General features: G+C 68.1%; 48 protein-coding genes, 1 tRNA gene and 3 pseudogenes (1 of these 52 cut by a window edge). 25 read left to right on the top strand and 27 right to left on the bottom strand.

Annotated elements, in window-relative coordinates:
* Positions 1-875 carry the start of a type IV secretory system conjugative DNA transfer family protein gene (locus Vau01_RS18420; protein ID WP_203994050.1) on the bottom strand. It extends 934 nt beyond the left edge of the window, so 875 of the gene's 1,809 nt are visible here — the first part of the coding sequence; its start codon is at positions 873-875; the stop codon falls past the left edge of the window.
* A 59-nt stretch (positions 876-934) separates the two neighbouring features.
* Here Vau01_RS18420 and Vau01_RS18415 point away from each other — a divergent pair, with 59 nt between their 5' ends.
* The gene (locus Vau01_RS18415; RefSeq protein WP_203994047.1) at positions 935-1,423 is read left to right on the top strand and encodes a GNAT family N-acetyltransferase; all 489 of its coding nucleotides are present in this window, start codon (positions 935-937) and stop codon (positions 1,421-1,423) included.
* Between the two features lie 35 nt (positions 1,424-1,458).
* On the opposite strand, the gene Vau01_RS18410 is transcribed toward Vau01_RS18415, so the two are convergent.
* Genes Vau01_RS18410 through Vau01_RS18385 form a run of 6 tightly spaced genes read right to left on the bottom strand, consistent with a single transcriptional unit; the run spans position 1,459 to position 7,872 of the window.
* Positions 1,459-2,880, bottom strand: coding sequence for a putative type IV secretion/conjugal transfer ATPase (locus Vau01_RS18410; protein ID WP_203994044.1), 1,422 nt, complete (start codon positions 2,878-2,880; stop codon positions 1,459-1,461).
* 14 nt (positions 2,881-2,894) lie between these two features.
* Complete coding sequence (locus Vau01_RS18405) at positions 2,895-3,911, bottom strand: hypothetical protein (RefSeq protein ID WP_203994041.1); 1,017 nt, start codon at positions 3,909-3,911, stop codon at positions 2,895-2,897.
* A 15-nt stretch (positions 3,912-3,926) separates the two neighbouring features.
* Entirely contained in the window at positions 3,927-5,378 is a 1,452-nt protein-coding gene (locus Vau01_RS18400; protein WP_203994038.1) for an SCO6880 family protein, read from the bottom strand.
* 3 nt (positions 5,379-5,381) lie between these two features.
* The gene (locus tag Vau01_RS18395) at positions 5,382-6,833 is read right to left on the bottom strand and encodes a hypothetical protein (protein WP_239151683.1); all 1,452 of its coding nucleotides are present in this window, start codon (positions 6,831-6,833) and stop codon (positions 5,382-5,384) included.
* 5 nt (positions 6,834-6,838) lie between these two features.
* Positions 6,839-7,591, bottom strand: a complete 753-nt coding sequence (locus Vau01_RS18390) for a DUF8175 domain-containg protein (RefSeq protein ID WP_203994035.1) — start codon at positions 7,589-7,591, stop codon at positions 6,839-6,841.
* Positions 7,588-7,872, bottom strand: coding sequence for a hypothetical protein (locus Vau01_RS18385; protein ID WP_203994032.1), 285 nt, complete (start codon positions 7,870-7,872; stop codon positions 7,588-7,590). Before Vau01_RS18385 ends, Vau01_RS18390 begins: the two co-directional genes overlap by 4 nt.
* A 150-nt stretch (positions 7,873-8,022) precedes the next feature.
* Here Vau01_RS18385 and Vau01_RS18380 point away from each other — a divergent pair, with 150 nt between their 5' ends.
* Together Vau01_RS18380 and Vau01_RS18375 are read left to right on the top strand one after the other, a co-directional pair.
* A complete protein-coding gene (locus Vau01_RS18380; RefSeq protein WP_203994029.1) occupies positions 8,023-9,075 on the top strand; it encodes a peptidoglycan DD-metalloendopeptidase family protein in 1,053 nt (350 codons plus the stop codon).
* Between the two features lie 169 nt (positions 9,076-9,244).
* Positions 9,245-10,360 carry a hypothetical protein gene (locus Vau01_RS18375; protein ID WP_203994026.1) on the top strand — a complete coding sequence of 372 codons (1,116 nt, stop codon included), beginning with the start codon at positions 9,245-9,247 and terminating at the stop codon, positions 10,358-10,360.
* Between the two features lie 240 nt (positions 10,361-10,600).
* On the opposite strand, the gene Vau01_RS18370 is transcribed toward Vau01_RS18375, so the two are convergent.
* Positions 10,601-11,140, bottom strand: coding sequence for a histidine phosphatase family protein (locus Vau01_RS18370; RefSeq protein ID WP_275423948.1), 540 nt, complete (start codon positions 11,138-11,140; stop codon positions 10,601-10,603).
* 118 nt (positions 11,141-11,258) lie between these two features.
* Here Vau01_RS18370 and Vau01_RS65255 point away from each other — a divergent pair.
* The 5 genes and pseudogenes from Vau01_RS65255 to Vau01_RS18350 form a co-directional block, all read left to right on the top strand.
* Positions 11,259-11,360, top strand: a pseudogene (locus Vau01_RS65255) (phosphorothioated DNA-binding restriction endonuclease); the annotation flags it as partial.
* Positions 11,361-11,749: 389 nt separating this feature from the next.
* Entirely contained in the window at positions 11,750-11,920 is a 171-nt protein-coding gene (locus tag Vau01_RS18365) for a hypothetical protein (RefSeq protein WP_203994020.1), read from the top strand.
* 409 nt (positions 11,921-12,329) lie between these two features.
* Positions 12,330-13,067, top strand: a complete 738-nt coding sequence (locus tag Vau01_RS18360) for a hypothetical protein (protein WP_203994018.1) — start codon at positions 12,330-12,332, stop codon at positions 13,065-13,067.
* A gap of 313 nt (positions 13,068-13,380) precedes the next feature.
* A complete protein-coding gene (locus Vau01_RS18355; RefSeq protein WP_203994016.1) occupies positions 13,381-13,851 on the top strand; it encodes a hypothetical protein in 471 nt (156 codons plus the stop codon).
* Complete coding sequence (locus Vau01_RS18350; RefSeq protein WP_203994014.1) at positions 13,851-17,885, top strand: WD40 repeat domain-containing protein; 4,035 nt, start codon at positions 13,851-13,853, stop codon at positions 17,883-17,885. Before Vau01_RS18355 ends, Vau01_RS18350 begins: the two co-directional genes overlap by 1 nt.
* A gap of 1,330 nt (positions 17,886-19,215) precedes the next feature.
* Here the strand turns inward: Vau01_RS18350 and Vau01_RS18345 are convergent.
* On the bottom strand, positions 19,216-19,701 hold the full coding sequence (locus Vau01_RS18345) for a hypothetical protein (protein ID WP_203994012.1): 486 nt from the start codon (positions 19,699-19,701) through the stop codon (positions 19,216-19,218).
* A 1,197-nt stretch (positions 19,702-20,898) separates the two neighbouring features.
* Between Vau01_RS18345 and fxsT (Vau01_RS18340) the strand changes: the two genes are divergently transcribed.
* On the top strand, positions 20,899-23,445 hold the full coding sequence (gene fxsT / locus Vau01_RS18340) for an FxSxx-COOH system tetratricopeptide repeat protein (RefSeq protein WP_203994010.1): 2,547 nt from the start codon (positions 20,899-20,901) through the stop codon (positions 23,443-23,445).
* A gap of 15 nt (positions 23,446-23,460) precedes the next feature.
* On the opposite strand, the gene Vau01_RS18335 is transcribed toward fxsT (Vau01_RS18340), so the two are convergent.
* The 5 genes from Vau01_RS18335 to fxsT (Vau01_RS18315) form a co-directional block, all read right to left on the bottom strand.
* Positions 23,461-23,646: a hypothetical protein gene (locus tag Vau01_RS18335; protein ID WP_203994008.1), complete on the bottom strand. Its 186-nt coding sequence runs from the start codon at positions 23,644-23,646 to the stop codon at positions 23,461-23,463.
* Positions 23,647-23,772: 126 nt separating this feature from the next.
* Positions 23,773-23,958 (bottom strand): FxSxx-COOH-like cyclophane-containing RiPP peptide, encoded by a 186-nt coding sequence (locus Vau01_RS18330; protein ID WP_203994005.1) that lies wholly within the window; start codon positions 23,956-23,958, stop codon positions 23,773-23,775.
* Positions 23,959-24,008: 50 nt separating this feature from the next.
* On the bottom strand, positions 24,009-25,268 hold the full coding sequence (locus Vau01_RS18325) for an HEXXH motif domain-containing protein (protein WP_239151682.1): 1,260 nt from the start codon (positions 25,266-25,268) through the stop codon (positions 24,009-24,011).
* 83 nt (positions 25,269-25,351) lie between these two features.
* On the bottom strand, positions 25,352-26,596 hold the full coding sequence (locus tag Vau01_RS18320) for an FxsB family cyclophane-forming radical SAM/SPASM peptide maturase (protein WP_239151681.1): 1,245 nt from the start codon (positions 26,594-26,596) through the stop codon (positions 25,352-25,354).
* 70 nt (positions 26,597-26,666) lie between these two features.
* A complete protein-coding gene (gene fxsT, locus Vau01_RS18315) occupies positions 26,667-29,543 on the bottom strand; it encodes an FxSxx-COOH system tetratricopeptide repeat protein (protein ID WP_203994001.1) in 2,877 nt (958 codons plus the stop codon).
* A 460-nt stretch (positions 29,544-30,003) separates the two neighbouring features.
* Between fxsT (Vau01_RS18315) and Vau01_RS18310 the strand changes: the two genes are divergently transcribed.
* Positions 30,004-31,002 carry a 5'-methylthioadenosine/S-adenosylhomocysteine nucleosidase gene (locus tag Vau01_RS18310; protein WP_203993998.1) on the top strand — a complete coding sequence of 333 codons (999 nt, stop codon included), beginning with the start codon at positions 30,004-30,006 and terminating at the stop codon, positions 31,000-31,002.
* A gap of 4 nt (positions 31,003-31,006) precedes the next feature.
* On the opposite strand, the pseudogene Vau01_RS18305 reads toward Vau01_RS18310, so the two are convergent.
* Positions 31,007-31,686: pseudogene (locus tag Vau01_RS18305) on the bottom strand (transposase family protein).
* Between the two features lie 124 nt (positions 31,687-31,810).
* Between Vau01_RS18305 and Vau01_RS65030 the strand changes: the two are divergent.
* Positions 31,811-32,029: pseudogene (locus tag Vau01_RS65030) on the top strand (transposase); the annotation flags it as partial.
* 2,083 nt (positions 32,030-34,112) lie between these two features.
* Here Vau01_RS65030 and Vau01_RS18300 read toward each other — a convergent pair.
* The 10 genes from Vau01_RS18300 to Vau01_RS18255 all read right to left on the bottom strand — a co-directional run bounded on the left by Vau01_RS18300 (position 34,113) and on the right by Vau01_RS18255 (position 44,980).
* Complete coding sequence (locus Vau01_RS18300) at positions 34,113-35,141, bottom strand: tyrosine-type recombinase/integrase (protein ID WP_203993997.1); 1,029 nt, start codon at positions 35,139-35,141, stop codon at positions 34,113-34,115.
* A 597-nt stretch (positions 35,142-35,738) separates the two neighbouring features.
* Positions 35,739-36,554: a helix-turn-helix domain-containing protein gene (locus Vau01_RS18295; RefSeq protein ID WP_203993994.1), complete on the bottom strand. Its 816-nt coding sequence runs from the start codon at positions 36,552-36,554 to the stop codon at positions 35,739-35,741.
* The gene (locus Vau01_RS18290) at positions 36,551-37,252 is read right to left on the bottom strand and encodes a hypothetical protein (protein WP_203993992.1); all 702 of its coding nucleotides are present in this window, start codon (positions 37,250-37,252) and stop codon (positions 36,551-36,553) included. Before Vau01_RS18290 ends, Vau01_RS18295 begins: the two co-directional genes overlap by 4 nt.
* Positions 37,253-37,468: a hypothetical protein gene (locus Vau01_RS18285; RefSeq protein WP_203993990.1), complete on the bottom strand. Its 216-nt coding sequence runs from the start codon at positions 37,466-37,468 to the stop codon at positions 37,253-37,255.
* On the bottom strand, positions 37,465-37,689 hold the full coding sequence (locus tag Vau01_RS18280; RefSeq protein WP_203993988.1) for a hypothetical protein: 225 nt from the start codon (positions 37,687-37,689) through the stop codon (positions 37,465-37,467). Before Vau01_RS18280 ends, Vau01_RS18285 begins: the two co-directional genes overlap by 4 nt.
* Before the next feature lie 253 nt (positions 37,690-37,942).
* Positions 37,943-38,242 (bottom strand): hypothetical protein, encoded by a 300-nt coding sequence (locus tag Vau01_RS18275; protein WP_203993986.1) that lies wholly within the window; start codon positions 38,240-38,242, stop codon positions 37,943-37,945.
* Between the two features lie 119 nt (positions 38,243-38,361).
* Positions 38,362-39,318, bottom strand: a complete 957-nt coding sequence (locus tag Vau01_RS18270) for an FAD-dependent oxidoreductase (RefSeq protein ID WP_203993984.1) — start codon at positions 39,316-39,318, stop codon at positions 38,362-38,364.
* Positions 39,319-39,333: 15 nt separating this feature from the next.
* A complete protein-coding gene (locus tag Vau01_RS18265) occupies positions 39,334-40,749 on the bottom strand; it encodes an NsdA family TPR-like regulatory protein (RefSeq protein ID WP_203993982.1) in 1,416 nt (471 codons plus the stop codon).
* Between the two features lie 585 nt (positions 40,750-41,334).
* Positions 41,335-44,232 (bottom strand): AfsR/SARP family transcriptional regulator, encoded by a 2,898-nt coding sequence (locus Vau01_RS18260; RefSeq protein WP_203993980.1) that lies wholly within the window; start codon positions 44,230-44,232, stop codon positions 41,335-41,337.
* A gap of 58 nt (positions 44,233-44,290) precedes the next feature.
* Positions 44,291-44,980, bottom strand: a complete 690-nt coding sequence (locus tag Vau01_RS18255; RefSeq protein WP_203993979.1) for a prepilin peptidase — start codon at positions 44,978-44,980, stop codon at positions 44,291-44,293.
* An 84-nt stretch (positions 44,981-45,064) separates the two neighbouring features.
* On the opposite strand from Vau01_RS18255, the gene Vau01_RS18250 reads away from it, so the two are divergent.
* The 13 genes from Vau01_RS18250 (at position 45,065) to Vau01_RS18190 (ending at position 55,816) form a co-directional block, all read left to right on the top strand.
* On the top strand, positions 45,065-45,583 hold the full coding sequence (locus Vau01_RS18250) for a hypothetical protein (protein ID WP_203993977.1): 519 nt from the start codon (positions 45,065-45,067) through the stop codon (positions 45,581-45,583).
* The gene (locus Vau01_RS18245; RefSeq protein ID WP_203993975.1) at positions 45,577-46,458 is read left to right on the top strand and encodes a hypothetical protein; all 882 of its coding nucleotides are present in this window, start codon (positions 45,577-45,579) and stop codon (positions 46,456-46,458) included. Before Vau01_RS18250 ends, Vau01_RS18245 begins: the two co-directional genes overlap by 7 nt.
* A complete protein-coding gene (locus Vau01_RS18240) occupies positions 46,455-47,111 on the top strand; it encodes an SAF domain-containing protein (protein WP_203993973.1) in 657 nt (218 codons plus the stop codon). Before Vau01_RS18245 ends, Vau01_RS18240 begins: the two co-directional genes overlap by 4 nt.
* Positions 47,111-47,902, top strand: coding sequence for a CpaE/TadZ family protein (locus tag Vau01_RS18235; protein ID WP_203993971.1), 792 nt, complete (start codon positions 47,111-47,113; stop codon positions 47,900-47,902). Before Vau01_RS18240 ends, Vau01_RS18235 begins: the two co-directional genes overlap by 1 nt.
* On the top strand, positions 47,889-49,331 hold the full coding sequence (locus tag Vau01_RS18230) for a TadA family conjugal transfer-associated ATPase (RefSeq protein WP_203993968.1): 1,443 nt from the start codon (positions 47,889-47,891) through the stop codon (positions 49,329-49,331). The genes Vau01_RS18235 and Vau01_RS18230 overlap by 14 nt, the downstream gene beginning before the upstream one ends.
* Positions 49,328-50,191, top strand: a complete 864-nt coding sequence (locus Vau01_RS18225) for a type II secretion system F family protein (RefSeq protein ID WP_203993965.1) — start codon at positions 49,328-49,330, stop codon at positions 50,189-50,191. Before Vau01_RS18230 ends, Vau01_RS18225 begins: the two co-directional genes overlap by 4 nt.
* The gene (locus tag Vau01_RS18220) at positions 50,188-51,027 is read left to right on the top strand and encodes a type II secretion system F family protein (protein WP_203993962.1); all 840 of its coding nucleotides are present in this window, start codon (positions 50,188-50,190) and stop codon (positions 51,025-51,027) included. The genes Vau01_RS18225 and Vau01_RS18220 overlap by 4 nt, the downstream gene beginning before the upstream one ends.
* 22 nt (positions 51,028-51,049) lie before the next feature.
* Entirely contained in the window at positions 51,050-51,247 is a 198-nt protein-coding gene (locus Vau01_RS18215) for a hypothetical protein (RefSeq protein WP_203993959.1), read from the top strand.
* Positions 51,248-51,252: 5 nt separating this feature from the next.
* Complete coding sequence (locus Vau01_RS18210; RefSeq protein ID WP_239151680.1) at positions 51,253-51,636, top strand: TadE/TadG family type IV pilus assembly protein; 384 nt, start codon at positions 51,253-51,255, stop codon at positions 51,634-51,636.
* Complete coding sequence (locus tag Vau01_RS18205) at positions 51,633-52,070, top strand: TadE/TadG family type IV pilus assembly protein (protein WP_239151679.1); 438 nt, start codon at positions 51,633-51,635, stop codon at positions 52,068-52,070. Before Vau01_RS18210 ends, Vau01_RS18205 begins: the two co-directional genes overlap by 4 nt.
* Positions 52,067-52,474: a hypothetical protein gene (locus tag Vau01_RS18200; RefSeq protein ID WP_203993956.1), complete on the top strand. Its 408-nt coding sequence runs from the start codon at positions 52,067-52,069 to the stop codon at positions 52,472-52,474. The genes Vau01_RS18205 and Vau01_RS18200 overlap by 4 nt, the downstream gene beginning before the upstream one ends.
* Positions 52,475-52,545: 71 nt before the next feature.
* Positions 52,546-55,482 (top strand): AfsR/SARP family transcriptional regulator, encoded by a 2,937-nt coding sequence (locus Vau01_RS18195; protein ID WP_203993953.1) that lies wholly within the window; start codon positions 52,546-52,548, stop codon positions 55,480-55,482.
* 118 nt (positions 55,483-55,600) lie between these two features.
* Positions 55,601-55,816: a DUF397 domain-containing protein gene (locus Vau01_RS18190; RefSeq protein ID WP_203993950.1), complete on the top strand. Its 216-nt coding sequence runs from the start codon at positions 55,601-55,603 to the stop codon at positions 55,814-55,816.
* 545 nt (positions 55,817-56,361) lie between these two features.
* On the opposite strand, the gene Vau01_RS18185 is transcribed toward Vau01_RS18190, so the two are convergent.
* Positions 56,362-56,434: transfer RNA gene (locus tag Vau01_RS18185), tRNA-Asn, on the bottom strand.
* Positions 56,435-56,654: 220 nt separating this feature from the next.
* Here Vau01_RS18185 and Vau01_RS18180 point away from each other — a divergent pair.
* Positions 56,655-56,984 carry a hypothetical protein gene (locus tag Vau01_RS18180; RefSeq protein ID WP_203993947.1) on the top strand — a complete coding sequence of 110 codons (330 nt, stop codon included), beginning with the start codon at positions 56,655-56,657 and terminating at the stop codon, positions 56,982-56,984.
* A 46-nt stretch (positions 56,985-57,030) separates the two neighbouring features.
* On the opposite strand, the gene Vau01_RS18175 is transcribed toward Vau01_RS18180, so the two are convergent.
* Positions 57,031-57,504: a DnaJ family domain-containing protein gene (locus Vau01_RS18175; RefSeq protein ID WP_203993944.1), complete on the bottom strand. Its 474-nt coding sequence runs from the start codon at positions 57,502-57,504 to the stop codon at positions 57,031-57,033.
* Positions 57,505-57,671: the final 167 nt, after the last annotated feature.

Raw genomic sequence — 57,671 nt, 5'->3', positions numbered from 1 at the left:
AGGAACAGGCAGGTGAGAAGGTCGCCGGCGGCGAGGGGCCAGAACGGGTCGGAGGAGCCGACTCCGCGGATCTCCTGGATGAAGTGGTCGGCGAGCCGGGCCGCTTCCTCCACTGTGGACATCGTCGAGAGCGGGTCCCACCAGAATCCCTGTGGTTGCCGGGTGACCCGTTGCGGGTCGAACAGCCACACGTGCCCGACCGTGCTGCGGGCGCGGGCGGTGGCCGCCCATACGTCGGACCGGTTCGAGGTGGCGAGGACGGCGCCGGGTGCGTCGAGGATCGGTGGGACGGCGAGCGCGGTGGTCTTGCCGGCGCGTGGCGCCATGATGGCGAGGAGGACGTCCTCCCAGCTGGCCCGGAGCACCGGCCGCTGCCGACCACGGTGGATCAGGCGGCCGAGGGCTACACCCACTGCGGTATCAGGGATCTCGCGCGGGTCGAGTCCGGCGAGGCTCGGCCGCAGTCTTTGTGCGCGTCGGCGGGCGGTGTCACCGAGGAGCTCGTCGACGTCACGGGGCGCGGCGAGCGACGGGATGGGGTCGTCGGCGTCCGGGCGCCGGTTCTGCCACCACAGCCATCCGAGGACGACCGGCACGACGACGACGGCGAGCAGCAGCGCGAAGACCACAGCGACGAGCAGCGGCGGTGTGCCGGGCCACAGCTGCTGTGCGTCCCCTCGAACGAGTGCGTCGACGAATGTCCAACCGAGCGACGGTCCCCGCTGTGGCTGGCCGGCGAGGATGGCCGCGATGCGGCCGGCGAGCCAGGCGAGCGCGACCAGGCCGTAGCCGGCGGCGCAGCCGGTGACGATCAGCCATGGGACGACAGGGAAGCCGCCGGCGGTGCTGGCCGGGACGACGGGCCGGGCCCTCATCGGGCACCTGCCCGGTCGATCGGTTGCCATCGGGTCAGCAGTCGACCTAGCGTGCGCTCATGCAGTTCGCGCTCCGCCCGCTCACGCTCGACGACACCGCTGCCGTCCACGACTGGGCCTGCCTGCCGGAGTCGCGCCGCTACCAGGCGTGGGGACCCAACACGTACGAGCAGACAGAGGAGTACGTGCGGGCGGCTGTGGCGGCGCCTCCGGACCGGTATGTGTTCGGGGTGCTCGTCGGTGGTCAGGTCGTGGGCAGCGCCGAGTTGAAGCTCCATGGTCCGAGCACCGGCGAGATCGCGTACGCGGTTCATCCACGCGTGTGGGGGCAGGGCGTGGCTACGGCCGCGGCGCGGGAGTTGCTGCGAGTGGGTTTCAGCGTGTACGGGCGTCACCGCGTCTTTGGCACGTGCGACCCGCGCAATGTCGCCTCGGCAGCGGTGCTCCGCAAGGTCGGTATGCGGTATGAAGGCCGAATGCGGGGCACCGCATACATCCGCGACGGTTGGCGCGATTCGGACCTGTACGCGATCCTCGTCGACGATTGAGTTCCGGTTCGTCGTCAAGGTCTGCGGTGGGGCGGTCATCGCGAACCTGCCCGGACGGCGGCGTCGGTGTCGTACAGGTTCGGTTCGTCGTCGACGAGGTAGAGGGCGACGGGGATGCCGGCGCGTTCCCCGGTTTTGAGGAGATAGCGGCCGCGGCCGGGGTGGGTGGCGCCGGGCATGAGTGCTTCGGGGGCGGCCCAGGAGGCGACCATGTCGCGTTCGGGTGTGGAGAGGCGGACCATGCCGGCGATGCGGTCGAGTTCGCGGTTGGGGAGGGCGGCGAGGACTTTGATGGCGCAGCGTTCGGCCATGCCGCGGGCTTTGGCGCGGTCTTCGTTGGTGGCGAGGGCGTCGAGGTCGTCGAGGCTGTGGGTGAGCATGATCTGGGCGACGCCGAGGTTGCGGGACAGGCGGGTGAGGGCGTCGGCGGGTTCGACGAGTCCGGGTGCGCCGCGCAGGACGCGCCAGAGTTCGTCCATGACGGCGAGGTGTCGGCGTCTGGGGGCGAGGTTGTGGTGGGCGAGGACGGCGGCGGCGTCGATGACGGCGTAGCCGTAGGACCAGGTGGACAGCATCGCGGCGGTGACGAGTTTGTCGCCGGCGGCGGCGACGCGGGAGATGTCGATGGAGACGGCGGGTGCGGTCAGGTCGATGGGTGTGGTGGTGGTGGCGTCGAAGACGCCGGCGAGGGTGCCTTCGCAGAGCAGGCGCAGGGTGGCGACGAGGTCGTCGACGCGGCGTCGGTAGTCGGCCGGGCTGGTGGCGCGGGCGGCGGTCCGTAGGGTGTCGGGCGCCTGGTCGAGGACGGTGAGGACGTCGGGGATGACGGGATCGGTGGGGGACCGGTCGTTGAGCAGGTCGACGGTGCGGCCGAGGATGACTTCTTCGGTGTTGGTGACGCGTCCGCCGTCGCGGACGAGGGTGCACAGGGCGATGAGGAGGGTGAGTCTTCGCCCGCGGACCTCGATGCGTAGCTGGTCGGCGTCCGGTCCGCTCATGCGGGTGAGTGCGGTGCCGAGTGGGCCGGCGTCGAGCGGGTTGATGCGGTCGAGGCCGCGGCCGACGCGGATCACCTGGCCTCCCAACGCTTTCACGAGGCGGGTGTAGTCGGGTTTGGTGTCGCCGAGGATGAGTGCCTGGACGCCGGTGCCGGTCATGCCGGTGACGAGGCGTTTGGCGAGGGCGCTCTTGCCTGCGCCGGGTTGGCCGAGGACGAACATGCCGGTGTTGGTGGTGAGGCCGGCGGTGAGCCATTCGAACGGGTCGAGCAGGACGGATTCGCCCCAGAGTTGGTGGCGTCCGATGGGGACGCCGAGGAGCGGTGAGCCGCTGCCGGCGGTGAACGGGTAGAGGCCGGCGGCCTGCACGGTGGTGGCGTGGTATTCGGTACCGGCGGCGACGTGTGAGGCGCGGCCGGCGTTGCGCCCGGCCCAGCCCCATGCGGGTGCGATCGTCATGTCTCGTGCTCCCTTCAGCGGCCCGCGCGTCGCGGGTGGATGTGCGGCGGGGTCTGGTCGGTGTGGTCGGCCGGGCCGGCGCGGGCGGTGCCTGGGGGTTGGTTCGGCTGTGGGTATGAGGTGTGGGCCAGTGCGGCCGGGTGGGTTCGGGTGATGTGGCGGGCGGCGGTGAAGAGGGCGCGTTGGGCGGTGGTGTTGGTGAGGATGGCGGGGTGGCCGTCGATCGGGGTGTTGTGGAATCGGCGGGGGTCGTCGTGGAGTGCGACTTCGCCGAGGTACACGTCGGGGACGAACCGGGCGACCTGGATGGGGCTGCGGCTGCTGTAGGGGCCGACGACGGTGCGGACGCTGCCGTCGGTGAGTTGGAGATCGAACGGTTCGCCGTTGAAGCCGCGCCCGTCGCCGCTGTCGAACAGATCGACGATGTAGCCGTCCGGGTGCTGGCCGACGTAGAGGGTCCGTGGCAGCGGATGGCGGCTCGCGGGGAACTCGTCGTAGGTGGGGTGCGGCGTGAACCGGAGGTCGGCCAGGTCCGGCTTGTGGTCGACGAGGACGGCGAGCACGCCTCGGTCGGTGTGACACGCGTCGAGGACGTTCATGGACCGCCGGCCCGTCGTTGCGGGTTCTTGCCGGTGGACGAAGCGGCTTACGGTGTCGGCGAAACCGCGTAGCTCGGCCGTGCGCATTCGGTGGCCGCTCGCCGCGACGACGACCATCGACTGCGGGCTTGTGCGTACCGCTACCCACGGCGAGTGCAGCCAACCGCTGCGGAAAAGCAGCCGGCGGGCGATCTCGGCCCAACCTCGGCTTGCCGTCACGTGTTCGCCGGGATCGAGGCGGATTCCGACCGCGCTCAGGGGATGCCCGGCGGTGACCGCCCGGGCGAGGTCGGCGCGCCAGTCGCCGGGCTGCCAGTAGCCGTCGGCGGCGACGAGGGTGCGTTCGTCCACAGTGGACGGAAGATCCGGGGCCGCGACCAGGACGGCAGAGATCTCGCGAGTGACGCCGGGGCTGTAGGAGATGACCTTCATTGCGTTCTCCAGAGGTCAGTGGGGCCAGACACCGGACAGGACCGGCGGGCAGACGCCGCACGGCAGCGTGGTGGCGAAGCCAGCGGCCTGGGACCGCCACAGTCGGCGGAGGCGGACCTTGCACGCGTCGGCGCGCGATTCAATGTCGGCGACCGCGCGGTCCAGCAGCGCCGGGTCGGTGACGGTGGCCGTGACCCAGAGGCTGATCAGGCCGAGGCCGGCGCCGAGTGCTTCTTCGCGGGCCGCTGCGGCGGCCTGTTCGATGTCGGCGACGTCGCGGGCGGTCGGGTCGAGCCGGCGGGCGCGCCGGTATGCCGAGCGGAACTGGGCGGCGTTGACCTGCCGCTCCACCTCGGCTGCCGCTTGCCCGGCGGTGAGCGGTCGGTAGATGAGGCTGACCCGCTTGGGATGTTCGCCGGGTGCCAGGAGTCGGGCGAGGATGTGATGGGCGACCGGCTGGCGGGGCGCCTCGTGCCAGGCCCAGCTGACGCTGGTGGCGTTCTCGTGTTGGTACCGGTCGGGGAACTCCTCGGCGGCGACCGGGCCGGCGTTGTCCCAGTCCATCAGGTCGGAGCCGGCGAGGTTGAGGTCGCCGCGGATGTCGGGGTCGAATGCCTGCCGGACCATGGCCGCGAGGTCGGTGGCGGTGGCTCGGCCGAGGACGGTCAGCCCGCACGCCGACAGGCTCGTCTCCAGTCCCGGGAGGGCACGGTCGATTTCGGCGAGACGGTCCACTGTGGACTTCGGCTTGGCCGGGGACGCGTTCGGGTCGAAGGTGATCGACACCGTGGTCTGGACGTCGGCGGCGGCCTGGGGTGCGGTCGCGACGAGGTGTTTGAGGATGCGCAGCGCGGCTGTTGGTCCGCCGGGGGCGAGCCGGTGGGTGATGTAGTCGGTCAGGCGGGTGCCGGCGTCCGGGGCGGTGTCGACGGTGACGGTTGTCCAGCGGACGGTCGGGACGTGGCCGAGGCCGGCGAGCCAGCCGCCCCAGTTGGCTACCCATGCGTTCGCCGCGTCGGGGTCGGCCAGCCAGGTCGACTGCGCCGCGCACCGCAGCGTCACGGTCATCGTGCCGAGCCGGCGGTTCCACACCACGCCGTAGCCGGCCGGGGTATCGAGGAGTGCGGTCGGGGCGAGGACGCCCGGGAGGTCCCAGGCGTGTTCGGGTGGGGCCATGACGCCGCCGCGGAAGGTGGTGTGGCCGCGGCCGGCCCCGGCCAGCCACCGTGCGCGGTGCACGATTGCCTGGCCGAGGGAGACGCCGTCCCACCGGGCGACGTTGCCGAGGACGATCGCGGCCGCTACCGGCCCGACGATCGCCGTCGCGGTGATGCTGACGGCGGCGGTGATGAGGGCGGCGGTCAGGGCGGCGAGGACGATCAGGGTCTGTGCGAAGCCGAGTCCGAACAGGCCCATCGCGCGGGCTCGCCGCCAGCCGCCGTAGGTGCGGTGTTCCGTGGTGGTCACCGGTCAGCCCTCGCCGGTCGAGCGGGCGGCGGTGTCCGCGGCCGATTTCGCGGCCGTCCCGACCGCTTTGCCGACAGCCATGGCACCGGCGACGATCGGCGCGGCCGGACCGGCCGCTGCTGCGGCGCCCGCGGTTGCGGCCGTCCCGGCGCCTGCGCCGGCACCGGCTGCCGCGCCCGCACCGGCCGTTGCCGCACCGGCCGTTGCCGCGCCGGCTCCTGTTGCCGCGCCACCGCTGGCGCCGGCCGCGCCGCTCGCTGCGCCTGCACCCGCCGCTGTGCCACCACCGGCGCCCGCTGCGCCTGCTCCGGCGAGTCCGCTCGCGGCCCCGCCGCTTCCGGCCGCGCCCACGGGGGCGCTCGCCGATGGTGCGGCCGGGGACGGGCCGGTGAAGCTGGGTGGCTTCGGGCCCGGCGACGGCGTCGGACCGGAACCGCTTCCGTTGCTACCGCTGGGTGGTTGGTAGCGGCGGTCGAGGTCGCGGGCGTAGTCGGTGGCGCTGAGTCCGCCACCGCCGGCGCCGCGTTGGGAGGAGAGGGCGTGCATTCCGGCGGCGCCGGTGGCGGCGAGCATGCCGGCCGAGCCGCCGGTGGATTGGACCGCTCCGACCGTCCAGTTGAAGAACTTCATCATCGCGGGAAGCGCGATGATCGACATGGCGAGCATGGCCACACCGGTGAACCAGGTTGCGACGTCGGTGTTGCGGCGGTCGCCGATGAGCATGAACGAGACCGCGTAGGTCGTTGCGGCGAACGGTTTGTAGAAGGTGAGGGCGAGCAGCCAGCCGAGGATGCGGCGCAGCCAGTTCGACGTGGCGGAGGTGAAGCTGCCGCTGGCGGACAGTTGCAGCATGCCGGCGAGCACGATGATGGCGCCGTTGCGGAACAGCAGCAGCATCGCCTGCGTGATGCTGGCCAGCAGGGCGAAGAGGCCGACGATGACGATGAGGACGCCGGCACCGTTGAGGCTGACCGGGGTCAGGACGAACTGCATGCGTTCGCCGAGGGCGTCGGTCTTGCAGGCGGCGTCCTGACCGAATCCGGGCTTGCAGTCAAGGCCGTAGGTGAGGACCCATTCGGTCCAGGCGTCGCAGGCCTGTAGCAGCAGTTGGGTGCCGGCGAGGCTGACCGCGCCCCAGATCGCCGTGGTGAACAGCCCTTTGACGATCGCGACGAGGGGTTCGCCCTTGCGGTTGATGATGAGCATCAGCGATTGCCACAGGATCCCGCCGGTGACGACGAGGATCGCGAACGGCAACATCCACCGCTGCAACGTGTGGGCCGCCGGCGCACCGCCGGCGTCGACGGATGGCAGATACAGCCACCAGGTGACGGTCGCGGTGATCAGTGCGTTCTGTGCTTCGCTGATCGCTCCGACCAGGCCGCCGACGACGGCGCTGACGGCGTCGCCCGCGGCCTCGCGGGTCTTGCACTGGAAGTCCCAGACCTGGCACATCGCGGTCACCTCGCCGGGAGTGGGGTGTAGTCGGCGGCGGCGTCGGCCGGAACCGGGGTGCGGACGGTGCTCCAGTCGCCTCGGGGTGGGGCGACGAGTCGCCAGTCGTTGTCGCTCCAGGCGACCTGCGCCAGGGCGGCGGCGCGGGCGGTTCCGGTTCCGGTCGGTGCCTCGATGAGGACGCGCATGCTCGCCGCTTCCGCGCTGTAGGCGTCGAGCCGGACGCCGACGATGGCCGCGTAGATGCGGTCGGCCGGTTCGCCTTTCTGGAGCGCGGCCTTGTGGTCGGCGCGCACCTCGGCGGTGTACGCGGCCGCGTCAGGGCCGACGACCTGGTCGCGTAGCGTCGGCTCCCAGACGGCCGCGCCGACCTGGTAGCTGGTCCGCACGATCAGGTGCAGGGCGGCGAGGACCGCACCGGCCGGGGTGTGGCCGTACTCCTTGGCCAGGCCGAGGTTCCGGTTCCGCGGGCCGTCGGACGCCGACACCGGAAGGTCGATTCCGGCGACGCGTTCCCAGCCGAGGTCCGTCGGCCAGCGGAACTCGCGCGGTTCCGGTTCCTGCGTCTGTTCCTGCTCGGGATCCGGTTCCGCTTCCGCTTCCGCCGTGGCCTGGTTCCGGCGGGGTGGTTCCGGTTCCTGGTTCCTGCTCATGCAGGCGACCGCGATGGTTCCGGCGATCATCGCGACGGTGATCGCGACGAGCAGGACGATGGTTGCGGTTCTGCGGTTGTGTTTGCGGTGGCGTCCACGGTTCATGACAGCGCCACCCCGGCGATCCCGGCCGCGAGGCTGGTCAACGCCAACCCGGCCAGCACCCACGGCACCCCGGCGGCGCCGTCGACGGCGGTCTGCGACCGGTTACGCCGTCCAATGATCATCATTCCGGCGCAGATGAAGAAGCCGAGCACACCGGCGACGAGCAGGGACCACTTGCCCCAGCCGAGGAAGGTGTTGGCCATCTCCTCCATGCCGGGTGGAGCGATCGGCCGCGGGTTCGGCGCCGACGGCGGCGCGGAAGGATCTGGTGCGAGAAACACGGAGGGCTCCGTCCACGATGTCGCGGCCCCCGGGACGGGAGCCGTTCGAACGCACCGTGGCGCGACGGGGATGCCGCAACCGTTGCCACGCGTCGACGGGACCGTTGCCATCGACCGTTCCGCCGACGGTCCGGCGCGACCGTCGGCGGCATGGGATCTCTTGCTGGACCGGCCATCGGGGCGCTGGTTGTCGCGCTGGCGGCCGGGTCGGTGGCGGTGATCGGCATCGGCGCGCTGGCCACCACCGTGTCATCGACCGCTGCGGGCGCCGGTCAGCTGAACGTCGACGCGATCCCGGCCCATGCCCGGCACCTCGCGCCGTGGGTCATCCGGGCCGGATCAGTATGCGAGGCGGTCGACCCGCCGACGGTCGCCGCGCAGATCGACCTGGAAAGCGGCTGGAACCCGGCCGCAGTGGCCCACAACCCGGCCGGACGCGGCGGCGACGCGGTCGGCATCGCCCAGTTCCAGACCGGCACCTGGGCCACCTGGGGAGGCGACTACGACCAGGACGGCCGCAACGATCCCGGCGACCCCGAGGACGCCATCGTCGCCATGGGCCGGCTCATGTGCGATCACGTCGCCTGGGCCACGCGCGGCGTCGACACCGGGCTTGTCACCGGTGACCCGCTCGACCTGGCCTGGGCCGCCTACTTCTGCGGACGCAACTGCGTCATTCTCGCCGGCGGTGTTCCGGCGTCCGGGCTGGCGCACGACTACCCGGGGCAGGTCCGGTCCCGGATCAGCCGCTACACGCTTGTCGCCGCCGTTGGTTCATGGGTGTTTCCGCTGCCGGCCGAGAGCTACGAACTCGTCTCCCGGTTCCGCACCGCCGAACGGCCGAGCCACGACGGGGTCGACCTCGCCGCGCAGACCGGAAATCCGATCTACGCCGTCGCCGACGGGGTGGTGCTGGCGGCTGGGTGCACGAGCGCGTACTGCGACCGTCCCGGAAGTCCCGGGCTCGGAGGCTGCGGTCTCCGCGTAAACCTCAACCACGGCAATGGTTTCGCCACCCGGTACTGCCATGCCGTGCGGCTCAACGTCACCGCCGGCGCCCTCGTGAAGGCGGGCGACGTCCTCGGCTGGGTCGGGTCGACGGGCAACTCGTCCGGGCCGCATCTGCACTTCGAGGTCCACCGCAACGCGCCGCCGCTTTCGTCGGCAACCGCGGTCGACCCGCTGCCCTATCTCGGCCTCTGACTTTGAAGGAGTGTCCATGCTCGTCAACCTCTACGACAACCGGTCCGCGCGGCTGCTCGCTCAGGCCGCGGTCGCCAACGCGACCGGGCCACGCAGCCGCAGCACCAGCTCCCGCGCACGGGTCATCGACGTCGGCGGCGGCTGGAACCTCCGATCGTGGCGCTCCTCCGTGCGACTGCTCGCCGACCGCGGCACCGTCACCGCGCTCGCCGTCCGCACCCTGCCGACCCAACGACACCTGACCGACGCCGAGTGGGAACAGATCTCCCGCCGGTTGGCCCGACAGGCGGGGCTCGGAAAGCGGCCTTGGCTCGCCGTGCGGACCAGCTCCACCACTGTCGCCCTCCTCACCGACTCGACCGCAGGACCACCGAAGATCGACGCCGCTCGCGATTTCATCCGCACCGTCGTGATCGACAGGGGACTACGACCCGGCCAGACCGCGGATCCCGAGCCCCGCGTGACCTTCCTCCAACCGCAACCGACGGACGACGAGGGTCACCCATCATCGGCCGTACGGGTCGAGGTGTCCGCTGACTCGCCTGACGATATCGCGCAGGCCGTGGTCGGACGTGAGGAGCTAACGGACAAGGGCTTGCTGGCCGCGGTGTCCATGAACTGGGAGCGGATGGCGGCCTCACCCGACCGCGGCAACCGCATCACCATGGCCGCCAGCCTCGCCTGGAACCACACGTACACCGACGCCTTCGAACGCGGCTACGAGATCGTGTCCAAAGGCTCGTCGGAGCATTTCGCGCAGCTTCAGGTCCGCGTTGCCGACGCCCCGAACCGAGACGAGGCAACGGCCAGCGCCGTCCGCGAACTGTTCCTGATCGCCCGCGGCGCGATGCCCATCCGGATCGAGACTCCTGAGGTGCCTCGCAACACCATGATGGTCGCCACCCGAGCCGGCCTGGAGCGCCCTGCCGATCAAACGATTCCGGAGGCCATCGTTCGCGCCGTCTGCCGGGAGGCCGCCGCGATCGGGGGACGCCACGGCGCTCTCGCCGCTACGGCCGACATCCAGCACGCGTGGCAAGCGCACCGGCGATCGCTGGACGCCAGCGTTGTCGACAGCGCGGTCCTTCAACGGATCGACAGCGTGTTTACCGAGTTGCACCAGAAGCTCAGCGACAGCCTTGCGGCCCGCGAGGAGGGCGCCGGACCGGGTGCAGTGGAGGTACGTTCCAGCTTCGCCGCGCCACCAGGCACTGCGACACCCCCGGTCACCGTGCAGGCAGATCCGGTCAGCCTCGACCAATTCCGTCGAAGCCGCCGCCTGTAGTGGTGGATCGGGTCCGGCTCCGAACGGAGTCGATCACGAGATGGAACATCCTGCGCTGCTTTACCGGTGTCGAGGCGAGCACCGGCCCTGACCACGCGCTGTCGCACGAGTCCGTGCGCAACGGCGTGCGGGGCCTGCCCGACATGTTGGGCCGACTTCCGGTGCTCGGGGCGCTGCTCACCTGGTCGTTCACCGGACGATCCTCGTCCCCCATCGGGTTGGGCACGATTACCTATCCGTTCACGGACTCTGGAAGAGCAGTGTCGAGACCACGCGGTCCGCGGTTCGGCTGGCCAGGTTGACCTCGAACAGGTCGGGAAGGCGAATGTCGTCCCAGAAACCGGGTGGATCGGCGAGGTTGATGGCGTCGGCCAGCCACAGGGTCATGGCCATGCCGTGGGTGGCGACGACCAGCGGCCGGGTGGCCGCGCGGAGGTGCCAATGGCTGATTCCGGCGTCGAACCGTGCGGCGACCTGCTCGCGTGGTTCCCATCCTGGGTGGTCGGCGCCGGCGAGGTAGGCGCTTCTGCGCGCTCGGAAGTCGCCGTGATAGGGCTCGTTGCGTGCGACTTCGTTGAATCGGGCGTCGGTGAACACGTGCCCGGCCGGCTCCAGCGTCTGGCGCGCCTTCGGCTCCTGGCAGGAGACGAGCATGGCGTCCGCCGGGATGACGTGTTTGAGCGTTTCAACACTCGGCCGTCCTGCGGCATCGAGTTCCCAGTTTCCGGGTGGCACCTCAGGATCGACGGCGGGCACGGCGTGCCTGACGAGGAAGAGCACCGCCGAACTTTAGCCGAGGAGCCGGTCCCGGTCCGGGTGTCAGCGCGCTGAGCAGCCGTGGCCTGAACCGGAAGGGACGGCGTGTGCGGATGTCCGGCTGCGCTTGTGCTGCCAGAATGTGGCTGTGACGGCGGCCAATGATCGGGATGAGGTCCTCGCCAGACTGGCGAACCTGCGCCAGCACCAACGCGACGGTCGTCGGTCACCACACAAGCCGCTGGCCGACCACGCGCATGTGTCAGCTGACCTGCGAACTTCTCCAACTCGCCGGAGAGATCTTCTTCGACTGAGACCGGTATACCGACGCCGCCCACTGCTACGCCCTGGCCGCCTCCGCTGCACGCGAGTCCAGCTCCTACGACCGGTGGGCGTGCGCACTGACGCGCCAGACGTTTGTCAGCCTCTACGCACCCGCTGGGCAGTCGCCGGCCCAAATGGTCTCGGCGGGATTACCGCACAGGCCTGCTGACTCGATCTTTGCTGCGGAGTGTTGCTGAAGTTCGAGAACGCCAGGTTCCACGCGATGACCCTGTCCAGCACCGCGGTTGGGTCGATTGCGACAGTGATCTACCAGGTCCTGCACTCGCGATCGAGAGCAATGGTGCCCGTATGTACTCGATCGGCTTGCCGGGGGCCACCACCGGCCATCGTCGAGTCGGTGCCGGGATCCGCATGTCGACGACGTTCTCTTCCACGGCATCCGCCAAGGACGTGCTCGGATGGTTGGATGAGGCCGCGCTCGTTTCGGTGAGCACAGGAACCATGGGTTTCATGTCGTAGACCCTGTACGACCAACGACGGCCGTACCGCGTGCTGGTTGTGGCCTATCGGCCGATTGGCACCTACCGAGACGGTTGTCAAACACAGCGCCACGGTCGATGGGTTGATTGTTGCGCACGCGCGTCCGTACGCCCTTTCGGGCGTGGCCGGACGTATCGAGGGACCTGCTAAGAGCCTCGACACGTCACCCGCTCGTGCTATGTACCGGCACGGCAACTAATTGAAGACTGACTACGTGGATCAGCGCTCACCGGACTTCTTCTCCCCGATCTGCTGCTGCCTGTGTCCCCTACTCGTAATCGCCATCGTCATCGTCCTTGCGGTTCAGCCGCTGCGCACAAGCGTCCTGCAGGCGATCGGGCTCGCAAAGAAGCCGGCCCGGCCAACGTATCGTCCGCTGCGGGGCAGAATGGCCGCACTCGCGGCGGAGGCGTACCGGCAAATCGCGTCGGTGCAGCGCCCGAACAACCCGTGGCTCACCGACGCCGCCGAGCTGCTCGCCGCTTTCCGATTGGCGCGCGAGGTGGCCTCGCCGTACTACACCGACGCGTGGATCATGCAGCAGATTGATGACCAGGTGAGAGTCAGCGTGGACGACCCACCGGTGTTCCTGCACCGAACGCGGGCTTTATTTGAGCAGGTCCAACCCCGCACCGACGACGTCGGGCAGGCGATCGCGGTCCTCGCCTACGTAGCGAATACCGAGTGGTACGGCGCGATCCCGGTCACCGTCGCGACGACGATCAGATACTTCATCGAGAACGGTCCGCCGGTGCGCAGCTCCGGCATCACATACCGCCCGCTCGACGGGCGGCTGGCCCGGCTAGCGGCCGAGGCGCATCCGCAGATCGCCGGCCGGATATCGGAGAGCACCTTCGGCCGGGACGACATCGGCTACGCCGCGGATCTGGTCGCGGCCCTCCGCTTCTACCGCGACGTCGTCTCAGAGGCGTACTACGACAACCTCTTCGACGCCGGGCTCAGCGACAACCCGGCGAACTTCCTCGCGCTGACCGTCGAGCAGTACGAGAAGATCCACCCGCGTACGCCGGACATCGATACGGCCATCCAAATCCTCCGCGAGCTCAGCCGGTCCTCACGCTTCACTGCCTACGTCGCCCTCGCCCGAGCGGCGCTCGGCCGATGACGTCGCCGAGGCCGGTCCACGAGTCGTGCGCGTGGGCGGAAGGAACAGCCGATCCGACCCGGCCGGACACTGTTCAGGACCGGCCGGGCGGCGGACTTGTGGTTCGGGCGCGCTGCCCGCGCTGCCACGGGCTGACGGTACGACGGATCCCGAAGATCATCGGCGGGAGCAAGGGGCCAGGCGATCCGAGCGATCCACACGAACCTGTGAACCCGACGGCCTGGGTTTTCGAATGCGAATGTGGCCACCCGCACTCGGACCGGCCGGCGAACGTGGATCGGTACGGGTGTGGGACGTCCTGGTGGGTGGCGCGATGACCGTCCCCGACTTCGATTCGGACGAGAGTCGGCCCTCCGCCGTCGACCGGCGATGGGCGGCGTTGGCCGAAGACATGCAGTTCAGCCAGTTGACGATTGCACGCGGGCAGGCGGAAGGCTGGCGGAACGGGCTGGCCGCCGGCGCGACGCTGCTGGCCACGGTGACGCTGGTCAAGGGCCGCGCCGACTTTGACAAGCTCGCCGGCGCCTGGCGCCTTGTACCGGTGGTTCTGATCGTGCTGGCGTTCGCGTTCCTAGCGGCCGCGCTCCTGGTGGCGATTCGGGCCGCGCACGGTCAACCAGGCGCGTACATCCTGGCCGACGGGATCTCGCTCCATGACTGGACCGAGCGGGAGGTGGCGCGGATCAGCAAGCTCATCCCGCGGGCCGCCTTGTTGTCGCTGACCGGCCTGACCCTAGTGCTGGCCGCCGCCGTCGTCACCTGGACGGGCCCGGTGGCGGAGTGATGGCGGGCACCGGCGACATCGCGGTATTCGTCGGCGTCGGGGTGTACGAGGATCCGCAGCTGTCGGATCTGCCGGACGTCGCCGAGGAGATCAACCTGGTGTCCGGGGCATTACGACGTAACGGGTTCACCACCGGCTCAGTGTTGTCGGGCGCGGTGACCCGGACCGCGGTCCAGCAGCACCTTGCCAAGGCGGGCGCGAGCGGGCCGAAGCGACTGGTCCTCTACTGGACCGGGCACGGCGTCAGCGACGGGTCCGGAAGCCGGCTGCTGCTGACACCGGACGGCGACGGCCTGGCGGCCGACGAGGTCGCGTCGTTGCTCACCTCGTCGCTCGATGTTCCGCAAGTGGTCGTGATCCTGGACTGCTGTGACGGTGGATCTACCGCCCTGGAAATCGTCGGCGCGATCAACGCAGCGCCGCGTGCCACTCCGGGCCCTAGCCGGGCTCCGGCCGCGTTGTCGCTGATGGCGTCCACCTTCGGCACCGCCAAGGTCAACCCCGTGCTGTTCGCCGAGGCGCTTACCACGGCGTTACGCAATGGGCCGCCGTTCGGACCCTGGCCGGCGCAGTCGGCTCGGATCCCGCCTCAGGATCTGGCGCTGGCAGCCGACGCCTGGCTGCGGCGTGACGGTGCGCCGCCCGATCAGCGGGTCCTTGCCGTGGGCGTCGAGGGCGGCACGCCTTTCTTCCGCAACCCGGCGTACCGGCCGGGCCTGCGGGAGATCGTGACGAACGGCGAATCGCGGGTGCGACGCGACCGAGTCCTCGACGACCTCTTCTCGTGGCGTGGTCATGAACCGTCCGGGTTGTACCTGCTGACCGGTTCCATCGGCACCGGTAAGACGGAGACGCTGGCCCAGGTCGTCGCAGAGATGACCGCGGCGGCTGGCGAGCGTCTCGTACAGGCCGACCTGGCCGTCCAGCGGACCGTGCCTGCCTTGATTGAGGTGCTCGCGCCTCGGTTGGACCCGGCCAGCGGGGCATCACTAGAGGATCTCGTGGACCGGGTGCGGGCCGATAGCGAGCCACTCACGCTCGTCCTGGACGCTCTCGACGAAGCCGAGCCGGTCGAACTGGAGGAGATCGTGACCCGGCTGGTGCTGCCACTGGCCGCCGCACCGCACGTCCACGTCGTCGTCGCGGTGCGCAACTCAGCGGCCGGTGCACTTGAGGGAGTGCTGCGTGCCCACTGCTCGGGCTTCTACGACCTGGACCGGGATCCCGGCGCGACCGAGGCCATCGCGCGGCACGTGACAAACGTGCTGACCACCACCCCCGAATCGCCGTACGCCGAGGACCCCGCCCTGGCCGGGGTGGTCGCCTCCGAGATGGCCGCCGCCAGTGACGGCGCGTTCCTGTTTGCCACCAGCCTGGCCAACGCCCTGGCCCGGGAGCCGGAGGTGCTCCGTCCCGGCGACGTTGCCTTGCAACGGATGCTGGGCCAGTCTGCGGCCGAGGCGATCGAGGACGACCTCCGGCACCGGTTCGCCGATCGCGCCCCGGCCGTGACCGCTGTGCTCGCCCCCCTGGCGTGGGCGTTCGGAGCCGGTCTGGCCGTCACACAACTATGGACCCGGATGGTCGCTGCAGTCGGCCTGTTGCCCAGGGCGGATCCGCCGACTGAGGAAGCGCTCGCCCGGCTCGTAGCCGAGGCCGGCGCCTTCCTGCGCAGCGTCCAGGAGGACGGGCGGCCGGTCTACCGTCTGAGGCACGCGGCCTACGGCGAGTTCCTGCGCGCGGCCACGCCGGACGAGCCGTCCGCGGTGCACGACCGGATTCTCGGCGCCGTGCGGCCAGGGACCGGCGGGTGGGCACATGCCGATCCATATGCCCTGCGGTACGCGGCGGCGCACGCCGCCGAGGCCGGAACCCTCAATGATCTGTTCGCCGATCCGGACATGCCGCTGCACGCCGAGCCCCGGACCACGCTCGCCGCGATCCATCGCGTCCCGCGCGTCGCGTGGAATGAACCGGTGACCCGATACCTGACCGCCGGCGCCCGGCTCCACAACCTGAGCCCCGCTGAGCGCATTGTCGCGCTGCAACCGGTGCCAAGTTGGCGCCGCATGCCTGCAAAGAACGGCGGCAGAGCGGCCCCGTCGGGGCGGCAACAGCCCCTCCCGAGGATCGAGCCGCCGGGCCGGATCGACTGGACCACGGTCGGTGCCGCGCTGCCGCACCAGGTAGTCCATGCGGCCGGGTGCGAACTGGAGTCGATGGCGGTGATCCCGCCGACCACCGCCAGCGGACGCCGGCTGATCGCCGCGGCGCGGCGCAGGACACTGGACGGCCTGCCAGCCTCGATCAGCCTTATCGACGTGGACACCGCCGAGGTTGTCCAGGAGCTGACCAACTCCCACGCCACCGAGGCGAGTGCCCTGGCCCACGTCGGCGGCTCGGACCCGCTGCTGGTCGCCGGGTACTCCAACGGACTGGTGGTGGGCTGGAGCATCCGCGCGCGGCGGATCCGGTGGATGCAGAGCACCGACTCGGGCGCGCTGCGCATCACCCCGATCGACAGTCGCCACGGCGCCCTGCTCGCGGTTGCCGACAGCGTGTCCGAGCTGTTGCTGCTGCGGCCCGTCGACGGCACGGTGGTCCGCTCGATCCGCGACCACGGTGGAATCATCTGCGCGGCCGCAATCCCGGACGGCGGGCAGACCGTGCTCGCCACCGCGACCAACACCAGTTGGCTGGAGTTCTGGGACATGGACACCTTCGCGAAAATTGCCGGCGGTGAGCTGCAGGAGCCGTGGACCGGCATGGTCACGGTGACCGTCGCCGGACGGCTGCTGCTGGTCGGCGCCCGTTCGGACGGGCGGCTGGAACTGCTCGACGGGCGCACCCGGCAACGGATCGACGTGACTCGACAGGAGACGGGCAACGAGATCACGGACATCTGCGTGCTGGACGCCGCGGCGCCGTACCCACTGATCGCTACCGCAGACGGAAGGCAGATCACCCTCTGGTCCTGGAGCGCCACGACCTTCCAGAGACAGACCGTCCTGCACGGTCACACCGACGCGATCACCTGGCTGGCGACGCTCGGCGACGGGGCGGACCACGACCTGGTGGCATCGGCTTCCGAGGACGGCACAGCGCGGCTGTGGTCCTCCCGCGGCATGGACAGCCGGTTCAACCTGGCGGACCACGACGAACGCGGGTATGGCGACATCTTCAGCGGTGCGATCCGCGGCCATCGGGTTGTCGTGGCCGCCGAGACCTGGGAGGCCGACGTGCTCGACGCGGACACCGGCGTCCTGCACCACCGCGTTCCCGACAACATCCCTGGGCAGGTGCGTGACCGCATCGAGCGGGTCGACGCGGTGGCGGAGACGACCGGGGAACTGCTCATGCTCACCGGCGACGAGGTCGGAGACCGACTGTGGGGACTGTCCGACGGGCGGCGCTACGGAGCCCCTGCGCGGCCCGCCGGGGCCGGATCGGTCGTGGTGGCCACGCGGCCCGGCTACCCGGTGCTCTTCACCGGCACAGGGAAAGGGCCGATTCGGGCCGTCGACTTCTTCGGCCACGATCACGGCGAGGTTCCGGGAGGACAGGACGGCGTCCCGGTCCTTGCGGTCACCGGGCCCGATGGTCCGGGCGTGCTGGTGCAGTGGTCGGATCGCTTCGGCTGGTTCGACACCACCAGCCGGACCTGGCAGCACATCCTTCCCCTGCCTTGGCAATGCCAGGCGCTCGCCGCGGCGCCGGTTGTGGGCGGCCCGGTCGCGGTCGCGGTGAGCCGCCGGGATTCGGACACCCGAATCCTGCGGTCTGACGGCGGAGACCTGCCCGCGCTGCCGGATTCGAGCCGGGCCGCAACGGTTCTCGATCTCGACGGTGTTCCCATGTTCGCGCTGGCCAGTGGCGAGCTGATAGTGGTGGTACGCCCCGCCGACGGCACGGTAGTGCTGCGCTTCCCGCTGCCCGGGCCGGTCAACCGGCTCTGCTCCGTGGACCGGAACCGGCTGGCGGCACTCGTCGGCGAGTGCGTCATGACGGTCCGGTTCGGGCGGGTCCAGGGATGAGACCCGCTTGACCGGGCTGGATTTGTCACGCAGTAGTTCGTCGCGGATTGCGGCGTTGAGGGCCGAGCGGAGTGTCACGCGGATGCGGTGCAACGTCACAGGAGTCGACGGGCGGCCCTTACTGAATCGTCCTGCGTGGTGAATGCGCCGGCAAGCTAGACGGACCAGGCGGCGGACGGCCTGCCCAAGCTGCTCACGCCGTCAATGAGCGACCCGGTGCACGATAAACGGCACTACCATGCGGGGCCGTCTGCTGCCGATGCTGACAAGAACTACCTGGCGGAACTGAAGTTGCGCGTCAGGTAGCGGTCGTGTTGGGGGCTGTGCAGATCCGCCATCTCGTTCGGGAGCGTCAACACAAGTCGACAAGGATAGGCCCGAGTTCGATCCCCTTGCATGACAAGGTTGGCGAGGTCGAGACCGCGGAGGGCTGCATGATGGTTCGTGATGGCGCCGCGCCGCTCCGATCCGTGGCTCTCGCGCCGGCCTGGCCGGGCCGTGGAATGGTCGAAGGCTGCGACCGCTCTGGAGGACTCGGACGATTCGGTCCGGCTGCATCCGTAGCGTTCGCCAAAGTCAAGCGGCAAGATGGTTGGTCGCCTTCGCCGGGGCTAATACCGATTGCCACCTCGTTTGCGAGTTCGGCCAACACCTCGAAAGGGTAGGAACTGCTACCGGCGATCCGAATTGTTTTGGTTTCATCGGAAATGATTCTTACGACACAGCCGGTTCGCGACGTGGCGGTCAATAGCCCGTGCAAAATTCCGTTGCGCACGATTAAAGGAACGATGACCTTCTTCAGAAGCCGATCAGCGGAATCTGATACAGACACGTGCGCACTTATCGGTCGCTCTATGCTCGACGCGGTTGGTGGGACGGTCCAATGTGATTGTGGAGCGGTCGATGGGATCTGCCCATTTGCGTTGTTCGGGGGTCGAGCGTCGGTCGTACGCGGAGCAGGTTGCGTAACAAGTGTGGCTGTACCTAGTGCAATGGAGCCAACACCGAAGATAAGCCACAAGGTCTTCCGTGCGAGTATTCCTAGAACGCTAGTCCCTAGCAGGATGATCATAACGAAGGCGGCGTCGGCAAAAACCCCGAATCGGGCACGGCATGCGAGGGCCAACCGCACCAGCGACAGCGACAAAATGCCCCGGCGAGACAAGTGAGCGGACTCGCCGCGGTCAGGGAGAGCCGCGCTCTCGTCAAGAAATTCACTGAGGCGCCGGCGCGCCGCGGCGACCTCGTCGCGAGCGGCCGAACTGCGACGAGGTGGTGCGTAGTGCTGGCGCGTCCAGCGCCATCTCACTGACAAAACTCCCTGCCTCTTCTATGGCAACGCGTGAACCGTGTCGCCTGGGGACTCTGGAGCTTGGCGCCGTACCAACTCGGCCAGCAGATGCCGATCAACCGCCTTTCGCAGCTCCCATCGAAACGTGGCGCGGTGGAACCGCTCGGCCGCCTCGACCCGTCCAATGATCTCCGCATAGGCAGCCCGCACCACGTCATCCGCCAGTGCGGCTGCCGCCGGTTGCGTCATGTGCGGAGCCAGCTGGGTCCGCATCGATGCTCGGAGCGGATCGAGGCGACGATCCATCGTTCTAATCATCCAGGGCTTAACTCCGGACAAGTCGACAAGTCGACGGCCTCGGTAGTAGGGCTCACGCAGGTTGTACAGCATGAGCCGCGTCTGAATCACCGTCGCAACTGCGGCGACAGTAGCAACAACGAGAGTTGCGAGTGTCAGGAACTCCGACAGCGACAACCCCAATAGCGACAACTCCGCCAGCGAAAATGAGGTCGCCTCAAAACCCATGCCCCTGTCCCTTCCCTGCGCCGATACAGCCTTAACGACGAGGCGGGAGTTTTCGCCACAAGTCGGTCAATTAGACCATGGCATAGTAGTGGGAGATCCGGCAAACCGTCCCCCACACGGCTGGATGCAAGTCACCCTTTGGTGTCGCCCAAAGTGCTTGGTTCGGGACGCGTAACCGCCCAAAGTCGATATCAGACGTCCGCAAACCGCCGCCTGAACCGCGAGGTTCACCGGGAGACGGAAGCTGCCGTACGGCATTGGGTGTCCTGCTGCTTCGTCACACGGGGTCGGAGCTGGTTGACGGCTGACTCTCGTAGCCGTATCGCGCGGTGCCGTCGGCGTCGCCCCGGGCGCTGCCGCGTTGTGGGTGCAATCTGATCGCCGACCTGTCAGGCATTTGTGCGCGATCTGTGGGTGATCCATGCGTGATCGATAGCCTTGGCAGGGACCGTCACCCGTCAGCAGTAGTTGCCATTTCGATTCCATGGATGCGCAGCTAAACTGGCATGTGTCGACAGTTGTCGGTAATCCCAAGCAATATCTGACATCGATAAGTCGCGGACTCATACTCCGCTGGTTCGTGCCGCCGTGTGTTGAGCGGTATCGCAGGGTGCTGGGCAGTCTCGTCGAGTGCCGCTGTGTGCCTCGAACTGGAGTTCATCAAGTTCTCCACCTTCATACTCTGGGTGGAAATCATCGATCGAGCCGGCTGGTCGGAGTGCTGGCGGCTGTGCGAGGCGGCCGTCAGCGCCCTCAAATTCGACGTCCGCAGTCGTGCAGGTACCTGCTGGCACAGGACCGGCCGGCGGCATGGAGGGACAAAAGTCCGGCCGGCCTTGGAGTCCGGAGGTCCGCGCGTCAAGCGGCATGTTGAAGGCGGTGTCAGGGCTTTGGCCACTCCCGTCAAGCGGGCCACGCCAAACGACCAGCGTCCCGCTGTCATCTCTTGACACAATCTGTCACAGAGTCCTCCCTTCTGGTGTTGGCGTCCCCCAGGACTTTCGAAACAATGGCCGGACCCGGCATCCGCACCCGGGCATCAGGTCGCTGCAATACGGTTGGCGGCAATCTGGTAATTTGCGGACGTACTCGTACGCAAGGTGCGAACTGTCGAGGGAGGGCGGGCTTGGCATCGCGAAGCCGCACAGGCGATGTCCACTGTCGTCGGAGCTGACGCGTCGCTGAAGGTGGGGTGCCGTGACTGACGCTCAGACACCGAGGGCTGCCACCACAGCGACCGTCGCACATACGGATCCCCTCCGCATCTGGGCGGGAGTGCCGCTGCGGAACTCGTCCTTCACCGGCCGCGAGATCTTGCTCTCGACCCTGCGGCAGGCACTGGACCAGCAGTCCAAGGCGTCCGTCCTGCCGCACGCGCTGCACGGCCTGGGTGGGGTCGGCAAGACCCAGCTCGCCGTGGAATTCGCGTACAGGTACGCCGACCGGTATGACGTAGTCTGGTGGATTCCCGCCGAGAACCAGACTCTCGTCCTCCAGTCGCTGCGCGACCTCGGCCGGCGCCTCGGCACTCCGGAGACGGCCAGTCTGCAGCAGGCCGCCCGGCTCGTGCTCGACCGGCTGGCATCCTCGCGACTGCGCTGGCTCCTGATCTATGACAACGCGAACGATCCCGACGACGTCGTCAATTTCATTCCCAGCGGCGGCGGGCACATCATCCTCACCTCTCGCAATCAGACGTGGTCCGAGCTGTGGGATCCGATCAAGGTTGACGTCTTTGACCGCGACGAGAGCGTCGAACTGGTATGCAAACGCGGCTCCGAGGTCTCGTCGGCTGAGGCCGAGCAGCTCGCGATCCGGCTCGACGACCTGCCCCTTGCGCTCGACCAGGCCGCTGCCTGTCAGGCGGCCACCGGTATGCCGATCAGCCAGTATCTGATACGCCTCGACGAGCACATCCAGGCGCTGTCGCCCCCTGAGAAGCCGAGGTCCAGCCGTACCACCGTCGCAGCGCTCGTGCGATTGACGCTTGAGCAGTTGCGGATCAAGTCGCCTGCCGCCAGCGAGCTGCTGGAGATGTTCGCGTTCCTGGGCGCCGAGCCGATCTCCCGCAGCCTGCTGCACAAGGGCCGCGACGCGCCTGTATCGAGTGCACTGGGCGCCGCGCTGCGCAGCCAGGCGGGCCTGAACGGCGCCATCCAGGAGCTTAAGCGCTACGGCATCGCCAACTTCGACGCGGTCCGACGCATCCAAGTGCACCGTCTGTTCCAGCTGGTGCTGCGCGACCAGATCGGCGCGGAGGCGCTCGCCCGCAGCCGAGAGAACGTGCACCAGGTGCTGGCCTCGGCGAACCCGGGGTACCCCGAAGACGAGAAGACCTGGGACGGCCACGCCGAGATCGGTCCGCACATCGTGCCGGCCGGCCTCGTCGACTCTGACGTCGCGGGCGCCCGCCAGGTGGTGATCGACCAGGCGACGTACCTACGGCTCATCGGCGACCTCGACGGGTCGCGTCGGTTGGCCGAGAACGCGGTCGACGTGTGGCGCAAAGCGGAGAACCTGACGGGCCTCGGGGCCGATGGTGAGCTGACCCTGCTCGCTGGCCACACCCTCGCCATCGCCCTCCGGCTGCTCGGTTTCAACGAGCGCGCCCGTGCTCTCGCGGAGGACATCTACCAGCGGATGCGTAACAGCTCCGAACTTGGCCCCGACCACGACCACACCCTCGCGGCCGCCGCCGGCGTGCCGCCGAACCTGCGGGTCGCCGGTCTGTTCCGCGAGGCGCTGGAACAGGACCGCGCCAGTGCCGACAGGTACCGGCGGAAGTTCGACGAAGACGACCCAGAGACGTTGGGCGCGCAGAACAACGTCGCAGTCGACCTTCGCATGCTCAGCGACTTCCCCGCCGCCTACGAAATCGACAAGGCGGCGGTGCACGCGTGGCAGCAGACGGTCAGCGAAAACGATAACCGGCTGCTGTTCGCGCAGACCAACCTAGCTCGTGACCTGTACGGGCTCGGTCGGTACGGTGAGGCGCTCGCCCTGCAACAGCGGATCCTGGTGCCGTTCCGCCAGCAGCGCGGGCCTCGCCACCAGGACGTCCTCCTCGCCGAGCGGACGTTGGCCATGACCCTGCGGAAGGTTGGACGGTACGCCGAGGCTCTTACCGCCGCCGAGCAGCACCACGATGACACCGTCGACCGGTACGGCGCTGAACATGAGCACTCGCTGGCCGCCGCTATGACACTGGCGAACAGCCTACGCGCCGCCGGTGAGGTCCGGCGCGCCGACGCCTTGGCCACCGACGCAGTCGACCGCTACCAGCGTGTGTTCGGGGAGGATCATCCGCTGACGCTGTCAGCGGCTGTCAACCATGCAATCGTGCTCCGCGCACTCGGCAAACGTGACAGGGCCCGTCAGCTCGACGAGGACAACTACCCCCGGATGCGCGACACGCTCGGGCACCAGCACGGCTACGTGCTCTGCGCGCTCAACGGGCTGGCCCTGGACCACGCCCTAGTCGGCGATCGGGCCGGCGCGCGGGAACTCTTCGACGAGGCGCTGACCGTATCCCGGGACTTCCGTGGACCGCGACATCCCTACACGCTGGCGTGCGCCGTCAACGCAGCGCTCGCCGTGGCGGACGATGACGCCGAAGCCGACCTCGCGCGGCTCGGCCAAGCCGTCGCGGGATTGGCCGAGGTGCTCGGCCCCGAGCACCCGGAAACGCGCGCGGCGCAGCAACGCTCGTGGGCCGAGTGTGACATCGAGCCGCCGCCGACCTGACGCCCGACACGGGGGTCAGACCGCCTGCGAGTGGGCCGCGTAATTCTCGCCCTGCCTGTTCATGTCGAGAAGGAGCTTTCGTATCGAGTGACCCAGTGCCGAGTCGTCGGTTCGGAAGACGATCTCCAGCGGAATGTTCGACACATCCGCGATGGTGGGTTGTGCCTCTTCGTCGAGGTTCCAACCTGGACTTTCTGACATGGCGTCAACCCCCTGTGGCCTGGGCATTCCAGTACGCACGACCCGCCGGTGGAACTACCATACGTTGACGCAGATCGAATTCCTACCGATTGCCATCCGGATCGGGAGCATCCGCGGACGACGGCGTCACACGCTGGTGCTGTGGGCCGCGTAGTTCTCTGCCGGTTGCCCGAGATTGTCCACGATCTGACGGACGGCGTCTGCCAGGACCGAGTCGTCGGTGTGGAAGACGGTTTCGAGGGAAAGCCCGGCGACGTCGAGGATGACGGGGTCGCCGTATGCGGCCGGCGAGGGCTCTGCTCCGTCGTCCATTACTGCGCCTTCCGACCGCGGTGTCGGACCCGGGCAGGGGCCGACGGGGGCTACGCCGCAGCGGTGCGCCGGCTCGCCGTCTCGGGTGAGCTTACCGCCTGTGCCACCGTTGGATTCCCCGACACTCGGCTTCGCTCCTCCCAGGCTCGACGGCATATCTCCAGCGCACGGCGGGACGCGTCTTCGTCCTCGTCGGGAACGGGTTCGGCCAGCAACCGTTCGGCCGCGCCGCGCAGGCCGGCGACGAATTCGCGTCCCTCCGTCGTGAGCTCACGGGACCCTTCGAGCGCGGCCAATCCGGCATCGACCTGGCGCCGCGCAATGGCGAACTCCCGGGTGGCCTGCAGTGCCAACTCCGGTGCCGCGCGGAGGCCATGCCAGGCGTCGGCGATGCCCAGGAATGCGTAGACCCCTTGCAGTAGGCCGGCCGTGGGCCGGGGGTCGACGCGCCAGGGGGCGAAGTGCAGTTCGGCGGAGTCAGGCCTGGTGAGCCGAACCAGTTCGAGCAGCCCGCTGAGCTTAGAATGCTGAAACTCGTGCACGAGAGTGATCGCGAGGTCGGGCGCCGACGTTGGCCGGGTGAGCGCCAATGCGCCGAACATGTCGCGCGCGGTTCCGCTGCGCGCCATGTCGCCGTCCGCCAGCGCCAACGGGATGAGGGTGCGCAAGCCTGCGGACATCTCCGCCGCCCGCCGCCGGAGGAGCCGGACCAACAGCGACCATGCGTCCGCGAACAACTGCCGCCACCACTGCAGTTCGTCCGGGCCCAGGCGGCCCACCGGAGGGGCATGATACGAGTTCCGGTAGGGGCTGCAGTCCTCCAGGTTCACCGTCACGGCGAGATCGTCATGCTGGGCCGACAACCGGCGCAGCGGCATCCAGTGGCGGTCGTCGGCGGCGACGCGGACGGTGCGGGCCGGGCCGGCGATCGACGCTACGCCGTCGGACACGTCGATGACCACTGGGCCGTCGGCCCCGACCAATGCGGTGCCGAGGGTTGGCAGGGTGACGCCGCCGCCGATCGCCCACGCCTGCAGCCGGGCGTCCTGACCGGTCCGGATGGCTGACGCGGCGGCCAGCGCTCCGAGCTGGCGCAGGTCGCTGTCGACCGATGCCTGGCGCCCAACCAGTCGCCGGACGGTTTGGGCCGTCCAGGCGCCGACGAGCGGGTCGCTTATCAACTCGGCGACGACTCGCCGGTCGTTCCTGTCGGCGCGGACCAGTACATCTTCGGCGGACCGGCCTTCGCCGAGCCGCGCGGCCTCGACCAGATGCCGGAGCAGCAGCAGGCGCTTGCTGTTCTGCGCCACGGCTAGTTCGCTGACGGAGGCCGGCCCGCCCAGTCCTGACGCGAGAGCGGCGAGGCGGTCCGCCGGAACTCGGTGGAATTGGATCACGTCAGTCTCCCCAGCCGGTCGTCCAGATCCGCCCTGACCCGGCCGTTGATGTGCCGGATGAGGTGCGCGAGGTCAGCACAGTGCACGGAGGGGTTGCGGAATCCGTCACCGGCGCGGAACCGGTGCGCGTAGTGACCCCCGCCGCAGATGGTGTGCACCGGGCACCGGCGGCAGGTGTCGCTCAGGGCGCGCAGGCCGATCTGGCGCGCGACGACGCCCGGATGCAGCAGCGCCGCGTCGAACGGGTCGGTGCGGACGTCGAGGCCGGTATCGCACGCACCGGGGTAGGCCGACTTGAGCGAGTCGACCTGCTCGATCGCGCCGTCGGTCTCCACCACCACGACAGCCACGGGGCTCAGGCCGACCTGCTCGGAGCGCCCGACCCCGCCGAGCGACAGGGCGATGATGTCTTCGAAGAGGCGAATCCGAGTCTCCTTGCGGGGAGCGCCGTACCAGCGGTCGAAGACGGCGATGAGCCAGTCCGCGAGCGGGTGCGGTCCGCCGTCAACCGGATAGGTCGACGGCATTGACCAGTTCGCGTGCGGCAGCAGGAGATCGATCATCGGTGGCCGGTAGCCCACCAACGTCTCGTAGCACGCGAGTGGATCGGTCACCGGGTCGACGGCGCAAAGGATCCCGCCGAACGCGGAGCGGTGGGTGTCGGTGCCTAGCAGGCGCAGTGCGCGGTCCACGGCGTGGAAACTGCCACGTCCGTTCGGGAGCCGCCGACGGCGGTCGTTGTCGGCGGGCGGGCCGTCGAGACTGACTCCGATGGTGACCCCGCAGCCCCGCAGCTTGCCCAGTACGGCGTCGTCGAGCAGGACGCCGTTGGTCTGCATGCGCACATTCAGGGTGCAGGTGGTGCCCAAGACCGCGCGGAAGTCGCCGATGAGCGCGGCCAGCTGGTCGACGCCTACAAGCAACGGCTCGCCGCCGTGGAGAATTAGCCGCATGGCCGGAAGGCGGTGCTCGGCGGCGTGCTCCGCCATCCTGTCGGCGGTGGCGAGCCACACGTCACGGGCCATTAACCGGGGCCGGTCGCGCCAGCTCTGGTCGGCCATCGTGTAGACGTAGCAGTAGTCGCAGGTCAGGTTGCATCGCTGGTGGACCTTGAGAACCACGTCATGGAACGGGGTGGGTCGCCAGCCGCCCGCCCGCAGAGTCGCCACGTCGAGCGTCGCGTGTGGCCACACCGCCGCGCCGCGCACCGCGCGCAGGCCGAGCATCCGACCCTTGGACACGGGATCAGCCCCCGGACGCCGGGGTGGCTTCGCAGCGGCAGGTCATGCGGTGATTCTCCTCAGGTCGGGCTCAAACCGGCGGGGGTTCCACGTCACACTCCACCCAGCGGCCGGCCATGGCGGACGCAACCGCCGGAACGTCGGGCCCGAGCGTCCGGCGCAGCGCGTCGATGCTGTGGGCCAGGATGCCGTCGTCACCCGTGGGCTCTCCGCCGAGCAGCAGGCCGAGGTTGATCGCGCAGATGAGCGTGTCGGGGTGCTCCTCGCCGTTGACCCGGCGGGAGTTCTCGAGGGTGCCGGCCAACAGCCGGCGGGCGGTCTCCTCCTCGTGGGCGAGCACCAGGTCGTTGCTGACCCCCACGGCGGCGGCGATCGTGTACGGGTGATCCTGGCCGAGGGCCTGCCGGAGAGCCCGGTAGCTGGCCTCGCCGACGTGCCGGGCCCGTCGCCGTTCGCCAACCGCCCGGAGCACTATGGCCTGGTTCGTCGCCGCCACCAGCGTGAACGGGTTCGGATCACGTTCCCGGTAGACCTGGCTGTGTCGGCTGACCGCCTGGGCGGCCAGTTCGACCGCCCGGAACACTTCGCCAGCGGCGCAAAGGGTGTTCGCGTAGGTCATCATCGCCGCCAGCGTCGTTCGATTGAGCGGACCCAGGTGCGCCAGGCATGTGTGGAACAGGCGGTGCCCCTCGTCGCGAGCTCTGACCAGCTCACCGGTCTTGCGCAGGCCTAGCACGACGGTGCGCCAGGCGGCGAGCACCAGCGGGTGCTTGATGCCGAGGAGGTCACGGTGCGCCGGCCACACCGGCCCTTGGAGATCGAGGGCGGCGGCGTATCTGCCGAGCCCGTACAGGTCGCGGGCGAGGTTCGACATCGCGAGCAGAGTTCGCTGGTGGTGGGTGCCGTACCGCTGGCGGCACAGCTCGACCAGCTCCGCGTCGACGTCGTGGGCGGCCCGGTAGTCACCGGTCGCGCGCAGGCTGACCGCCAGGTTGTTACGGGCGTCGATGGCTTCTTCGCTGTCCCATCCGTCGCCGCGCCGGTGACTGTCGACAATGGATCTGTCGGTCTCCAGCGCCCTGTCGAACTCCCCGGTCACCCGGTACATGACCGCAAGCATGTCGGCCAGTTCCAGCGTGGCGCCGTGGTCCAGGCCGAAGTTCGGGTTCGCGACGAGAGCCCGGTAGCGAGGCTCCAACCCCTGAGAGGCCAACATGTATTCGCCGAGTTCGTACAGCGCGGCGACCCGGCGCCGGAAACAGAACTCCACCTGCTCGTCGTCGGTGACGCCGTGGCGCTCCCAGGCCTGCAACGCCTCGTCGCAGAGGCGGCGACAGCCCTCAAAGTCGCCCACCTCGTATAGAAACTCCGCCTGCTCGACGAGCACCTGACGGACGTCCCGCTCGATCACCTCCGCGATCCGCGCGGGCCGCAGATGCGGGCCGATCCGCATATGCATGTCCCAGGTCAACGGGTTCGTCGGCTGCCCCGGGTTGGCGGCGGCGAGCATCCGGCAGGCGTTGATGTACGCCTCCTTCCGCTCGGCCACCGGCAACGCGTCGCGAACGATCGCCTGTACCAGCCGGTGCACCTGCACCGCCTCGCCGTCTTCGACCACCTTCACCAGCCCGTACCGGCGTAGCCGCCAGATCGCCTCGTCGAGGATCTCCAACTGGTCGAGCAAGCGGCCCAGCGGCGGCGCGATCTGCCTGCCGCCGGCGTTCAGCAAGGTTCGCGAGATCGGCTCGGCGCCGAGGCAGCAAATCAGCTCCAACAACTGGGCCGTCGCGGGAGACTCACGTCGGACCTGCTCGGCGGCGACCGTGAAGCTGGTGGCTACCGTAGTGTGGTAGTCGCCGGGCGGCGACGACCCGAGGATGTCCAGCGCCCGTTCGTCGAACTGCTGGAGGTAATGGCGGACGGGGGTGCGGGTCACTGACTGCATCGCGGCCACCTGCTCCAGTGCCAACGGCAGATCGCCGAGGCGGTCGGCGAGCTGATCAGCGTCGTCGAAGCTGATCTCGTGGCAACGCGCGTTCAGCAGCTCGATGCTCTCGGACCGTGTGAACACGTCGACCTCCACCGGCCGCCCCACATCGAGCCAGGCGGCGTCCCGGGTGGTGATGATCAGGTCGCCCCCGGCCTGCGGCAACAAGGACTGGATCTCATCCGGGGCACCGGCGTTGTCGTAGACAATCAGCCAGCGTTCCGGCCGGCTCTCCAGCCTGCTCAGCACCGTGCGGACGGTCTGTCCCATGTCGAACCGGACCGGCCAGTCGAGCCGCTCGCCTATGCTCGCCAGCGTCGCGGTGACCTGCGACGGATCCTCGGCCGTGATCCAGGCAACGAACGCGTACCTGCTCGCGTACCGGTGCAGGAACTCCGCCGCCAGCTGCGTCTTGCCAACGCCACCGAGCCCGTACAGCACCAACGGACGCCACGGTGATCGGTCAATTGTCGTGGCGATCCGGTCGATCACCTCCCGTCGTCCGGTGAAACCGGGATTGCGTTGCGGGACGGAACCCAGCGGCACGATGCTGGTCGCGGCAGCGGGTCCGGTCGCGACGTCGGACGGGAACTCGCCGGGCGCGGCGTCGAAGGGCAGCTCGACCGGTCGGGGCGTCGGCGGGCTGACGGGCCGCGACGCGGCGGATGGCGACGCCTGCCGGGAATCGACGGCTTCGGACCACAACGCGTGGAACCGCTGCACCTCCTCTTCGACGTTCGGACGGTGCACCGCCATCGCGGCAAGCTGCCGGATGACGCTTTCCACCTTCGACCAACGCGCGAGCGCCTCACCACGGAGAATGGCTCCAACGGTCTCATGGCTCACCGTGTCGGGCATGCTGTCGTTGCGCCGGATCTCGGTACTAATGCGCCGGTACGACGGACGTCCCGCAGCTCGATAGAGCAGTTCCAGTTCGATCAGGAACTCCTCCTGGGGCACCCGCCACACTCCAAGATCTACGCCATAGACCAATTCACCAGTTGACCACTGCCAACTAGCGTCAATTTGCGTCAGGACAGCATTCCATAACGAACCCGCCAGTAGTAACTACCCGTAAATCTTTGGAGGTACGCGGCAGAAACTGATCTCACCGTAGGAGGGCCTCGCACCATCGGCTTAACGGATCCGTCGTGGAGGGGTGCCCGACATGAGTGTTTGTTCGAAGCGGCCCAGGAAGCTCGGCAGAGCGGTGAAAGAGCTGCTCAAGTCCGTCACGGGTCGAGCGGGCCAGGAGTCAACGGGCCGGCCGCTCCCCGATCGGGTCGGTCCCGTGATCCGCCGGAGCCAACGGTCGCCGGACTGCATCGATACGACCGGAACCCCTCGGCCTGAAGGGGGTGATAGCCAGCAGCGCGTACCTAATGCGGCGAGGCCGGCCGGCCCGCCCATCGCCGACGTCGTGATCGTGACCGCGCTCGATGAGGAGCATGCCGCGCTCGTGGCCGCGCTCAGCTGCGTTCTACGGATCGACAGCCGTGGGCGCCGGATCTTAACCGCGGAGGTCGCCGGCCTGCGGGTCGCGGTCGAGTCTCTACACGGCATGGGCAACGTCAGCGCCGCGTCGGCCGCTAGCACCCTCATGGTGGCGTGGCGCGCGAACTATCTCATCCTGGTCGGCATCACCGGTGGATTCGAGAGCGCCGGCGTCCGCCCCGGCGACATCGTCGTTCCCGATCAGGTGGTCGGGTACGAGTCCGGCAAGTTGACGACCGAGGGACCGCGACGTCGTCCCGAGGTGTACCGTCCGGACTTCGACCTGCTCACCGCCGCCCGGGCTGTCGACGCGGACGAATGGGTCACCACGATCCGCACCGCGCCGCCGGAGCCCGGCCTGCCGCCGCGGATCCGGTTCGGAACGGTTCTGAGCGGCGAGAAGGTCATAGCAGACGCCGAATCGGCCGCGGACCTGCGGCAGAGCTGGCCGAAGGCGGTGGCCATCGAGATGGAGAGCTACGGATCGGCGCTAGCGATGTACCGCCACGGTGGTCGATTCCTCATGGTCAAGGGCGTCAGTGATCTCGCCGACGCGAACAAGGACGACCGCTGGCGCGCCTACGCTGCCGAGGGCGCCGCACAGTTCACTCGCGCCGTGTTGCGGCGCATCCCGGTGTGCGAACAGCTGCGGGAGGCCGACGATCTGGCCGTGCCGGGTCCGGTGATGCTGTCGATCTGCTGGGCCCTCGCCGACGACTGGACCACGCTTGCGTATTACTTCCAGATCCCACGCCACGAACTGGTCAGGTACCCGCCCGGCCACGAGCCGATGCGGCTGTGGGACTGGCTCGCCGTTCGCCGCCGCCTGCGTGAGCTGCCCGCAGCGCTCGCGTTCATCGGCCGTCAGGACTTGGCCGAGGCGCTGATGCGCACCGCCTCCCACTCAGGAGCATTCAAACTCTGAGAGATCAGTTCAGAATTAGCTTTCGGAGGTCGATCACTAAGCAGGCCAGGCCGAGTAGGGCTCGGTGGAGGTCGGCTCGGTATTCGGTGCGGGTGCGTAGTCGCTTGAAGGCGTATAACCCGGCGAAGGTGCGCTTGACGTACTAGCGATGGCGTCCGAGGCCGGAGCCGTGTGCGGTGCCGCGGCCGGCGATGCTTGGGGCGATTCCGCGCTGGCGCAGCAGACAGCGGTACTTGTCGTGGTAGTAGCCGCAGTCGGCGTAGAGCAACTATGGACGACGTAGCGGCCCGCCCGACCCGGCCACAACGGTGTGCCTTCCGCGTCGGTGATCAGGTGATATTAGCTGCCAGCCGGCCCTGGTCGACCGGGCTAGGACCGGTGCCTGCCCCCTTTGAGCGCCGTAGATGACTGGAGTCCACGATCGGCCGCGACTGGTCTAGCTGTCCCGCGGCGCGCAACTCGGCCAGGACCATCTCGTGTAGCTGCTGCCACACGCTCGGTGCGAGTCCTTGAGCCGCCGCCAACACGTGGAGCCCGACGCGCCGAACATCGCTGTTCGTGGTCGTTCCAGTTCAGGCAAATCGGGGCCACGAACAGGATCCCTTCCAACGCCGCCCGATCGGAGTTTGGCAACCGGCCCAGGTACCGAAACCGGCGGGGATGCACCGGCAGCAGCGGCTCCAACCGCTTCCATACTCATCCGTGAGCATCGTGTCAGACACCGCATGGGTCTCGACCCCGAAGTAACCGCATTCGGGTGATCGCCGCGTTGAAGCCCAGCTGGTCGTCGTAGGCGGCCCCCCGGCCGGACGTACAACGCCTGCCCCCGGACGCTACTGACGCAGCGACGGTCACCGCCGTCCAGCTGCGTCAGCTCCTCAAAGCGGCTGGTCACAGCCGGGCAGTGGCAGACCGGCGACTCGGAAATCCTCGTCGTCGCTGAGGCTCGCTACGACGGGCCACGACTGGCGTGGCTGCTTCGGGATCTGCCGTGCAGGTGCTGATCCGGCCGCGGTCGGACCGCGTGGACGGGCCGCATCCCCACTACCGAGGTTACGAGACGTCCCCAAGTCGAACACCATCGTGGCCCGGACACAGATACCTGCGACCTTCGGTCGCAACTTAAGTGCATACGGCCCAACATTTTGAGTGGCTGGCCAACCGAGGTTCATGTCCTCAGGCAAATCCTTGTCTTGTGATGATCGGACGGAGACATGCGCGGCGGAGGTGTCTAGACTGAGTGACGTTCGAGCCCTCAGTTTCCCTTCTGTTAACTGAAGATCACAGTCGGCGTACTGGATGCGAGGTAGCCAGTACGACGCTCCGTCGAGCATGAGAGATGTCGGCTGGAGGGCAACGGCACCCAGGCGCCTACCTGGGTGCCGTTGTGTTTCGCCGTACTGGGAGCCATAATTGACGTTGAGTCGGATACGGTCAGCGCGCGTTCATGAGAGAGGCCATCGCCGTAATGACGGCGGCAACGGCCAGCACGTATTGAATCAATTGGGCGTGACTGAGGCGCGACAAGCGCTCGCGTCGGCGGGACCTGCGGGTGCTCCGCCTGTCACCGTGCTGGCGGATAGTCTCCAGCGTCATTGACTCCGAATCCACTGGGACCGACTGTCCGTACGCTCGTCTTAAGGCGCGAATTTCGCTCGCGCACAGCGAGTGGAGGCAAACGCTTTTTGGATGTCTGCGGCACCCGCGCGGTCGAGGACCCCGTGCCGGTCGCGTCGGTACGTTAGACGCCGGAGTTTGATTGCTGCGTTTGCAACCTCTCCCCGATCTCCTGTGATCGGGCGACGTCCTATTCGAACTTCTTCTCTTATGCTGCTTGCCGGCGACCTTCCGGCCGCGCCCATTGCTCGTTGACACTCCGTCATGCCTTTCTCGTGCTCTTGGCGCCCATGAGGGCTTTGAGAGATGTCGGCTGAAATAACAGAAGTCTGTTTGAAGCGGTGAAAGCGAGCGAATGCCTTGACTCAACCTCTCCGCCCTTGCCTAGGGGGCGGCGTCAAGGATCCTACTGATGCCTTCCAATTGCTAACTGATAACTGGCGCCATGATTCTCCATTCTCCGGGAGAAATGCCGATCTTCAGATCGAGCCTGCTGGCATCGTAAGACTTAGAGGTGTCGCTTCCCATCGGATTCAGCAACAGATTGCTGCCAACGTTTACCAGTTGGTCAGTGCGGTCACTCGACCGACTTCAGGGGCGTTACGATCTCAAGAGATTCTCTTCGCTGTACCTCGGATTTCTGTTCGGGCGGACGTGACACTCAATAGAACACGGTCTGTTTCGCGGTACGCACCTACCGACAGCCGCAATTCAGGAGTCGAACCGCCAGTAGCCGCGGTCTGGCACGACAAACTCTCGGTGCAGTGCCGAATAGAGGCTGGGTTGGCGTTGTGGCGAGGCTCCTTGTTTGTGCGCGTTCCTGTGGGTCCCTCGAAATTATGTTCGGGCACGATGACGGCGCCAAGAGCCGTTACGGGGAGTATTTGACAAATTGTGTCAAGAGATGGCGAGGGTGATTCGAGTTGGCGATTGGCAACATGGCACGCCAACCTGCTACGAATGACCGAGGCCATCGTCGTAGTTAGATCGGCGGAGCCGAGGTGTCTAGGGAATCGCCGGACATCACAAGTCTCCGCCACTTACCGGGGTCAGCCGGAGAACTTGCAGCTCAGCTGGCAAGTCGTCAACTGATTCAGTCGCGGCCGTCTGTTGCTGGTGCCGCAAATCATGAATGCTTCTCGTGTATTGGCGTACCTCATCAGCCTGGGTTTCCATGGCTACACGAGAGCCAGATTGCCGAATCCAGGTGCTCAATTAGGGCATTCCTGTCATCGCAATTTTGCAACTTCTGTGCTGTAGGGCATTGCCGGGGAAGATCAAAATTTGCCGGATAGCTCCAAAAGTTTACGGGTGGTTACCAGTGGTGGATCGGTATGGAATGCTGCCCTGACGGAAGTTGACATACCTAGTTGGCATTTGATCAACCGACTGAACGCAGATCCTTGGAGGGTGCGAGCACCTGGTCCAGGGCTGCCGCCGCTTCTACAGGTTCCCAGCGTTGCCTCGCCAGACGGCGAGGTCATACCTGGCACTCAGGGTGTCGGGGTGGTTGTGGCGCTGGGGAGGGCGAGGCGGAGGGCCGTACTAACAACATTGATTGGTCGTTCGCTGCGGGGGAGCCATTGGACGTAGGTGCTCAGGGTGTGTTGAAGGTTGGAGTGGCGGAGTGTTCGCTGGACGTGTTGCGGGTCGACGCCGTTGGTGAGCATGGTGGTGGCGCAGAAGTGGCGGAGGGCGTGAAAGGTGCCATGCTTGACCGGCCATCGGGCGGCGTCGCGCCACCGGGTCCAGTGCTCTGACCAGCGACGGTCATGGAACGGTCTGCCGCGTTGGTCGGTAAACAGCAGCTTCGCGATCCGCCGGCGCGGTTCGCGCTCGGTGGCGTCTACGAGGCCGACTTCGCGGACGCCGTAGTAGGACAGGTGTTGGGCCAGAGCGCCTCCTGCGGCTAATTGAGGGCGATGGTGCCAGCGGAGCCGCCCTTGGGCTCCTTGAGGAAGAATCCGCCGTGGTCGCGGGTGTCGTACTGCAGCTGCTGCCGGGACGTGGAGTTCGCCGCGGTTCAGGTCGATGCAGGTGGGGGAGTCCTCGATGGCGAGGACTTCGCCGATGCGGCAGCCTTGCCCGGCGCCGAGCCACAGCGCGGCGTGGTACCGCTTCGGTACCACCTCGAACAGGTCGAGTACCTGGCCTTCGGTCGGTATCCATCGCGGTGCGCCGTTCAGTCCGCGGAATGCGGCAGCGGTCTTGATCGCGCGGCACGGGTTGACTCGAATGAGACCGTCGATCTCGGCGCCGTTCATGATCGTGCGGAACAGGTCGTAGTACAGCTTCATCGACGATCGCGGCGTTGCCGGCGGTCCGGCGAGCCGCCGGGAGATCCACTCGAGGACGTCGGTGGTGGTGATCGCACGGATTGGGCCCGGGAATGCCGGGTTCAGGTGGTGGGTGATATTGCCGGGGATGCGGCGGCGGGTCTCGATCTCCCAAGTGAACTCCCGCGATGCCCGCCACCGGTCGGCGTACTCCGGGAAGGTGACCCGGCTGCGTCGGGCCGTCATCGGGCGGCGGCCCGACGATGGTGGCCGTGTCGGCAGGGCGAGCGGTGGTCGGGTGGGTGATCCATGGGTGATCCAGGGGTGATCGACGGTTCTGGTACGGCCCGACACCGTACGACAGGCCGTGGCCGGGGTTTGCGCTGGCCACCCCCACGATCGGGCAGGAACCGGCCTGAACTGGCACCAACCAACCCGCGCCGATATAGCCCAGTTTATTCTCTTAATCCGCTGGTGAGCTCTCAGACTGCAACGCGACGCACGAAGCGGTGACGCACGCGACGGGCATCGACGACGTGTCCGTCACCCAAGCCGTCCTCGTGCCCATGCGGGAGATAGTTGGGGACTGGCCGCCGGCCCGTGCCCAGCCGAGGGCTCTGGGTGACGCTGACATCGCGCCGATCCGAGTGGTGGTTCGCGATCCGCATGTATGTGCCCGTCTGCTTGGTCGAGCTCGACCTAGTTTGCCGGCTTATGCGTATCGGCGAGGTGGGCTCAACGGCCGGGCGGGACGTCGCGATTCACCTGCACACCACGCTCCGGCAGCCAGGACCTGGCGCATGTGCACAGAGATCCCTGACGACTGGATGGCGAATGTCCCGATCAGAGGCGGCAGTCGCTGATCGGGACGCTCACTGCATAGGTGGTGGTAAAGATCCGGCGGTACTCGGCGAGGTCGGCGGGAAGTTCGCAGTAGCGGGCCCCTGTGAGGGTCTCGGCGTAGACGACGTCGGGGTCGTCGGGGTCGGTGAAGTCCAGGATGGTGAACCCGCCGGCGGACATGGCTGGGTGGGCGCCGGCTGTCCAGGGCAGGTATCGGATGTCGATGTGGACGCGGTCGGTGAGTGCGGAAAGTTGCCGGATCTGCTCGCGCATGACATCGGGGTCGCCGACAGGTCGGGTGAGTGCGTTCTCGTTGAGAACGGCGGTCAGCCGCATGGGCGGGGTCCGCTCGGTCAGCAGGGCCTGGCGTTCCTGCTGGTGCTTGAGGTGGTCGCGGACGGCTGCCTGGGTGGCGTGGGGTTTGACGGCCAGGTAGAGGGATCGGGTGTAGTCGGGGGTTTGCAGCAGTTCGGGTACCTGTCCGAGTTCGTAGATGTAGAGGTGATCGGCGATCGGTTCGAGGCCGGCGTAAAGCCTGTCGCTGACGGACGTCGCCTGGTCGAAGTCCTCCCACCAGCCTGGTTGTTTGCAGGTTTGCGTCCATCGGGCGAGCAGGTTGGTCGTCGCGTGGTCGGCGCCGTAGAGCAGGCACAGGCCCCGGACGTCGTCGGGCTTGAGCTGTTGGTGGCCGGTTTCGATGCGCCACAGTTTGGCCCTGGATGCCAGGCCTGATTGTTCGACGTCGTGGTCGGTCTTGCGGGCTGTTTCCCGGAGCTGTCGTAGCCGTCGTCCGAGCTGTCGCTGGAGGACGGTCACATGTCGTCCTCGCTGTCAGAGAGGTGAGACGTTGACGGCTGTTGTGAGGCGCGGCGGCGGCTTGAGCGCCGGCGGCGAACGGTGGTGACGGTGATGCTCTTGGAGCCGTGACCTTCTCGTCGGGTGCGTGCGCTGCGGTGGTCGTGGCCCCAGATTTGCGACGGCGTCTCATGTTCGTGCCACAGCTCCCGGCACAACCGCCGGGCGATGTACAAGGTGGTGATGAAGCCGTGCCGGGCCTTGTTCAATGACTCTGCCGCGAGGCTGTAGTCGTCGTGGTCGGCGAGGGCGCGGATGACCCGCAGGTACGCCGGTCGCAGGGTGGAGAGGATCTGGTGGACGGCGACGGCTTCGACGATGCGGTCTTCGTGTGACTCGGTGGCTGCGGCGAGGGCCTGCCAGTACGTCCAGTACCGGGTGATCGGTACACCGCCGGGTGCGCCGGTCCGGGCGATCAGGCCGCGGTGGTGCAGTTCCTTGACCGCGTAGGAGTGGATGGCGCGCTGGCCGGCCTTGACCAGAATCCAGAAGCCGGGCCGATCGTCGGCGGCGTAGAGGAGTTCGAGGATGGCGAACTGGGCGATGTCGACGCGTTGCCGGAACGCCACCTGCCGCCACGGCGAGGTGTGTGCCGCCTTTGCGGCCGTAGCGTCCAGTTCGGTGATGGTGAAGCCGTGCGGCAACTGCTCGTCGGTCACTCAGGCGTCCCAATCGCTTCGTGGTGGTCGTCTGGTCAGGCCGGGCGTTCGACGTGGCAGCAGGCCGTAACGGGCGAACAGACCTTCAGCGAGGCTGCGCTCGTAGCAGTGCCGGTCGGTCGCGCACAAGGCGCAGGCCGTGAGGTGGCGGTAGATGAGCTCTTGCGCCCGTTCGAGGTGCACGGCCAACTCGCCGGTGACGTACACCCCACTCATGGCGGTGGCCTCAGCGCAGCCGTGCGGACGAGCGCCGTTCGTTCGCCCACCTGCTCGCCGTCCCAGGCGATCTCGATGCCGGTCACCTGGATCCAGTCGCTGCCGGTGGGTAGGTGGTCCGGCGGGAGTTGGGTGATCCGCAGTGTCACGTCGCCGTAGCCGAGGTAGCGGTCGGCTTCCTTGATGGTGATGGTGTCGCCCACCTCGATCGGCAGGATCATGGCGACCTCCGCAACTGCTCGGTCGGTTACGGGCGTCGGAGGGTGCAGGGAACACCGGGATGGCGCGGTGCCTGTCCTTCTCACACCGGTCGCAGGTGACCCGTGTCGGCTCGGTCCACCGGACGAAGCGGTTGGAGAGGTCGAACGGGGCAGCGATGGCGAGTTACCCAGCCAGTGAAGAGCGGCGAGCTAGTGGATTCAGGAGATGCCCGGACGCCCGTCAGAGCGCGGCGAAACCGCGCGACGGGTGGCTTCAGTGGCCGTCAAGAGGCACAGCTGCGAACCGGAGGAGGACAAAATTCTGGCTGCCGTCGCCGAGCGCGGTGACCGACGTGATGCCGTAGCGGCGGAGTTCGAAGGCTACATCGGGTTGGTCGGACGCGGTCCTGGGAATCTCGCCCTCATCGGGGGTGAGGTCGATCTCCCAATGGCCGCCGCCGTGGCGCTCGATGCGTTCCAGTTGCTCACGTAGCTGGGAGACGTTGAGTAGCGGTCGAGGTGTGGTCCGCTGCCGCGGCGAGAGTGTGGTCGATGTGGCCTCGGGCGTGGTCATGGGTGCCTCCGTGAGTGCTGTTGTCTACAGCAAAACGTCCTGCACACTCATCGTGGAGGGAACGGCGGCGTCAACACTGTCAACTTGATCCACACGGTCTGCATGTCAGAAATGGCTTCTCATGCAACGGCGAGCGTCGTGACCTCGCTCGCGCAGCCCCACGAGAGAGTGACTCCGGCACCGCCATGTCCATAGTTGTGGACGACCACGGCATGGCCGACGCGGTCAGCTTCAACGCGAACCCGCGGGCGTGTGGGGCGTAGCCCCACCCGATGGCCGATGACGCGGGCGTGGCGCAGCCGAGGCTCTACCGTGGCGCATCGGGTGATGATCGCGGTCGCGATGGATGGGTCCGGTTCGCGGGTCCATTGTCGTGGCTCAGCGGTTCCGCCCACCACCACGGTGTTGCCGTGGGGCGCGTAGTGGAGTAGATCCGGTGATGACCCTGTGTCCTCGGAGAAGAACTCGGTAATGCCGGGATTTTCGACGACGACCAGGTGGCCCCGCACGGGGAACAACTCGGGATCCGGAACCAGGTCGTGAGCGCCGATCCCGGCGCAGTTGACGACGACCGGTGCGGCGGACGCCGCCTCGGCGAGTGAGCCGATCCGACGCAAGCAGATTTCGGCGCCTGCGGCGCGAAGCCGGCGTTGGAGATATGTCAGGTACACCGGCATGTCGACGAGTGGTGCGACGAATCGCCATCCGGTCGCGAAGCCGTTCGGCAATTCGACAGGGGCGCACATGCGAAACTGGTCGAGTTGAGAGCCCCAGTCGGGAGGCTTGACGGGCTCTCGGGAGGCCTCGACGCCCGCGACGAGTCGGACGCCCGTTCCCGGCTCGTCGGCGAGGTGGCGCAGTTCGTGGAGAGTCTCCGCGCTCCATGCCTGGACGCGGTCTAGTGGTTCGACGAGATATGGCCCCCACATCGCGCCGGCGGCCATCGACGTCGTGGCAAGGGGCTCGTCGGCTGTCCAGACGCTGACCCGTCTACCGGCCTCCGCAAGGCGAATAGCGGTCGTCAGGCCACTGACACCTGCGCCGATCACGACAACGTCGGTCAGGGAGCGGGGCACGGTCCGACGGTATCGTCAGCCGCCGTGTCGGGCGAGTGCGTTGTCCAGATCGGGCAGCAGCTCCGAGACCGTCTGGTTCCGCTTGCGCTTGCGGAGCTCACCCGCAAGTTCGCGCAATAGCGCGGTGCTACGTGGAGATCGGACCGCGTCGAGGCGGGGGAGGGCCATCCGGGTGACCGCGCAGGCCTCGTCGAGTTTTCGGTGTGCGGTGTAACCGAGCGCGAGCCAGGCTCCTTCGTATAGGGCGCGGCGCTGATTGGGCGCATCCACTGGGCGAGCGTGCGCTCCGGTGCGAAGGAGCGCCTCGCCTTTGCGGAGCGTTGCGCGTCCGCGTGCCGCACTGCCGGACGCGAGCAGGTGACGTCCAGCTCGGATCATCGCGTAGCCGGCCTGGCAGTCCAGATGGTTCGGGGTCAGGTAGTACATCCAGTCGGGTTCGCCTTCGCGTCGCCCGCTGGCGAGTTGAGCATGGGCGGCGGCCCACGTCCGCTCACAGTCCTCTACGCGTCCGGCGGCGGCGTACGCGTACGCGAGCCGGGACTGGACCGAGGCCTGGACGTTCCCGGTGGAGTGCTCAGCCGTGCGTCGCGCGGCCTCTCCGAGCATCACACCGTCGGATGAGTCCCCGGCCGAGGCCGATTGGAAAGCCAGATCGGCAAGGATGTGCGCCTCCATGCTGCGATAGCCCGCGTCGTGGGCGGCGCGCAGTCCGGTGAAGTAGTAGCGCTGGGCCAGCCCTGGCTGCGCCGCGTCGTGGGACTTCCATCCGGCAAGTTGAGCAAGATCTGCGAGGACGACGAGGAGTCTGCGGGTGGTCCGGTCGGTATGACCCCCGTCGCGCAGGAGCAGCAACGTTGCCCGTACCTGCGCGCCGACATAGGTGAGCCCGGCCGCGCCGCCATGTTCATCATCGAGCGCTTGCAGCGCCGGAATGCTCGCCTCGATCTGATCGACGAGTGGATCGTCAGCGGATGCCGTGGGCACGCCTATAGATGCGGGACCGGCCTGGGCGGAGAGGTACACACGCACAGCCCCAGCCAGCGCCGCGCCCGACACCGACAGGAACAGTCTGCGATCCACGAGTCCTCCCAGTAGCCAGTCCTCGGCCACCTGCATGGTGTCTGCGAAGCTCCACGGTCCGTCCAGGCCAGCGCTGGCCGGCAGAACCAGCGTGCCGTCCAGGGGGTCGGAGTGACCGGGCCAAAGGTCCTGGACGGTGACGACCCGTCCGATCCGGCGTGAGATCACGTACGCGGCAAGCCGCGGCAACGGAGCACGGGGTACTCGACCGGAGTCCCGCCAGTGATACGGCGCAGTCTCTGCCAGAGTCCCCGCTCCGAAGATTCGGTTGATCTCGCGGGCAAGCTTTCGCGGTCCGAGGCCAGCTTCCACAAGGTGGGCAGCAAGGGCACGATTGCCACTGATCGTCATTGACGCCCTCCCTCCGGAGTTTGACGGTACCGGCGGCGTCCGCGTTCGTGTCAGTACCCATCGACGAAACTCGGAAGTTGACAGAGTTGACGGAAGCGAGGACTCCTCGCGGCTGGTAGTAGCAGAGGTACTGGAGGCCCCGCTGGTGTACCGCCGTAGGGCTGCGCCAGCGGGCACGTCGTTCTTGTCGCAGCATCCGATCGGGTTGAGCGGTGGAATCAGGAACTCTGCGGTATCGGAATGGCGTGATCGCGCCGTTGAATGGCCGGGCAGTGGCCTGGCCCGGAGACGGCGCAGTTCGGGCTGGTCCGGCTCTCTGGCCTCGCCGGTGCGTGCAGCAGGGGCGGAGGCAGATGTATTGAGGGCGACCACTCGAACCGGTGGAAGCATCGACCAGTAGCGGGTGGACGGACGCACCGCTTCGGTGCCGGCGCGGCGCAGTCCGTCGGCGTAGCCGGCGGTGCCCTGGAAGTCGAGGATCACGACTCCCCGCCGAGGTTGAGAACCCTGAGCAGTTCGATGACTGCTGCGGGAGCGGCGGAGGCGACGAATAGTCACCCGAGGCCCGTGTCGGGCGCGGTGGCGTCAACCGCCCAGGCTGTCGAGATCCTGCCGGATTGATCTCGAAAGCATCGTCGATCTCGGCTGCTCGGCCAACTCAAGCGCCTGTAGCAGAATCTCGCGTGCACGCTCCGGGCTGTTCCGGACGACAAGGCACCGGCTGAGCCCCCGTAGCGCCTGGCACATACCGGTCACGTCGCCGATTTCACGACACGCGTCGAACACGCGGGTGAACAGCGCCTGTGCCTCATCGACCCGGTCCTGCTTGAGGCGCAGGTTGCCCTGCCAAAACTGAGTCTGAGCCTCGATCCGACGGAATGGACCGAACTCGGCACACAGGCCAAGTGCCCCCTCGAAGTAGTCATCGGCAATCGCGAAGTCCGCCTTGGCCAGATGAATCTGGCCGATGCTACGCAACAGGTGCGCCCGCCCCCCGGGCTCCTCCAGATCGGTGAGACGGGTGAGTGCCCGCTCGCAGTACTCCAGAGCCTCGTCGTTGCGGCCCAGGAATCGGTGCGCCATCGCGACGTAGGCCATCGACACACCGATGCCATGCTGATGCTCGGCTGACTCGAACAGGGACAACGAGCGTTCGAAGCATCCGAGCGCCTCGTCAGCCAGGAACTGGTCAGCACGCAGTTTGCCGAGTGCAAGCAGGACCGCGGCCTGTCCAACGACGTCACCGGTGGCGCCTGCCTCCGACATGCCGATGTCGAGCACGAGCTGCCGCTCGTCGAACGATCGCTGGAGCGCGAGCAGATCGGACGAGACGACTGCGATTTCCCAGCAGAGGCCGACGTTGCCGTCGCGTTGAGCCTGGCGCAGCGAGGGCAGGATTCCAGGGCGCACGCTGTCGAACCAGGCCAAGGGCTGTCTCTGGACCAAGGTCTGCAGGCTGTCGACCACAGATGCCACCTGGTCGCCGCGGATGACCATGTGGTCGCCGTCGTTGGCGGCTCGACAGGCGGCTTGCAGACCGGCCAACAGAGCCGTGTGCGCTCGTTCGCGGTATGCGCGCCGCAGAATCGATGGATCTTCGATCCGGGCGCGTTCGGCGGCGAACAGTCTCACGAGATCATGCAAGTGATACAGGACTGTGCCGGTCGAGTCTGCGCCCGCCACGTCCAAGAGGTAGGCGTCGACGAGTTGATCGAGGACGAGGTCTGCGTCGGTCGGAGCGATGCCGAGGGCGGCCGCGGCCTGCCAGCCGGCGATTCGGTCGGGAAGATCGCTCAGAATCCGAATGGCACGCTGCGCGTCCGGTTCCAGGCCGGCGTAGCTGACCGAGATCGTGGCGCGGACGTCGAGGTGATCGTGGACGAGGTGGTCGAGCCGCGCGTCTTCATCACGGAGGTCGTTGGTGATCCGGTCGACGGTCCAGTGCGGCTTGCCGGCGAGCTTCGCTCCCACGATCCGTACCGCCAGGGGGAGCCTGCCGACAAGGTCGCACAACACGGCAGTGGCGCCGTCCGTAGCCGACGTCCGGGCCGTGCCGACGATCCGCTGAAGGAGCGCCGTCGCGTCGACCGTGTCGAGCACGTCGAGGTCCAGGGTCGCGGCGCCGAGCGTGGCGCCGAGTCGGGACCTGCTGGTGATCAGGGCGGCGCAGAGCGGCTCTGCTGGGAGAAGGGGCGCGACCTGTGAGTCGGAGCGGGCGTTGTCGAGGAGGACCAGTACCCGTCGATCGGCGAGAAGGCTCCGGTACAGCTCCGCCCGTTCGTCCTGTCCTTCCGGGATAGCGGAGCCGTCGACGCCCAGCGCTCGGAGGAACCGGCCGAGGACGTCTCGCGCTGAAGCCGGATGGTCGTCGGCGCCGTGGAGGTCGACATAGAGCTGGCCGTCGGGGAACCGGGCGCGGGCAAGGTGCGCTACGTGGATGGCGAGGGCTGTCTTCCCGACGCCCCCGGGGCCGGCGATCGCGATGAGCGCGGCGCCGCTGCGACCGTCCGGTAGTAGGCGATCCGCTATCCAGGTGACTTCGGAGATCCGTCCGGTGAAGTCGTTGACGTTTGCCGGGAGCAGTTTGGGCATCGCCGGCCGGAAGCTGACCGCTGTCGGCTCCTGCGAGGTCTGCGCCAGGATCTCGCGGTAGGCGTCATGCAGTTCCTTGCTGGGATCGCTGCCAAACTCGCTGGCCAGCCAGCGTCTGCACTGGTCGTACAGCTTGAGCGCTTCCGCAGTGCGGCCCGCCTGGTGCAACGCGCGGAGGAATCGGGCGACGAGCGGCTCGCGGACGAAGTTGTCGAGGACGATCGGCAGAAACTCGTCAACGACCCGGCCGGAGTCGCCTGACCTCATCTCGATGTCGAGCAGGTGCTCGATGGCCGTCAGCCGCTCCGCTTCCAAGGCTTGGCCGTAGCTGGCGGTGATCTCCGGCATGGCGTCTCTGCCGAGCAGCGGTCCACGCCACAAAGCGAGCGCGGCACGGATCCGATCGGCCGGTGCGGCGGCGCCTCGCCGGAGGAGGTCGCGGAAGCGGAGGACATCGACGGAGTCTGGGGCGGCTTCGAGGACGTAGCCGCCCGCTCGCGGCTCGAGGCGGACGTCGAGACCATGCGCGTCGTCAGGACAGAGGATCGATCTGATCTGGGAGATCCTGATCTGGACAATCGTCCGCGCGTTCTCCGGCGGTTCGGTACCCCAGAGCAGATCGATCAGCCGGTCCACCTGCACGGGCCGATTCGCGTCGAGCGCGAGGATGCCGAGGAGGATCCGCGATTGCCGTCGGGGTATCTGCACAGGGAGTCCGCGGTGGGCCACTTCGAGCGGCCCAAGAACGCGGATCTCCACGCGTCGACGTCCTTCCGCTCGCCCCGAGAGCTGATCGACCATCGCGAATGGTAACAGGGTGATCGCAAGCTGCGACCGCTCGGAGATCTCGGCTGTGCTGTTGGTAAAGGTTTGGTAGTCGCCGTCCGACATCGTTCGCTGAACCCAGTCGAGCGAGTCGTTGGAGCGGCGACGAATGCCTGACAGCAGATCAACACGAGGTAAGGACGGCACCAACGGCGGCGCCGACGATCAGGAACGGCCCCATCGGAAGGTGGGCGCCGTCCCCGGCTCGTTTGGCGACGACGAGAGCCGTCGCCCAGAGTCCCTGCGCGACGAGCGCAAAGGCGAGTCCCGTAAGGACGGTGGTCCAGCCGAGCCAACCCAGCAGGATCCCGGTGCCGAGCATCAACTTGGCGTCGCCGAGCCCTGGGCCGTGTCTGCCGAGGGCCAGCGTCAGGGCCGTGAAACCGGCGGCCAGTCCGGTTCCGGCTACCACTCCACGTGCCAGGCCGGAGGCGGTGTGGTGCTCAACCACGGCCGAGAGGCCGAGCAACGTGACGACACCGCTGGCGGCCGGATAGGTGAGCCGGTTTGGCAGACGATGAACGGCCGCGTCGACGAACGCCAGCACGATCGACGTGCCGGCCCACCATGCGACGGCGAGCGCCTCAAGGTGCGACGGCCGAACCAGCACTACAACGAAGGCCGCCACGAGCGTCGCCGCCTCGACGAGGTATGGCGGGGCGCCGACCTTCAGGCCGCAGGATCCGCATCGGCCGACAGGCGAGAAGGCCATCGATGGATCGCGGATGTCGAGCGACGCACGGCAACCGTCGCAGGATCGCCGCCACGGCGAGTCGGAAGGGACCGAGTGGGTGGCGACGGCGGCGCGAAGCAACGGCGTGATGAATGCCCACGCGATCGGGGCTACCCACCTATTCACGAAGCCGACAATACATATGAAAACTGTATTTTCAAGGCGTTGGTTCTCGGGCTCTTGGTCCTCATCGCCGCGGTCGGCTGCGGCCGTGATGTCGACTCAGAGAAGCAGCCGTCGGGCATGACCGCGTCGGCGGAGGCCTCAACCACCGCCCGGGAGATCCTTGCTGCCCTGTACGGGTACAAGGAAGCACTGCGGATAGCCAACGAGTCGGGAACCGAAACTCCCTCGAAGGATCTCAGCGCCTACCTCGTCGATCCTCTGCTCTCCGAGATCGCGGCCATGATCCACAGCAATCGTCAGAAGGGTGTCTACTACGCCGGCACCTCCGTGCCGGTTGACCCGAAGGTCACTGACCTGAGAGCGGATGCCGAACCGCCGACCGCGGTCGTGCGAGCCTGCACCGATAACACGAACTACCGGTTGGTCTACCGCAGGAACAACTCGCCGGTTCCGGCTCCGAGTTATGAGTTGCGGATACTGGCTTCCTACGAAGCCGTCTACGTCGCGGGTCAGGGCTGGCGGATCTGCAAGGCGACCAATTCCGGTGAGCCATGCTGACCCGTCAGCTCGCCGTAGCCCTTGTTGTCGTTCTCCTGCTTGCCGGTACGCGGGCGGTCGCCAACCCACCGGGTGGCAGTTGCCCGCCGGACAGCCCGATGTGCTCGGTGGCCGGCGATCTTCCGGGCGCGCCCGGCGGTGGGAGCGCAGGCGGCGGTGAAGGAGGATCCGGCGGTGGCGGCCCGTGCGTCTTCGAGGGCGAGGCAGTTCCCTGCGAACTCGACGACTTCGGTTCGTACGTCGGTGGTGGCTGTTACGCCCGCCAGATTCCCGCTCCCGATCCGGATCCACACGGCGGAGAAGGAGCCTGGTATCAGCGCACATGCGGCATCTACGGCGGAACGCTGATCCGATACGAGGCCGAGTGGTCGCTACTTCCTCCGGGTGGAGTCGGGCCGACGCCCGAGGAGCTCGCCCGGGAAGCGTTGGCAAAGATCCGCCTGGACGGTGCCGCGATCGGCACCGCCCCGGGGGCTGGCAGCGCCGGGCTCGTCGGTCTACCGATCTGGCTTTGGACGGCGGTTACACCCAACACGTGGGGACCGATCGCTGCCTCGGCCACCGCGGGCGCCCTCACCGTCACGATCACCGGTTTGGCCGTCCGGATCGTCTGGTCGATGGGCGACGGTGCGACCGTGACATGCGCGAACCCGGGCACGCCGTACGAGTCCAGGTACGCCGATCAGCCTTCGCCGACTTGTGGGTATGTGTACCACCAACCCAGCCGTATCCGGCCGGCCGGCGTTTACCGCATCTCCGCCGTCACGTACTGGCGGGTGAATTGGGCCGGCGGTGGCGAGTCGGGCGTCATCGACACCACCCGCGAGTCAGCGACGACGCTCGCCGTCGAGGAGTTGCAGGTGGTCACGTCATGACACCGACATCGGCGCTCGTGCCGCCCGGCCCGCTCACACCACCGCGAACGCTCGGGCAGCGTCGCACCAGGTGGAATGCACTCGCCCTGGCCGTCTGCCTGATGGCCCTGGGCGGCTTGTTGTCGGGCTTCGCGTTCCTGACCGCGACCCGGATCCAGAGCTGTCTCGCCGTCTCCCGTGCGGTGGCCGCCGGCGCAACCATCTCCACTTCCGATCTCAGGACCGTCCAGATCACCGTCGCGCCGGGGCTCCTGCCCATCAAGGCAAAGAACATCCGGGACGCGGTGGGCAAGCGGGCGGCCGTCACCCTGGTTCCCGGAACGCTGCTCACCGCGGCTCAGATCACCGACGAAGCGCTGGTACGGCCGGATCAGCGACAGGTGGGCGTGGGCCTTCCGGCGAACCGGATGCCGGCCCGCACCCTGCATCCCGGCGACCGGGTTCAGCTCGTCAGCACACCGCCGGAGGCCGCCAACGCCTCGGCGGCGCCTGTGCTCCGTTTCGACGCAACCGTGGTCGACCTGAGCGGGCGGGGCGGAACCGGCGTCGACGGTTGGGTGGTCCATGTCGCCGTCGCGGAACGGGACGCAACCGCAGTCGTCACGCTCGCCGCGCAGAGCCGGCTCACCATCGTGCTCAGGGTAGGTGGGTGATGGCGGTCATCGCTGTCGCGTCGGCGAAGGGCTCGCCCGGCGTCACCACCGCGGCTCTCGCCTGGACGTTGACCTGGGGGCGGAGCACGGTTCTCGCCGAATGCGACCCGTCCGGCGGGACCGTGCTTGCCGGCTTCCTCCGGTCACAGCTTCCGGCCGATCGGGGACTGCTGCCGCTGGCGATCGCGGAACTACGAAGCGACGCGCTCGCCGCCGAGTTTCCGCGCCAGCTCATCGACATGGCGCCGCCGCACGGCCGGCGACTTCTGTTGCCGGGGCTGACCGATCCCGTGCAGGCCGGGACGCTCGCACCGGTCTGGGAACGGCTGGCGGGGTTCTTCGCGGACCTTGAGTACGGTGACCGCGCCTGCGACGTGATCGTCGATTGTGGACGGCTGGCCGCCGAGCATGTGCCGTGGCCACTGCTGCGCTCGGCGGACACCGTGTTACTCGCCGTCCGTCCCTTCCTGACGTCGATCGCGACAGCCGTCCCCACCGTCACCCGGCTGTCACGGGAACTGACGAACGAAGGTGGACTGCTCGTGATCGGTGACGGTCCCTACAGCCCTGGCGAGATCGCGCGAGGACTCGGAATTCCCGTTGTCGCAACGGTCCCGTGGGATCGCCACGCCGCAGCCGCGCTGGCGAACGGCGGCGTCATCCGTGCCCGGTCCACGCTGCTACGGGCGGCAGCGGGGGCGGAAGCTCCGGTTCGGGCGGCGATCGGCCGTCGTCGGCAACAGGTGCCGCAACGGTTCGTGCCACAGGTGGTGCGCAGTGGCCCGATTTGAACCGGTGTTCAGCCCGCAGATCGTCCCGCGGTCGGGCGCCGAGCACTCAGGAATCGACCACGACACGGTCAAACTGTTGCGGCACCGGGTCAGCGAGCGGCTCACCGCCTGGATCCGGGAGCAGGACGGCGTCTCCGATGACGGGCGTCGGCGCGAGTGTCAGCGACTGGTGGCGGAACTCGTCTCGGAGAACGTCGAGATGCGACGCCGGTCGGGTGAGCCGGTGTCCCGGGCGGACGAGGCGGCACTTGCCGACGCCGTCGCCGCTGATCTGGCGGACCTCGGTCCACTTCGGGCGCTGATCGCCGATCCGGCGATCGAGGAAATCCACATCCTGGGGTGCGACCGGGTCCGGATCACCCATCGCGACGGCACTGTGAGCTGGGGCGCACCGATCGCGGCCACCGATGCGGATCTTGTCGAGATGCTGCAGGCGCTGGCGCGCCGGGCCGGTTCGACGGAGCGGTCCTTGTCCACCAGCCGCCCGACGCTCGACCTGCAACTGCCGGACGGGAGCCGGCTCGCGGCGGTCTTTCAGGTATCGCACCGTCCCGTCGCGGTCATCCGCCGGCATCACACGATCGACGTCACGCTCGACGACCTCACGGGCAGCCGCGTCGGTATCGACGAGATGATCGATCCGCTGATCAGGGATCTGCTCCGGTCCGCGATGGCCGGCGGTCTCAATATCATGGTCGCCGGCCTGGCCGGAGCCGGCAAGACCACCCTTCTTCGGGCACTGGCGGCCGAGATACCGGCGAACGAGCCGTTCGTGGTACTGGAAGAGAGTCGGGAACTCGGCCTGCACACCGGCACGAGACACTCGGCGGCGATCAGTTTCGAGGCGCGCGAGGGCCACGGTGAACGCGGGTTGGACGGGAAGCCGGCCGGCGAGGTCACCATCGCCGATCTTGTGCCGCTGTCGCTGCGGATGGGCGTGCTGCGCATCATCGTCGGCGAGGTCCGGTCGCGCGAGATCATCCCGATGCTCCAGGCGATGACGACCAGCCGTGGTTCGATGTGCACGATCCACGCCCGGCACCCGTCCGCTGTCCCGGAACGGATCATCGAGCTGGCCCTGGCTCATGGCCGCGACATGACCGTCGAACTGGCCCGGCGGATGGCTGGCAACGCCCTGGATCTGATCGTGTACGTCACCGTCGAGGACGAGACGGCGATCGGTGGGCGCAAGCACCGGTTCGTCTCCCACATCGAGGAGGTCGACGGGGCCGGGGACGGCCGGATCGCGACGACGCAGTTGTTCGGACCCGGTCCCGATGGCCGCGCGATACCGCGTCACCTGCCTTACCGGCTCCGCGAAGCGCTTCTGCGGGTCGGTTACGACGCGCGGCAGCTGTCGGCCTGGATCGCGGCCGGGCACGGAGGCTGGCAACGACGCAGGGCCAGCGTATTGAGGCAGGCGTCATGAACCTGACCGTTCTGGCGCAGCTCGGCGGAGCATTCGCAGTGTCCGGCGTGGTGCTCGGCGTCGTCGCGCTCGTCGGTACCACGCGCCCATCGCGTCCGGCACCGCGGTTGCGGCGCTGGATGGCGAGAGCAGCCGAGATCAGGCGTCGCCGCGCGATGCTCAGCGTGGCGGCTGTCGCGGGATGCACAGGATGGTTGCTGACCGGTATGCCGGTGGCTGGGATCGTCATCGCCGCCGCCGTTCCCGGAGCGCCGTGGCTGCTGACCGTCGGTCGGCGTGAGCGGCAGGCGATCGCCCGCGTCGAAGCGGTGGGGGAGTGGACACGCCGGCTGAAGGACATCTCCGCCACGGGAGCCGGGCTACAGCAGGCAATCACCGCGAGCACCGCAACCGCGCCGGTCCCGATCTCGGACGAGGTTCGAACGCTGGCCGCCCACCTGGACGCCGGGTGGCGGCCGAGAGACGCGCTACGGCAGTTCGCGGACGGCATCCACGATCCGGTCTGCGACCAGGTCGTCGCGGCGCTGATCCTGAACATCACCGACCGCGGTGAACACCTTGGCGACGTACTGAACTCCATCGCCAACGCCGCCGTCGCCGAGGTGGCCACCCGACGGGAGGTCGATGCGAAACGCACCCAGCCACGGTTCGCCGTCCGATTTCTGACCGGCATGACGCTGGTGACGTTCGGGTACGGCATCACCCGCGCCGAGTACATGCGCCCGTACACGACGGCGAGCGGCCAGGTGGCGCTGGCGGTACTGATTGCGGTGTTCGCAGCGCTGCTGCTGTGGGTGCGCCGAATGAGCGAACCCCCGCCGCCGGTCCGGGCCTTCGACGGCACGCGGAGCTCGCGATGACATGGCACCTGGCCGCCGCTGTGGCCGGCGGTGCAGTCGCGGGGGTCGGCGGATTCGTTGCGTTGCGCGAGGTCCTACCCGCCGCACCACCACTTATGTCCGCGCTGCGTCGGCTCCACCACCCCTCCGAGGCCCGGCGGCCGGTGCTGGCTCGGCTCGCGGGGTTCGTTCATCCACCCGTGCACGAACTCAACCTCCTGGGTCAAAGCCCGGAACGTTACGCCGTCACGCTGCTCTGCTACGGACTCTTCGGATTGGCCCTTCCGTCTCTGATAGCCGTGGCAATGGCCTTCCTGGGCGCAGAGGTTGACGTCATCATCCCCGTGTTCACCGGCCCGTTGTGCGCGGCTCTGTCCGTGCTGATCGCACGTCGCGACGTGAGCGTCCGGGCCGCGCGGGCGCGGCGCGAATTCGTCCGTGCGGTCTGCATCTACCTCGACCTGGTCGCGTTGCAGCTGTCGGCCGCGCATGGTCCGGTCGAGGCATTGGAACGGGCCGCGACGGTGTGCGACGGCTGGGTGTTCGATCGGATCCGCGACGCACTGCTGCGCGCGCAACTGCAGCTCCGGTTGCCGTGGCAGGAGCTACGGGAGACGGCAGACCGGATAGGCGTTCCGGAGCTTGGCGACGTCGGGGCCACCATGCAGTCCTCCGGCACCGAGGGCGCTCAGGTACAGGACACCTTGCGTCAACAGGCGGACAGCCTGCGCGACCAGCTCCGAACCGACGCCCTGGCCCGGGCGGAGGCGGTGACCGGTCGGCTCGACGTTCCCGGCGCGGCGCTCGTGTTCGTCCTCGTCGCCTTCGTGCTCTACCCGTTCATGACTCGACTGTGACCACAACGGATGGAGAGAACTCATGGTCAATCGAATTGCGGCAGCGGTCGCGACGCGGATCCACGAGATCAGGGCCGAAAGGGACCGCGGTGACAACCCGGTCCCCACGGCGATCATCATCGCCGGGCTGGCGATCCTCGCCGCCGCCGTCGTTGCCTGGGCGGTGGCGCGAGCCAACGGTTTCATGGCCACCGTGCCCGGCGGACCGGCGTCGCAGTGAGACGCGTGATCCGTCGAGCCGAGTCGGATCGCGGGTCGGCGGCGGTCGAACTCGCGATCCTGTTCCCGGTGGTGCTCCTGCTGTTGTTCGCCAGCATCCAGATCGCGGCCTGGTTCCTGGCCCGCAACGTCGCGATGGCCGCCGCGCAGGAGGCGGTGACCGCGGAGCGCGCGTACAACGCGCCGTCCGGCACGGGCCAGGCCCGCGCCGGACGGTTTCTCGACGGCGCGGGGGACTGGCTGGTCGGCCCGAAGGTGACGGTCGTGCGCGATGGCGACGACGTGTCGGCCACGGTGACCGGGCGCAGTCTCCGGTTCCTGCTGGCGTTCGACGTTTCGCAGACGGCGCACGGTCGGGTCGAGCGGTTCAGCAGCGAGGAACGGCCGTGACCGGCCGCTGCCGCGACGAGGGCTCGGTGTCCGTGGAGCTGGCGGTCCTGATGCCGTTGTTCCTCGTGCTCGTCGCGCTCGCGGTGGTCGTCGGTCGGCAGGCCGTCGCGCAGAGCGCGGTTGACCTCGCTGCGCACGACGCGGCCCGTGCGGCTTCGCTGTCCCGTACGCAGGCGGTTGCCGAGGAGCGCGCGGTCGATGCGGCCACGCAAACCTTGGCGCGGCAGGGCCTTGGCTGCATTGAACTCACGGTGACCGTCGACGTCAAAGGGTTCGGCGTACCGGTGGGTCAACCGGCATCGGTCGGGGTCCGGGTCATCTGCGAGGTCTCGTTCGCGGACGTGGCAATGCCGGGAGTACCGGGCACACGGACCCTGACCGCCTCGTTCACCTCTCCGCTCGACCGGTACCGCAGTCGGGGAGGGTCGGCATGACCGTCCGTCTGCGCTCGGACGAGGGTCGGATCAGCGTGTTCCTCGCGATCGCGCTGCTCGGCGTCCTCGTGGTCATCGGCCTGTCGGCGGATGGGGCTGGCAGGCTCCGGGCAGCCCAGCATGCCGACCACATTGCGGGTGAGGCGGCCCGCGCCGGTGGGCAGGCGATCGTATTGCCGCAGGCGGTGACCGGAGGGGAGAAGACGCTCGACCCCGACCGAGCGGTGGCCGCCGCACAGCAGTATCTGGACGCGGCCGGGGCTGCGGGGACGGTACGTGTCGAGGACGAGGTGACACTGGTCGTCACCGTGACGGCGACGTCCGACACCTTGATGCTCGGGCTGATCGGCATCGACCGGGTGACGGTGACCGGCAGCGCGACCGCGCATCTGGTGACGGGATGAGGGCCGCGAACGTCCGGCGGATCTCGAGCGCTTTCGCCGCGGCAGCGGGCTTGGTGGCGATCGTTGCCGGCGTGCCGACGGCACTGGCCGCTGTGGCCGGCAACCCCCTGCCGGGCCAGGTCCCCACGATGGACGAGGTGGCCGATGCGGTGATGGCGCGGGACACCGGCGAGCTGTTCCTGCGGACGCTGACAATCGTTGCCTGGGTCGCGTGGGCGTCCTTCGTACTGTCGGTACTGGTCGAGATTCCCGCGACGATCCGGCGGCGTCCCGCGCTGCGATTGGTCGGGTTGGGGCCGCAACAGCGGTTGGCAGCCGCGCTGGTGGCGGCGATCGTGATCGGGGCGGCGGCACCTGCCGTGGCGACCGCTTCGGTGACGCGCGCCGGCCCGGCGGCCACTGCCTTTGCCGCAGCCGCGAGCGGGCAGGTGTACGTGGTTGCGCCCGACGATCGGCTCGCAGACATTGCGGTCCGGTACCTCGGTGATGCGGGCCGATACCACGAACTCGGACGCCTCAACGGCCTCTCGGATCCGGACCGAATCGCCGCCGGCCAGCGGCTTGTTCTACCGACTGACGCGGTCGATCGAGGCGCCCGTCCACACGCGGCGGGCGCGGTCGAAGCGGCAAGTCCGGCCGGACAACTGGCCTATGTGGTCGCTCGCGGCGACCGACTGGCCGAAATCGCCGACCGGTTCACCGGGGAACCTGAACGGTACCGGGAACTCGCCGAGACAAATGGGATCGGCGATCCCGATCGGATCAGGGCCGGCCAGCGGCTGCAGTTGCCGCCGGACGCGACGGATCGGGGACCACATCGAAATGCCACCGGAACGGTGCTCGGTGAGCGGGCGGCCCCGCCACCCCCGACAGCTGTTGATCCGACTCAACCTGCGCCTCCCGCGTCAACGGAACCCACGCCGCCGGTCGGATCGGCTGCGCCTGCGACTCCCGCCCAGCCCGCCCCGACGGATGACGTCGACGGCGACGACAGCGTGCTGGATCAGCTGATTCTGTTCGGCGTTCCGCTGATGGGCGCAGGCCTGTTCGCGGCGCTCACGCTTGCCCTACTGCGGCGCCGCCGGAGGCGGCTCCAGGAACGTCGCCCGGTCGGCGGACGAATCCCCGACCCGGCCGAGCCGAGAATCGAGACCACCATGCGGGTCGTTGCCCAGCCCGTCGCCGTCGAGCGCCTTGACCAGGCCCTCCGCGCGCTGTCCGCCGGACTTGCCGACCGGGACGACCAGACACTGCCCGACGTCATCGGCGTCTGGATGGAAGCGGACACCGTTCACACGCTGCTGACCCGACCGGCGCCCGATCCGCCGCCGCCGTGGCAGAACGAGCGGTTCACCTGGACGCTCTCCGCCGACGCGGAACTCCCAGACGTCAACGGACACCTTGCGCCGCTGCCCACGGTCGCCGCGGTCGGATCCCGGCCGGGCATGCACCTGCTGCTCGACCTGGAACGCCTCGGCCTGGTCACCGTAACCGGCGACGCTCGGCGGGCGGAGAACCTGCTGCGGTACCTCGCCGGGGAGCTGGCCTGCAACACCTGGAGCGACCACGTCGACGTCATCGTCGCCGGGTTCGACGCCGACGAGACCGCCGACCTCATCGCGCTCAACACCGATCGCGTCACCGCCGCCGCCAGTACACAGGCCGCGATCGACCGCGCCCGGCGCCGTGTGGAACAGTCCGTGGCCTCGATGGACCGCGTCGGTACCGACCCGTTCGTCGGACGGATCGAGGACATCGTCGCCGACGCCTGGATGCCCCAGGTGTACCTCGTGAAGAACCCGAGCACGGCAGACCTCGTGACGTTGCAACGATTCGACAAGGAACTCGACAGCGCCGGCCGATGTACGGTCGCCGTCGTGACGACCAGCACCGAGACCATCGGTCGCTGGCCGGTTCACATCGACGGGAACGGCCGCCTCAGCATCGACTTTCTCGGTCTGGCCGACACCGAGGACGCCCTGGACGCGGCCAGCCTGTCGCGGAGCGAGCTGGGCGCCATCGCCGGCCTGCTGAGGCAGGCCCAGAGTACGGAGAACGAGAAGATCCAGCGTGGAGCGGTGGCCGATGCGGCGTCTGCCGTCCCCGTGATCGTGGTGCCGGTCTCGAAAACGGTGCCGCGCACCGCGTCCCGCCAGCAGAGCGACCCGACGCTCGACCGGGACCTGCGCGACTGGGTCGACCCCGCGATACCTCGGCCCCGGATCTCGATCCTCGGTCCGGCCACCGTCGAGGCCACTGGAACCGCGCCCGCCGACCGGCCACGCTTCTACACCGAGATTGTGGTCTACCTCGTGACCCGTGGTGCCCGTGGCGTTCTGAGCGACCAACTCGACGAAGCGTTGTGGCCGGGCCAGACGGTGAAGGTCACCACGCGGAGGTCGGCGATGACGCGGACCCGGCGTTGGCTCGGATCCGCATCCGACGGCGAGCCGTGGCTGCCGGAGGCGACGACCGATCGGCGGTACCGCCTGCGGGACGGGTTCCTGCTCGATTGGGATCTGTTCCGGCGGTTGCGCGAGCGCAGCGACAACCGGGGGCCGGCGGGGATGAGTGACCTCCGGGTGGCGCTCGGGATGGTCAGAGGCGCCCCGCTGGCGGACGCCGACATCGCGTTCTCGTCGGTGGCGCGCAACCCGTACACGTGGCTGCCGACCTCGGACATCCAGCCACACCACCTCACGTCCGCCGTCGTCGACGCCGCCCACCGCCTGACCGAACTGTGTCTGGCAGGCGGGGACACCGCCGGCGCTCGGTGGGCGGTCGAGCAGGCGTGGAAGGCGGATCCGTACCGGACCAGCGACATCACTTGGCGGGACATGCTGCGTGTTGCCGCGGCGGAGGGGAACTCGGCCGAACTCGAGCAGGTCGTGGCAGACCTGATCGATGCGCGGGAAGCTGAGGTGCCGGAGGACCTGGACAGCGAGACGTACCAGGTTCTGTGCGAGGTGGCACCTCACTACGTGGGAAACCCCGGCCGCGCGTCGTGACGCGGATCTTGGTTGTGTCGCCGATCGTCAAGGTGATGGACGCGGGATCCTCAGCCGGCGATTGCACTGAGGCGCGCGACTGGGTACAAACGTTCGAAGGTAGCAGGGGAGAATTGGAATGGACGACTTCACCGACGCCATCTGGCGTAAGAGCGTCAAGACCCAGAACAGCGGCGCCTGTGTCGAGATCGCACGGGTCGGCAATACCGTCGGCGTTCGAGACTCCAAGGATCCCGGCGGGCACATCCTCCGGTTTACCGTCCGCGAGTTCGCGGCGTTCCTGGATGGGGCTCGCAGGGCCGAATTCGATGACCTCGTGACGGCGGGGGAGTGATCGATCCTCACTCTCCCGTGGTGAGGAACACCGGCGGCCCTACCGGTGATTCGACGTCGGCGTTCGATCGGCGGTCTGAGTTGTACCTCTCGTCCGGTTCAACCAGTATGTACCTTCGCCTGCTGATCATGTTCGTGTGTCAGCGTGCGATCACGTGGGCCGCCAAGGTGAATCGGTTGATCGGCCATCGAGTGCGGGGTCGGCGCGAGTGGCGCCGGTCGCCGACCTTCCGAAACTCGTGCATCGGTTCGATCTGATCGGATGGGCTCACCCATGGGGGATCGCCGGGCGACCGCCGCTGTGGCGGCCCCTTGCCCCGGTCGATCGCGAACTGGTGGCGACCTCGCGCATCTCGGGTCGGCCTCGGTGAGGTCACTCAGAAGGGGGCGCCAAATTCATCTCGCCCGCCGCTAGGCGCCTGGGGCATTGAAGATCATCACCGAGGCTACTCGGCCAGCTGAGATGCGGCTCACGAATAAAGTGTGGGTAAAATGTGGGTTGGCTCAGACCTGACAAGATCAACGAGACGTTTCCCCTGGTCAAAGCTCCCCCATTTGGACTCGAACCAAAAACCTGCCGGTTAACAGCCGGCTGCTCTGCCAATTGAGCTATGGGGGATCGGACCACACCGCAGCGTGGGCGACCGGACTAGAGTACATGATGTGGCCGGCCCCAAGCACAGGGGTTATCGCCGACGCGCCGGCCCGCACGTTTGTCGGCATTCAGCCCCGGGAACCAGGTGTCACCGGCACCATGTACGGGTATGCACGGACAGACGACGCAACACGTCCGTTCGCGTGACTAACGGCGACTCGCGTCGCCTGAAGAAGGAGGTCGCATGCGCGGCAAGCTGTGGTTCCTCGGCGGACTGGCCGCGGGATTCGTTCTCGGCGCCCGGGCCGGTCGCGAGAAGTACGAAGAGATTGTGGCAACGGCCCGTAAGGTCCGGGAGCACCCCACGGTCCAGGAGGCCCGCGGAGTGGTCCAGGAACAGGCCAGCAAGCTGGCGACGACGGGCAAGGAGAAGCTCAGCAACTCCAAGCTCGCCGAGACGAAGGTCGGCCAGACCCTGCTCGGCACCTCGGAGAGCGACACGACCCTGGCTACGACGGGGTCGGGCGTCACTCGTCCGAGTTCGAACTCGAGCAACTCGGGTACGAGCTACTAGGAACACCTCGACGAAACGGCGGGCCGGTCTTCCGGCCCGCCGTTAGTCATGTCCGCCGCCACCAAAAACGGCGGCGGCGACGCGACGGGGGCTCGGGTTCTCGCCGGGGTGCCGGGGACGGGCGGGCGGCGCGCCAGCCCGCCACGATCTGCTCGACGTTCACCGGCCGCACGCTGATCCGTAGCTCGGACGGCTGGCGCATGCATTCGACGATGCGCCGGTTCAGGTCGGCGACCGCGGCGCGGACGTCTGCCTCGGACGACATCAGCCGGACCACGTCGGGAAGCTCGTCGGCCTCGCGGCGCAGCATGACGGCGGGCGGCAGCAGCGCGTCGCCGGTGACGCCCTCGCGGCGCAGGTAGCTGTTGAGCCACCAGTTCTCGTCGTCCTGGCGGCCGGCGCCGGGCAGCGGCTTGCCGGCACCCGGCAGGTTGTCGAACTCGCCGCGTTCGGCGGCGTCGCGGATCTGCCGGTCGATCCAGGTTTCGAAGTTGACTCCGGCCGGTCGTCGCTCGGTCATGACGGCTCCCCACTTCGTGGTGACCCGCCCTGACCGGGAGGGCTCTGCTTGCTGATGCCCTCGCGCAAGCGCTCGGTCATGTCCCATACCTCCCCGCCCCGATTCTACAAGCTCCACAGTGGACGGTCGTATTCGCTTGATCGCCGGTCGGTGTGGCCCTAACGTCG

This window comes from Virgisporangium aurantiacum (genome assembly GCF_016863635.1).
Lineage (GTDB): Bacteria > Actinomycetota > Actinomycetes > Mycobacteriales > Micromonosporaceae > Virgisporangium > Virgisporangium aurantiacum.
The sequence above is the reverse complement of the archived record's forward strand: the minus strand, read 5'-3'. Positions and strand labels throughout refer to the sequence as shown.

Excerpts from the sequence above, each read along its gene's own strand:
- Vau01_RS18415 (WP_203994047.1), top strand. The coding sequence starts at position 935 with ATGCAGTTCGCGCTCCGCCCGCTCACGCTCGACGACACCGCTGCCGTC.
- Vau01_RS18410 (WP_203994044.1), bottom strand. The coding sequence starts at position 2,880 with ATGACGATCGCACCCGCATGGGGCTGGGCCGGGCGCAACGCCGGCCGC.
- Vau01_RS18405 (WP_203994041.1), bottom strand. The coding sequence starts at position 3,911 with ATGAAGGTCATCTCCTACAGCCCCGGCGTCACTCGCGAGATCTCTGCC.
- Vau01_RS18395 (WP_239151683.1), bottom strand. The coding sequence starts at position 6,833 with ATGTGCCAGGTCTGGGACTTCCAGTGCAAGACCCGCGAGGCCGCGGGC.
- Vau01_RS18390 (WP_203994035.1), bottom strand. The coding sequence starts at position 7,591 with ATGAACCGTGGACGCCACCGCAAACACAACCGCAGAACCGCAACCATC.
- Vau01_RS18380 (WP_203994029.1), top strand. The coding sequence starts at position 8,023 with ATGGGATCTCTTGCTGGACCGGCCATCGGGGCGCTGGTTGTCGCGCTG.
- Vau01_RS18365 (WP_203994020.1), top strand. The coding sequence starts at position 11,750 with ATGTACTCGATCGGCTTGCCGGGGGCCACCACCGGCCATCGTCGAGTC.
- Vau01_RS18360 (WP_203994018.1), top strand. The coding sequence starts at position 12,330 with ATGGCCGCACTCGCGGCGGAGGCGTACCGGCAAATCGCGTCGGTGCAG.
- Vau01_RS18355 (WP_203994016.1), top strand. The coding sequence starts at position 13,381 with ATGACCGTCCCCGACTTCGATTCGGACGAGAGTCGGCCCTCCGCCGTC.
- Vau01_RS18350 (WP_203994014.1), top strand. The coding sequence starts at position 13,851 with ATGGCGGGCACCGGCGACATCGCGGTATTCGTCGGCGTCGGGGTGTAC.
- Vau01_RS18345 (WP_203994012.1), bottom strand. The coding sequence starts at position 19,701 with ATGGGTTTTGAGGCGACCTCATTTTCGCTGGCGGAGTTGTCGCTATTG.
- Vau01_RS18335 (WP_203994008.1), bottom strand. The coding sequence starts at position 23,646 with ATGTCAGAAAGTCCAGGTTGGAACCTCGACGAAGAGGCACAACCCACC.
- Vau01_RS18330 (WP_203994005.1), bottom strand. The coding sequence starts at position 23,958 with ATGGACGACGGAGCAGAGCCCTCGCCGGCCGCATACGGCGACCCCGTC.
- Vau01_RS18300 (WP_203993997.1), bottom strand. The coding sequence starts at position 35,141 with ATGACGGCCCGACGCAGCCGGGTCACCTTCCCGGAGTACGCCGACCGG.
- Vau01_RS18285 (WP_203993990.1), bottom strand. The coding sequence starts at position 37,468 with ATGAGTGGGGTGTACGTCACCGGCGAGTTGGCCGTGCACCTCGAACGG.
- Vau01_RS18280 (WP_203993988.1), bottom strand. The coding sequence starts at position 37,689 with ATGATCCTGCCGATCGAGGTGGGCGACACCATCACCATCAAGGAAGCC.
- Vau01_RS18275 (WP_203993986.1), bottom strand. The coding sequence starts at position 38,242 with ATGACCACGCCCGAGGCCACATCGACCACACTCTCGCCGCGGCAGCGG.
- Vau01_RS18265 (WP_203993982.1), bottom strand. The coding sequence starts at position 40,749 with ATGACGATCAGTGGCAATCGTGCCCTTGCTGCCCACCTTGTGGAAGCT.
- Vau01_RS18260 (WP_203993980.1), bottom strand. The coding sequence starts at position 44,232 with ATGTCGGACGGCGACTACCAAACCTTTACCAACAGCACAGCCGAGATC.
- Vau01_RS18245 (WP_203993975.1), top strand. The coding sequence starts at position 45,577 with ATGCTGACCCGTCAGCTCGCCGTAGCCCTTGTTGTCGTTCTCCTGCTT.
- Vau01_RS18240 (WP_203993973.1), top strand. The coding sequence starts at position 46,455 with ATGACACCGACATCGGCGCTCGTGCCGCCCGGCCCGCTCACACCACCG.
- Vau01_RS18235 (WP_203993971.1), top strand. The coding sequence starts at position 47,111 with ATGGCGGTCATCGCTGTCGCGTCGGCGAAGGGCTCGCCCGGCGTCACC.
- Vau01_RS18225 (WP_203993965.1), top strand. The coding sequence starts at position 49,328 with ATGAACCTGACCGTTCTGGCGCAGCTCGGCGGAGCATTCGCAGTGTCC.
- Vau01_RS18220 (WP_203993962.1), top strand. The coding sequence starts at position 50,188 with ATGACATGGCACCTGGCCGCCGCTGTGGCCGGCGGTGCAGTCGCGGGG.
- Vau01_RS18215 (WP_203993959.1), top strand. The coding sequence starts at position 51,050 with ATGGTCAATCGAATTGCGGCAGCGGTCGCGACGCGGATCCACGAGATC.
- Vau01_RS18200 (WP_203993956.1), top strand. The coding sequence starts at position 52,067 with ATGACCGTCCGTCTGCGCTCGGACGAGGGTCGGATCAGCGTGTTCCTC.
- Vau01_RS18190 (WP_203993950.1), top strand. The coding sequence starts at position 55,601 with ATGGACGACTTCACCGACGCCATCTGGCGTAAGAGCGTCAAGACCCAG.
- Vau01_RS18180 (WP_203993947.1), top strand. The coding sequence starts at position 56,655 with ATGCGCGGCAAGCTGTGGTTCCTCGGCGGACTGGCCGCGGGATTCGTT.
- Vau01_RS18175 (WP_203993944.1), bottom strand. The coding sequence starts at position 57,504 with ATGACCGAGCGACGACCGGCCGGAGTCAACTTCGAAACCTGGATCGAC.